Source organism: Bacillus sp. SIMBA_031 (assembly GCF_046535225.1).
GTDB classification, from domain to species: Bacteria; Bacillota; Bacilli; order Bacillales; family Bacillaceae; genus Bacillus; species Bacillus velezensis.
The window spans coordinates 341,797-397,738 of record NZ_JAWRXC010000001.1 but is presented as its reverse complement, the minus strand read 5'-3'; the positions used below and the strand labels follow the sequence as shown (position 1 = coordinate 397,738).

65 protein-coding genes, 1 riboswitch and 1 other annotated feature (2 of these 67 running past the window's edge) are annotated in these 55,942 nt (G+C 48.0%); of the genes, 11 read left to right on the top strand and 54 right to left on the bottom strand.

From position 1 onward, the window contains the following. The 4 genes from SB724_RS02175 to ohrB all read right to left on the bottom strand — a co-directional run. Positions 1–180, bottom strand: partial view of a glycosyltransferase gene (locus tag SB724_RS02175; RefSeq protein ID WP_061581976.1) — the 5' end (the start) only. It extends 948 nt beyond the left edge of the window; 180 of the gene's 1,128 nt are visible here — the first part of the coding sequence; its start codon is at positions 178–180; its stop codon lies off the left edge, out of view. Positions 181–184: 4 nt separating this feature from the next. Next, complete coding sequence (locus tag SB724_RS02170) at positions 185–646, bottom strand: hypothetical protein (RefSeq protein WP_061582015.1); 462 nt, start codon at positions 644–646, stop codon at positions 185–187. 20 nt (positions 647–666) lie between these two features. Then, a complete protein-coding gene (locus SB724_RS02165; protein ID WP_410569926.1) occupies positions 667–1,251 on the bottom strand; it encodes an alpha-helical endospore appendage domain-containing protein in 585 nt (194 codons plus the stop codon). Between the two features lie 140 nt (positions 1,252–1,391). After that, complete coding sequence (gene ohrB, locus SB724_RS02160) at positions 1,392–1,802, bottom strand: organic hydroperoxide resistance protein OhrB (protein ID WP_410569924.1); 411 nt, start codon at positions 1,800–1,802, stop codon at positions 1,392–1,394. A 73-nt stretch (positions 1,803–1,875) separates the two neighbouring features. On the opposite strand from ohrB, the gene SB724_RS02155 reads away from it, so the two are divergent. Continuing rightward, positions 1,876–2,385: a MarR family winged helix-turn-helix transcriptional regulator gene (locus SB724_RS02155; protein ID WP_061581973.1), complete on the top strand. Its 510-nt coding sequence runs from the start codon at positions 1,876–1,878 to the stop codon at positions 2,383–2,385. A 27-nt stretch (positions 2,386–2,412) separates the two neighbouring features. On the opposite strand, the gene SB724_RS02150 is transcribed toward SB724_RS02155, so the two are convergent. From SB724_RS02150 to SB724_RS02115, 8 genes are all read right to left on the bottom strand, one after another. Next, a complete protein-coding gene (locus SB724_RS02150; RefSeq protein WP_007610880.1) occupies positions 2,413–2,838 on the bottom strand; it encodes an organic hydroperoxide resistance protein in 426 nt (141 codons plus the stop codon). Between the two features lie 113 nt (positions 2,839–2,951). After that, positions 2,952–4,199 (bottom strand): glutamate-5-semialdehyde dehydrogenase, encoded by a 1,248-nt coding sequence (gene proA, locus SB724_RS02145; protein ID WP_022553456.1) that lies wholly within the window; start codon positions 4,197–4,199, stop codon positions 2,952–2,954. Then, a complete protein-coding gene (gene proB / locus SB724_RS02140) occupies positions 4,196–5,308 on the bottom strand; it encodes a glutamate 5-kinase (RefSeq protein WP_007610876.1) in 1,113 nt (370 codons plus the stop codon). Before proB ends, proA begins: the two co-directional genes overlap by 4 nt. A gap of 69 nt (positions 5,309–5,377) precedes the next feature. Continuing rightward, positions 5,378–5,591, bottom strand: a binding site (T-box leader). A gap of 86 nt (positions 5,592–5,677) precedes the next feature. Continuing rightward, positions 5,678–6,580: a formyltetrahydrofolate deformylase gene (gene purU / locus SB724_RS02135; RefSeq protein ID WP_007407234.1), complete on the bottom strand. Its 903-nt coding sequence runs from the start codon at positions 6,578–6,580 to the stop codon at positions 5,678–5,680. 74 nt (positions 6,581–6,654) lie between these two features. Next, the gene (locus SB724_RS02130) at positions 6,655–6,969 is read right to left on the bottom strand and encodes a DMT family transporter (protein ID WP_410569920.1); all 315 of its coding nucleotides are present in this window, start codon (positions 6,967–6,969) and stop codon (positions 6,655–6,657) included. Further along, entirely contained in the window at positions 6,969–7,307 is a 339-nt protein-coding gene (locus SB724_RS02125; RefSeq protein ID WP_410569918.1) for a DMT family transporter, read from the bottom strand. The genes SB724_RS02130 and SB724_RS02125 overlap by 1 nt, the downstream gene beginning before the upstream one ends. A 65-nt stretch (positions 7,308–7,372) precedes the next feature. Further along, positions 7,373–7,481: riboswitch (guanidine-I (ykkC/yxkD leader) on the bottom strand. A gap of 11 nt (positions 7,482–7,492) precedes the next feature. After that, positions 7,493–8,038: a GNAT family N-acetyltransferase gene (locus SB724_RS02120; protein ID WP_007610873.1), complete on the bottom strand. Its 546-nt coding sequence runs from the start codon at positions 8,036–8,038 to the stop codon at positions 7,493–7,495. 99 nt (positions 8,039–8,137) lie between these two features. Further along, on the bottom strand, positions 8,138–8,656 hold the full coding sequence (locus tag SB724_RS02115) for an acyl-CoA thioesterase (protein WP_021493808.1): 519 nt from the start codon (positions 8,654–8,656) through the stop codon (positions 8,138–8,140). Positions 8,657–8,845: 189 nt separating this feature from the next. On the opposite strand from SB724_RS02115, the gene SB724_RS02110 reads away from it, so the two are divergent. Together SB724_RS02110 and SB724_RS02105 are read left to right on the top strand one after the other, a co-directional pair. Then, positions 8,846–9,706, top strand: coding sequence for a dimethylarginine dimethylaminohydrolase family protein (locus tag SB724_RS02110; RefSeq protein WP_410569915.1), 861 nt, complete (start codon positions 8,846–8,848; stop codon positions 9,704–9,706). Between the two features lie 70 nt (positions 9,707–9,776). Further along, entirely contained in the window at positions 9,777–10,826 is a 1,050-nt protein-coding gene (locus tag SB724_RS02105; protein WP_101669635.1) for a lactonase family protein, read from the top strand. Between the two features lie 27 nt (positions 10,827–10,853). On the opposite strand, the gene SB724_RS02100 is transcribed toward SB724_RS02105, so the two are convergent. The 10 genes from SB724_RS02100 to SB724_RS02055 form a co-directional block, all read right to left on the bottom strand. Then, positions 10,854–11,825 carry an ABC transporter ATP-binding protein gene (locus SB724_RS02100; protein ID WP_410569913.1) on the bottom strand — a complete coding sequence of 324 codons (972 nt, stop codon included), beginning with the start codon at positions 11,823–11,825 and terminating at the stop codon, positions 10,854–10,856. Between the two features lie 3 nt (positions 11,826–11,828). Continuing rightward, complete coding sequence (locus tag SB724_RS02095; protein ID WP_265972124.1) at positions 11,829–12,728, bottom strand: C40 family peptidase; 900 nt, start codon at positions 12,726–12,728, stop codon at positions 11,829–11,831. Beyond that, entirely contained in the window at positions 12,725–13,792 is a 1,068-nt protein-coding gene (locus SB724_RS02090; protein ID WP_410570529.1) for a dipeptide epimerase, read from the bottom strand. Before SB724_RS02090 ends, SB724_RS02095 begins: the two co-directional genes overlap by 4 nt. 36 nt (positions 13,793–13,828) lie before the next feature. Beyond that, positions 13,829–14,764 carry a S66 peptidase family protein gene (locus SB724_RS02085; RefSeq protein ID WP_410569911.1) on the bottom strand — a complete coding sequence of 312 codons (936 nt, stop codon included), beginning with the start codon at positions 14,762–14,764 and terminating at the stop codon, positions 13,829–13,831. 87 nt (positions 14,765–14,851) lie between these two features. Next, positions 14,852–16,471 (bottom strand): peptide ABC transporter substrate-binding protein, encoded by a 1,620-nt coding sequence (locus SB724_RS02080; RefSeq protein ID WP_410569909.1) that lies wholly within the window; start codon positions 16,469–16,471, stop codon positions 14,852–14,854. Next, entirely contained in the window at positions 16,468–17,496 is a 1,029-nt protein-coding gene (locus tag SB724_RS02075; protein WP_375005258.1) for an ABC transporter ATP-binding protein, read from the bottom strand. Before SB724_RS02075 ends, SB724_RS02080 begins: the two co-directional genes overlap by 4 nt. 5 nt (positions 17,497–17,501) lie before the next feature. Continuing rightward, positions 17,502–18,449 (bottom strand): ABC transporter permease, encoded by a 948-nt coding sequence (locus SB724_RS02070; RefSeq protein ID WP_003154782.1) that lies wholly within the window; start codon positions 18,447–18,449, stop codon positions 17,502–17,504. Between the two features lie 5 nt (positions 18,450–18,454). Next, positions 18,455–19,381, bottom strand: coding sequence for an ABC transporter permease (locus tag SB724_RS02065; protein WP_007610853.1), 927 nt, complete (start codon positions 19,379–19,381; stop codon positions 18,455–18,457). Between the two features lie 14 nt (positions 19,382–19,395). After that, the gene (locus SB724_RS02060; RefSeq protein ID WP_007407248.1) at positions 19,396–20,220 is read right to left on the bottom strand and encodes a M55 family metallopeptidase; all 825 of its coding nucleotides are present in this window, start codon (positions 20,218–20,220) and stop codon (positions 19,396–19,398) included. A 155-nt stretch (positions 20,221–20,375) separates the two neighbouring features. Further along, a complete protein-coding gene (locus SB724_RS02055; protein ID WP_410569907.1) occupies positions 20,376–21,935 on the bottom strand; it encodes an MFS transporter in 1,560 nt (519 codons plus the stop codon). Positions 21,936–22,221: 286 nt separating this feature from the next. On the opposite strand from SB724_RS02055, the gene htrA reads away from it, so the two are divergent. Both htrA and SB724_RS02045 read left to right on the top strand, forming a co-directional pair. Next, positions 22,222–23,571, top strand: coding sequence for a serine protease HtrA (gene htrA, locus SB724_RS02050; RefSeq protein ID WP_265972129.1), 1,350 nt, complete (start codon positions 22,222–22,224; stop codon positions 23,569–23,571). 99 nt (positions 23,572–23,670) lie between these two features. Beyond that, positions 23,671–23,847, top strand: coding sequence for a hypothetical protein (locus SB724_RS02045; RefSeq protein ID WP_023356847.1), 177 nt, complete (start codon positions 23,671–23,673; stop codon positions 23,845–23,847). 87 nt (positions 23,848–23,934) lie between these two features. On the opposite strand, the gene SB724_RS02040 is transcribed toward SB724_RS02045, so the two are convergent. From SB724_RS02040 to SB724_RS02030, 3 genes are all read right to left on the bottom strand, one after another. Further along, positions 23,935–24,906, bottom strand: a complete 972-nt coding sequence (locus SB724_RS02040; protein WP_007610846.1) for a glycosyltransferase family 2 protein — start codon at positions 24,904–24,906, stop codon at positions 23,935–23,937. Between the two features lie 11 nt (positions 24,907–24,917). After that, positions 24,918–27,005 (bottom strand): ArnT family glycosyltransferase, encoded by a 2,088-nt coding sequence (locus tag SB724_RS02035; protein ID WP_410569904.1) that lies wholly within the window; start codon positions 27,003–27,005, stop codon positions 24,918–24,920. A 183-nt stretch (positions 27,006–27,188) separates the two neighbouring features. After that, entirely contained in the window at positions 27,189–28,139 is a 951-nt protein-coding gene (locus SB724_RS02030) for a ring-cleaving dioxygenase (RefSeq protein WP_265972133.1), read from the bottom strand. Positions 28,140–28,461: 322 nt separating this feature from the next. Between SB724_RS02030 and SB724_RS02025 the strand changes: the two genes are divergently transcribed. The 6 genes from SB724_RS02025 (at position 28,462) to SB724_RS02000 (ending at position 32,936) form a co-directional block, all read left to right on the top strand. Next, complete coding sequence (locus SB724_RS02025; RefSeq protein WP_007610842.1) at positions 28,462–29,778, top strand: APC family permease; 1,317 nt, start codon at positions 28,462–28,464, stop codon at positions 29,776–29,778. A 285-nt stretch (positions 29,779–30,063) separates the two neighbouring features. Further along, positions 30,064–30,681, top strand: coding sequence for a DUF47 domain-containing protein (locus SB724_RS02020; protein ID WP_003154804.1), 618 nt, complete (start codon positions 30,064–30,066; stop codon positions 30,679–30,681). Positions 30,682–30,693: 12 nt separating this feature from the next. Further along, positions 30,694–31,692 carry an inorganic phosphate transporter gene (locus tag SB724_RS02015; protein WP_410569901.1) on the top strand — a complete coding sequence of 333 codons (999 nt, stop codon included), beginning with the start codon at positions 30,694–30,696 and terminating at the stop codon, positions 31,690–31,692. Positions 31,693–31,796: 104 nt separating this feature from the next. Further along, complete coding sequence (locus SB724_RS02010) at positions 31,797–32,543, top strand: type II toxin-antitoxin system SpoIISA family toxin (protein WP_007407256.1); 747 nt, start codon at positions 31,797–31,799, stop codon at positions 32,541–32,543. Further along, positions 32,544–32,714: a type II toxin-antitoxin system SpoIISB family antitoxin gene (locus SB724_RS02005; protein WP_003154807.1), complete on the top strand. Its 171-nt coding sequence runs from the start codon at positions 32,544–32,546 to the stop codon at positions 32,712–32,714. It begins immediately after the preceding gene. 96 nt (positions 32,715–32,810) lie between these two features. After that, positions 32,811–32,936, top strand: a complete 126-nt coding sequence (locus SB724_RS02000) for a hypothetical protein (RefSeq protein WP_003154809.1) — start codon at positions 32,811–32,813, stop codon at positions 32,934–32,936. 34 nt (positions 32,937–32,970) lie between these two features. On the opposite strand, the gene SB724_RS01995 is transcribed toward SB724_RS02000, so the two are convergent. The 29 genes from SB724_RS01995 to SB724_RS01855 all read right to left on the bottom strand — a co-directional run. Beyond that, complete coding sequence (locus tag SB724_RS01995; RefSeq protein WP_007407257.1) at positions 32,971–33,849, bottom strand: N-acetylmuramoyl-L-alanine amidase; 879 nt, start codon at positions 33,847–33,849, stop codon at positions 32,971–32,973. Positions 33,850–33,862: 13 nt separating this feature from the next. Beyond that, a complete protein-coding gene (locus SB724_RS01990) occupies positions 33,863–34,126 on the bottom strand; it encodes a phage holin (RefSeq protein WP_003154813.1) in 264 nt (87 codons plus the stop codon). Positions 34,127–34,139: 13 nt separating this feature from the next. Continuing rightward, the gene (locus SB724_RS01985) at positions 34,140–34,403 is read right to left on the bottom strand and encodes a hemolysin XhlA family protein (RefSeq protein ID WP_003154815.1); all 264 of its coding nucleotides are present in this window, start codon (positions 34,401–34,403) and stop codon (positions 34,140–34,142) included. A gap of 51 nt (positions 34,404–34,454) precedes the next feature. Further along, a complete protein-coding gene (locus tag SB724_RS01980) occupies positions 34,455–35,216 on the bottom strand; it encodes a phage portal protein (protein WP_410569898.1) in 762 nt (253 codons plus the stop codon). A 56-nt stretch (positions 35,217–35,272) separates the two neighbouring features. Next, positions 35,273–35,470: an XkdX family protein gene (locus SB724_RS01975; protein ID WP_007610833.1), complete on the bottom strand. Its 198-nt coding sequence runs from the start codon at positions 35,468–35,470 to the stop codon at positions 35,273–35,275. Between the two features lie 4 nt (positions 35,471–35,474). Next, positions 35,475–35,846: an XkdW family protein gene (locus SB724_RS01970; RefSeq protein ID WP_375005249.1), complete on the bottom strand. Its 372-nt coding sequence runs from the start codon at positions 35,844–35,846 to the stop codon at positions 35,475–35,477. A gap of 12 nt (positions 35,847–35,858) precedes the next feature. Next, positions 35,859–37,481 carry a pyocin knob domain-containing protein gene (locus SB724_RS01965; RefSeq protein ID WP_410569896.1) on the bottom strand — a complete coding sequence of 541 codons (1,623 nt, stop codon included), beginning with the start codon at positions 37,479–37,481 and terminating at the stop codon, positions 35,859–35,861. A gap of 2 nt (positions 37,482–37,483) precedes the next feature. Next, a complete protein-coding gene (locus SB724_RS01960; RefSeq protein ID WP_015239690.1) occupies positions 37,484–37,756 on the bottom strand; it encodes a hypothetical protein in 273 nt (90 codons plus the stop codon). Then, positions 37,753–38,331, bottom strand: coding sequence for a YmfQ family protein (locus SB724_RS01955; RefSeq protein ID WP_007407262.1), 579 nt, complete (start codon positions 38,329–38,331; stop codon positions 37,753–37,755). Before SB724_RS01955 ends, SB724_RS01960 begins: the two co-directional genes overlap by 4 nt. Beyond that, positions 38,315–39,361 carry a baseplate J/gp47 family protein gene (locus tag SB724_RS01950; protein ID WP_021493826.1) on the bottom strand — a complete coding sequence of 349 codons (1,047 nt, stop codon included), beginning with the start codon at positions 39,359–39,361 and terminating at the stop codon, positions 38,315–38,317. Before SB724_RS01950 ends, SB724_RS01955 begins: the two co-directional genes overlap by 17 nt. Continuing rightward, complete coding sequence (locus tag SB724_RS01945) at positions 39,354–39,779, bottom strand: DUF2634 domain-containing protein (RefSeq protein WP_020955689.1); 426 nt, start codon at positions 39,777–39,779, stop codon at positions 39,354–39,356. Before SB724_RS01945 ends, SB724_RS01950 begins: the two co-directional genes overlap by 8 nt. A 103-nt stretch (positions 39,780–39,882) precedes the next feature. Further along, complete coding sequence (locus SB724_RS01940; RefSeq protein WP_007610818.1) at positions 39,883–40,149, bottom strand: DUF2577 family protein; 267 nt, start codon at positions 40,147–40,149, stop codon at positions 39,883–39,885. Then, the gene (locus tag SB724_RS01935) at positions 40,149–41,126 is read right to left on the bottom strand and encodes an XkdQ/YqbQ family protein (RefSeq protein ID WP_265972139.1); all 978 of its coding nucleotides are present in this window, start codon (positions 41,124–41,126) and stop codon (positions 40,149–40,151) included. The genes SB724_RS01940 and SB724_RS01935 overlap by 1 nt, the downstream gene beginning before the upstream one ends. A gap of 13 nt (positions 41,127–41,139) precedes the next feature. Further along, positions 41,140–41,799 carry a LysM peptidoglycan-binding domain-containing protein gene (locus tag SB724_RS01930; protein WP_007610816.1) on the bottom strand — a complete coding sequence of 220 codons (660 nt, stop codon included), beginning with the start codon at positions 41,797–41,799 and terminating at the stop codon, positions 41,140–41,142. After that, positions 41,792–46,654, bottom strand: a complete 4,863-nt coding sequence (locus SB724_RS01925; RefSeq protein ID WP_410569893.1) for a transglycosylase SLT domain-containing protein — start codon at positions 46,652–46,654, stop codon at positions 41,792–41,794. Before SB724_RS01925 ends, SB724_RS01930 begins: the two co-directional genes overlap by 8 nt. Then, positions 46,642–46,794, bottom strand: coding sequence for a hypothetical protein (locus SB724_RS01920; RefSeq protein WP_015239684.1), 153 nt, complete (start codon positions 46,792–46,794; stop codon positions 46,642–46,644). Before SB724_RS01920 ends, SB724_RS01925 begins: the two co-directional genes overlap by 13 nt. Positions 46,795–46,835: 41 nt before the next feature. Beyond that, positions 46,836–47,282, bottom strand: a complete 447-nt coding sequence (locus SB724_RS01915; RefSeq protein WP_032874591.1) for a phage tail assembly chaperone — start codon at positions 47,280–47,282, stop codon at positions 46,836–46,838. Between the two features lie 75 nt (positions 47,283–47,357). Further along, on the bottom strand, positions 47,358–47,801 hold the full coding sequence (locus SB724_RS01910) for a phage tail tube protein (protein WP_003154837.1): 444 nt from the start codon (positions 47,799–47,801) through the stop codon (positions 47,358–47,360). A gap of 1 nt (position 47,802) precedes the next feature. Further along, positions 47,803–49,200 (bottom strand): phage tail sheath family protein, encoded by a 1,398-nt coding sequence (locus SB724_RS01905; protein WP_007610810.1) that lies wholly within the window; start codon positions 49,198–49,200, stop codon positions 47,803–47,805. Continuing rightward, the gene (locus SB724_RS01900; RefSeq protein ID WP_007610809.1) at positions 49,200–49,409 is read right to left on the bottom strand and encodes a YqzN/YkzM domain-containing protein; all 210 of its coding nucleotides are present in this window, start codon (positions 49,407–49,409) and stop codon (positions 49,200–49,202) included. The genes SB724_RS01905 and SB724_RS01900 overlap by 1 nt, the downstream gene beginning before the upstream one ends. Beyond that, positions 49,406–49,852: a hypothetical protein gene (locus SB724_RS01895; protein WP_007610808.1), complete on the bottom strand. Its 447-nt coding sequence runs from the start codon at positions 49,850–49,852 to the stop codon at positions 49,406–49,408. The genes SB724_RS01900 and SB724_RS01895 overlap by 4 nt, the downstream gene beginning before the upstream one ends. Then, positions 49,849–50,352, bottom strand: a complete 504-nt coding sequence (locus SB724_RS01890; RefSeq protein ID WP_044802862.1) for an HK97 gp10 family phage protein — start codon at positions 50,350–50,352, stop codon at positions 49,849–49,851. Before SB724_RS01890 ends, SB724_RS01895 begins: the two co-directional genes overlap by 4 nt. Then, entirely contained in the window at positions 50,349–50,705 is a 357-nt protein-coding gene (locus SB724_RS01885; RefSeq protein WP_007610806.1) for a DUF3599 family protein, read from the bottom strand. The genes SB724_RS01890 and SB724_RS01885 overlap by 4 nt, the downstream gene beginning before the upstream one ends. Then, complete coding sequence (gene yqbG, locus SB724_RS01880; RefSeq protein ID WP_032874585.1) at positions 50,702–51,085, bottom strand: protein YqbG; 384 nt, start codon at positions 51,083–51,085, stop codon at positions 50,702–50,704. Before yqbG ends, SB724_RS01885 begins: the two co-directional genes overlap by 4 nt. A gap of 16 nt (positions 51,086–51,101) precedes the next feature. Further along, positions 51,102–52,037, bottom strand: a complete 936-nt coding sequence (locus SB724_RS01875) for a phage major capsid protein (protein ID WP_007407274.1) — start codon at positions 52,035–52,037, stop codon at positions 51,102–51,104. 26 nt (positions 52,038–52,063) lie between these two features. Next, the gene (locus SB724_RS01870; protein ID WP_410569890.1) at positions 52,064–52,909 is read right to left on the bottom strand and encodes an XkdF-like putative serine protease domain-containing protein; all 846 of its coding nucleotides are present in this window, start codon (positions 52,907–52,909) and stop codon (positions 52,064–52,066) included. A 19-nt stretch (positions 52,910–52,928) separates the two neighbouring features. Beyond that, a complete protein-coding gene (locus SB724_RS01865) occupies positions 52,929–54,320 on the bottom strand; it encodes a phage portal protein (protein ID WP_088412335.1) in 1,392 nt (463 codons plus the stop codon). Positions 54,321–54,368: 48 nt separating this feature from the next. Then, positions 54,369–55,667, bottom strand: a complete 1,299-nt coding sequence (locus SB724_RS01860) for a PBSX family phage terminase large subunit (RefSeq protein WP_022553490.1) — start codon at positions 55,665–55,667, stop codon at positions 54,369–54,371. Continuing rightward, a protein-coding gene (locus tag SB724_RS01855; protein ID WP_044802860.1) for a terminase small subunit crosses the window boundary here: on the bottom strand, positions 55,664–55,942 show its 3' end. It continues 519 nt past the right edge of the window; the window shows 279 of its 798 coding nt (coding positions 520–798); its start codon lies beyond the right edge, outside the window — the gene reads right to left on this strand; its stop codon occupies positions 55,664–55,666. The genes SB724_RS01860 and SB724_RS01855 overlap by 4 nt, the downstream gene beginning before the upstream one ends.

Here is a 55,942-nt window from a genome sequence, read left to right as displayed (position 1 = left end):
ATCAAATACTCTTGCCTGAAAGCTTTTGCATATATCTTTTGTATTATCTTGTGATCCGGTGTCTGCGATGACAATCTCATCAACGATGTCTTGTACACTTGATAAACAACGGGAGATGTATCTCTCCTCGTTTTTCACAATCATGCAAAGAGTCAGTTTACATTCAGCATTTCCGCTCATTTTCTCACCTTTCCCGATTTTGGAGTTGTTGATTGAACCAAGGCCGTTCAGGAGTGCCGTTCATCGTTATGATGACAGGCCGCACCCATCTGACGGCAGGTTCGGCAGTTTCCGCATCCCATTCCTGAAGCTGCCTGACAGCCCGCTTCGTAATGGGATGCGCCCGGAATTCGCGCGGGCTTTCAAAAATGAATTTTTTCGTTCGTTCCGTAACTGTCTTCATTTCAAGAAAGTGCCGCTCATACATCTGCTTCTGCTCTTCTTCCAGGCTGATCATTAAAAACAGACGGCCGCCTGTTTCCATCTGCCAGCGGCACAATGCGGAGAACAGCCTGATTTCTTCTTTGTAATCTGAACCCCTTCTTTTATCCACGGTCACAGATAATATATGTAACAGCGCAATCGTGAGACAATGCATGGCTTCAAAAGATGCCTGTTTCGCTTTTGAAATGCTTGGATACGGCATATGCTTCACCCGTCTCTTTTTTATGAACGCTCCCCGCCTTTTTTCTTCCAACCGCAGTCCTCACAATCCCCGCACTCACAGCAGCCAATGCGGCCGTAAAACAGGCCGTCACACGGATCTTCCGGATCACTGGGATCGTCTGGATTCCACGGGTCATCAGGATCGCCCGGATCACTCGGATTACTTGGGTCGTCCGGATTCCACGAGTCATCAGAATCGCCCGGATCAATCGGATTACTTGGGTCGTCCGGATTCCACGGGTCATCAGGATCGCCCGGATTACTCGGATTGCTTGGGTCGTCCGGGTCCATACAGGCTTCAGAATCCTGTAAGAAGATAATGTCCTCAAGCTTCGTCTGCAAAAGGAGTTGTGATTTCATGACGGTGCGCAGGAGCCGTTCGGTGCTTCTATTGATTGATGACAATTCCTCCAAGGAGGGATTGCCGGAAGCGCCGAGAAACATTTGAATCCTTTCCGCTTCCGCCTGCAGAATATGGGATAGTCCGATTTCTTCCATAGCCACGGATGAAAGAAGGAGGTTCAGGGTCTCACATCTGGAGAGTGTAATGTCGGGGGTGATGTTCGGTATGTTTGGAAGAGACATCGATATCTCCCTCTTTTCTCTTGGTGTCATTATGCAAAAGTGCTATATCGTATTCTTATTCCGGGAGAGAAGAGATCATTACTGATGTTTTCGTTAATAAAATATCCCGGATATAAAATCCGGGATATTCGTTCGTTGATTTATTTTAATTCAAGTTTGACGTCTACATTTCCTCTTGTTGCTTTTGAATACGGACAGAACTCGTGAGCAGCCTGCACAAGCTTCTCCGCCGTTTCTTTGTCAAGATCTTTTGTATCAATGACGAGCGTTACGCCGATTTTGTAACCTCCGTCACTCTCATCTTTTAAAAGGCTGACCTGTCCTTCAATTTCAGAGGTCATGTCGATTTTTTGTTTTTGGGCGGCGAGCTCAAGCGCTCCCCCGAAGCAGGCAGCATATCCTGCCGCAAAGAGCTGTTCAGGGTTTGTGCCGGTTTCTCCGTCTTTTTTTGCATTCGGCATGACGATGTCAAAATCCAGCACCCCGTCTTCGGATTTAATATGTCCTGCCCGTCCGTCGACTGCGGTCGCTTTTGAAGTAAATAATGCCATTATTATCAGCCTCCTCATTGTACTTACTGTATATATTGCCCCTGCTCATATTTTTAAACATGAGGAATAGGAAATGGGCCGTTTTTCAGCTACAATAGGGGTAACGTTAACAAACAAAGAGTTGGTGAAAGAAGTAATGGCAGAAAAAGATTTTGAACATATGAAACTGGAGAATCAGCTTTGTTTTTTGCTGTACGCAAGCTCAAGGGAAATGACGAAACGGTACAAACCGCTGCTTGATAAGCTCAACGTAACTTATCCCCAGTATTTGGCGCTTCTTTTATTATGGGAGCACGAAGAACTGAATGTGAAACGGATGGGTGAGCTTTTGTACCTGGATTCCGGAACGCTGACACCGATGCTGAAACGGATGGAGCAGCACGGAATCATCATGAGAAAGCGATCGGCTGAAGACGAGCGATCCGTGACGATCAGGCTCACAGATGAAGGACGGGCCTTGCAGAAAACAGCGGCGGATATTCCCATTGCCATGCTGGAACAGACGGGACAGTCAAAAGAGGAATTAAAGCAGTTAAAGCAGGCGCTTTATGAGGTTTTGAATACGTTGCACGGCAAAAAATAAGGATGCCCCGAATGGGCATCCTTATTTTTATTCTGCTGCCAGAAGCTTCACTTCAATATTTCCCGCTGTCGCTTTTGAATACGGACAGACACCGTGCGCTTTTTGGATAAGGGCTTCAAGCTCCTGTTTATCAATGCCGGATGCTTTGACCTCAAGCGTAACGCCTAGTTTATATCCTTGGTCTGCTTCATCTTTCAGCAGACTGACATGCGCAGTGACCTCTGTTTCAATACTCAGACGCTCTTTTCTTGCTACGAGCTGAAGAGCGCTGTCAAAGCAGGCTGAATATCCTGCGGCAAACAGCTGTTCAGGGTTTGTAGCATGCTCGAGCTTTTTTGCTCTTGGCGTTCCCGGCATGGCAACATCAAGATTCAGCACTCCGTCAGAAGACGTGACTTTCCCTTCACGTCCGCCGGCGGCTGATACGGTTGCAGTAAATAATGGTTTTGTCATGTAAATTCACCTCTATTATATTGTGTACAATTTAATATTACACAATACAATAGAGGGCGTCAATCTTTCCGCATAAAAAAAGCCTACCCTTTTTGAAGGATAAGCTTAAAAGATTATACGCGGATTTGCCCGTTTCCTTTAATGATGATTTTTGTAGATGTTAACGCCGGAAGCCCCATCGGCCCTCTCGCGTGAAGCTTTTGCGTGCTGATGCCGATTTCCGCTCCGTATCCGAATTCAAAGCCGTCCGTAAACCGGGTTGAAGCATTATGATACACGGCGGCGGCGTCAACGGCGGTCTGGAAGTAAGCCGCATGCTCGGCGTTCTCCGTCAGAATAGCTTCTGAATGGTTTGTGCCGTACTGCTGAATGTGGCGGACCGCCTCCTGTACGTCCTGCACCGTTTTCACACTGAGAATCGGCGCCAGGTACTCCGCTCCCCAATCGGCTTCTTCTGCTTGTTTCGCTTGAGGATCCAATCTGCAAATCACCTGGTCTCCTCGGAGCTCCACCCCTTTTTCTGTCAGCTGATTCAGCAGCTTTCGCCCGTGTTCTTCCGCCCATTTTTCATGAATCAAAAGAGATTCAATCGCGTTGCAGACCGAAGGACGCTGTGTTTTCGCATTGATGACGACCTCGCTTGCCATTTGAGGATCTGCTGACTCATCTATGTACACGTGGCAATTGCCCGCTCCGGTTTCTAAAACGGGTACGGTTGATTCCCTGACCACAAGATCAATTAAATTTTTACCGCCGCGCGGGATCAATACATCCAGCCCGTCATTTAATGTAAAGAGCTGTTTGGCGGTTTCTTTGCTTGTATCTTCTATGAGCTGAACGGCATCAATCGGAAGCTTTGACAGCCCAAGTGCGCGTTTCATCACACTGACAAGCGCTATGTTGCTGTGGATGGCGGAAGAACTTCCTCTGAGCACAACCGCGTTTCCGGTTTTCAGGCAGAGTGTGGCCGCGTCTACGGTAACGTTCGGTCTGGCCTCATAGATCATGCCCACTACTCCGAGGGGCACGCGGATTTTTTCAATGGATAATCCATTCTCTTTTTGAATGGTCTCCAGCGACTCACCGACGGGGTCTTCAAGACCGATTAACAGTTCCACGGCGTCCGCGATATCGAGCAGGCGTTTTTCATCAAGAGTCAGCCTGTCAATAATGTCAGGTGTCAGTCCTCTGTTCCGTCCCGCTTCAATATCTTTCTGATTCTCTGTTAAAATCAGCCGGCGTTCATTTCTGAGTCCGTCTGCAATACATTGGAGCGCTTCGTTTTTTTCAGCCGTCGTTTTCATGACCATTTCGGCAGCCGCTTCTTTTGCCAAAGCCGCCTTTTGCAATACTTCACTCATTTGTGTTCCCCCTCGTCAAATAAATTCACCCAATCATCTCTGTGAATCACTTCCACCTGCTTCGTTCCTGAAAGCTGGTCGCTCCGCTTCCCTTTGGCTTCTAAAATTTCATCGGATGAGTACTGCGTCTGCCCTTTGCCGATAATGCCCCCGGGTCCTCTGACTTCCACTACGGCCCCTTTCGGAAAACTGCCGCAGACATCGGCGACGCCGGCCGGGAGGAGACTTGACCCGTTATGGATCATCGCCTGCTCCGCTCCCCCATCAATGATGATTTCCCCTGATATCGGAGAATGAAACATGATCCATTGCCGTGTATTATTCACTGAGGATAGGTCTTTATCGCCGATATATGTGCCGTCGCCTTTTCCGTCTAAAATTCCCATCAGTTTTTCCCGTCCGGAGCCGGTTCCGATAAATACCTTCACCCCGAGCGACAATGCGGTCTGGGCGGCGAGAAGTTTTGACTTCATGCCTCCGGTGCCGACCTTTGAGCCTGCTGATCCGGCATATCCGAGCAATTCAGGTGTGATGTCATTCAGATAGTCGAACCGCTTTGCGTCCGGGTTTTCATTCGGATTGGCATCGTACAGCCCGTTAATGTCTGTGAGAATCATTAATTGGTCTGCATGAATCAAACCGCTTACAAGCGCCGACAGCATGTCGTTATCACCGAACGTCAGCTCTTCAACTGATGTGGAATCATTCTCATTAATAATCGGCACGACGCCGCGCTCCAACAGTTCCATTACAGTAGCATAGGCATTTCTGTACCGCTCTCTTTTTGAGAAATCATTTCTTGTTAATAAAATTTGTGCCGGCGTCAGACCGTATCTTTTTAAATGGTCCATATATTGCTGCATTAAAAGCGTCTGGCCGACTGCGGCAGCTGCCTGCTTTCCTTTTATCGTAACGGGTCGCGACGGATAGCCGAGAGCGGAAAAACCCGCTGCCACCGCGCCTGAGGTAATGAGGATCACTTCATGCCCGTTTTCTTTTAATAAAGAAATGGCTTCCGTATGTTCCTTGATTTTTGCTTCATCAATACTTCCGTTACTGTTGGTGAGCGAGCTGCTCCCGATTTTCACAACAATTCTTTGTTTTTTCATCGTTTCTCCTCCGTGGCAATCAATCCAAACCGGCTCTCGTCAATAAAAAAAGCCCATTCCGTCCTGAAAAATAAGGACGAAATGGGCTTTCCGTGGTACCACCTTGTTTGAACGCGTTTTTCACGCGTCCCGCTTTCCTGTAACGCCAGGTTATCGCGCCTGAGTTTTCCCCTCAGGACTCCAAGGCAGGTTCGGCAGGTTTCATGCGGCAAAATGTTTCAGCGGGCCATTTTGCTCTCTGTCACAGAAAGTTCTGCGTACTGATCCTCTTCAACGCTCAATGATTTTTTTATATTATGCAAAGAAAACAGGTTCTTGTCAAGACATTTTCATCCATAAAAAACAGTCCGCCTCCCCGGCGGACCGTCATTAATTAAATACGATCGTTTTGTTTCCGTGAACGATCACGCGGTCTTCCAGATGCCATTTTACGGCTCTTGCCAACACGCTCCGCTCAATCGTTCTGCCGATATTCTTCAGATCCTCTGCGTGATCTCTGTGATCGACGCGTTCAATATCCTGTTCAATAATCGGCCCTTCGTCAAGATCGTCCGTCACATAGTGAGAGGTCGCGCCGATTAATTTCACTCCGCGCTCATAAGCCCGTTTATACGGATTAGCGCCGATAAAGGCCGGCAGAAATGAATGGTGGATGTTAATAATCCGATTCGGATGGGCAGATACAAAATCAGACGTCAAAATCTGCATGTAGCGGGCAAGAACGATCACATCAATCTTATACCGCTCCAGCAGCTCAAGCTGGCGCCGCTCCACTTCGGCGCGGATGTCTTTGTTAGCTTTCATGTAATGGAACGGAATATTCAGCGGTTCGACCACTTCTTTGGCCTCTTCGTGGTTGCTGATGACGACCGCAATTTCGGCCATCATATTGCCGCTTTGCCATTCCCAAATCAGTTCATGAAGGCAGTGCAGCTCCTTCGATACAAAGATCGCCACTCGCTTCAGCTCACTTGCCAGAGACAGGCTCCATGTCATGCCGAATGTCTGGGCGATTGAGGCGAAAGCCTGCTGTAAGTCCTCTTTTTTCTCACGAATGCCCTTGCAGTCGAATTCGATCCTAAGAAAAAACCGTCCGCCTTCAGGGTCAGTCGTATATTGATTTGATTCAATAATGTTTGCGCCATGTTCAAACAAAAACGCCGACACGGCCGATACAATTCCCGGCTGGTCGGGGCAGCTGACAAGCAGGCGCCCTTTTTCCTCATTCCCGCGGCGGTATTCTTTCAGCCGCTGTGTCATATATGAATTCATCTGTTTTAATCCCTCGTATCTTCATAATTCGTAACTTACTAATAGATTATACTGAAGATTTGATAAAAATCAATTTACGAAAGAATTTTCAGTCCTACGGCAGCACATAAAATAAGCGCAATGAAAAAGATGCGCTTCACATCCTTCTGCTCGCCGTAGAAAAGAATGCCGGCTAGTGCGCCGCCCGCTGTGCCGATACCGGTCCAGATCGCATAGGCCGTGCCCATCGCGATTGTCTCCATCGCATAAGAAAGCAGGGAAAAAGAAGCCGCAAATCCGGCGATAATGAAAAGAATCCATTTGACTTTCTTTTCTTTTTGAAATTGATTCATTAAAATGACCCCGAGCATTTCACAAAGACCCGCGGCTATCAGGCTGATCCAATGCATTACGCCTTCTCCTCCTTCGTCTCAGGCTTATCCTGTGTGACCAGCTTTAACCCGATGACACCGATCAGCAAAACGCCGATCAGCACGATTTTCACCGGATAGGCCTGTTCTTTGAAAAGCAGGATTTCACTGAGCACGGTGCCCGCTGTCCCGAGTCCGGTAAAGACCGCATATACCGTTCCTACGGGCAGGCTGTCTGTCGCCTTGATTAATAGATAAAAACTGATGATGATTCCCGTAATCGTGCCGCTCCACGCCAGTGCCGAATCAGCATGTTTCAGGCCGGTGACCCATACCACTTCAAATACGGCCGCTATGACCACTAAACCCCATTTCATGTTCTTCATCCTTTCTGTTTCCGGACAATACAAAAAGCCCGGATAGTCGTCTCTCATGAGATTGACTCTCCCGGGCTTTTTTCCCTCCGTGCGCATATGCGGGATATGTCCGCATATGTGTTTTCTCTCGGACCAGGCCATGTATGAACATGCGGAACCCTAGAAAACAGTCTGTTCGTATCATACTACATTTCGCCGAAACGTTCAACGTCAGATGTGATGTCAAAAACCGTCAGCTGCCTCTCCCATTTGGTAACGGTCTCACCGGGCACCATACCGATTTTTTCCGCGACGCGGACGGAGGCAGCGTTTTCCGGATCAATCAGCGCCGCTATGCGTCCGTATTGCTGCGTGTGAAAACCGTAGTCCAGACAGGCGTTCGCCGCCTCTGTCGCATAGCCGCAGCCCCAGCGGCGGCGGGCAAACATATAGCCGATTTCCATCAAAGTGTGTCCGTTTACCGTCTGCGGAACGATTCCGCATTGACCGAGAAATGCGCCCGTCTCTTTATCCTCTGCGATCCAAAGACTGACGCCGTATCCTGCGGCCAATCGTTTGTTCCAGGCAATCCATTCCTTCGTTTCCCGTCTGCTTTTAAGAGAAGGATAATATTTCATGACCTCTCTGTCGGTAAACAGCCTGTACAAATTTTCTTCATCGTCATCCCGCATAGTCCGCAGACGGATACGCCCGGTTGTCAGGATGGTGCCGGAAGACTTATGTTTCATCATGCACGCCACGTCTCCTTTCCCTGTAATAGATTACGGATCCGGCAGGAAAAGTCCTTTCTCAGCATAAAAAAACCGCTTTTTAAAAAAGCGGTTTGACGATTACCAAGGTTTATCTGTTCCGAGCGCCTCGGCCAGGGCCTTGCTGTGTTTTAAGCGGTTTTTTCGTTCTCCGGCGCGCTGAACGGCCGTATTGTGAAGCATGACTTCTTCCTCGGTTTCCGGCACGATCCGCGGAACGGGTACCGATTTCCCGTTTGAATCAAGCGCGACAAAGGTCAGAAACGACGTTGCCGCAAGCTCGCGTTCGCCCGTCATCAGATGTTCTTTAATGACTTTGACAAACACCTCCATAGACGATGTGCCGACCCATGTGACGTAAGATTCAAGGCATACGGAATCCTGTTGGCCGATGGGGCGCAAAAAATCTACAGAATCCATTGAGGCCGTGACTGTTTCACACCGGCAGTGGCGGGCCGCGGAAATTGAAGCGATATCATCAATGTAGCTCATCAGCTTTCCGCCAAACAGCGTATTGTGATTATTCGTATCAAGCGGAAAAACCCTGCTTGTTTTAACAACCCTTGTTTCTTTGCAAAATCTTGATTCTGGCAACTTCATATTATTTAAACTCCCCTTTGGTGTCTGGTCGTTTTGACTCATTCATCTGTACCCTATTAAACAATACTTTGATCGTTTTGTCTAAAATTTTAAATATTAAGTTGGTTAGATATTCTCTCAGAAATGTTTCATTATTCACCACATCCGGGAATAATAAACGCACATTGAATACCGATAGGAGGATATCACATGGACGTATCCATTCCCAAATCCACGCGGAAACCGGCTTGCCGCAGTGAATTTGATGCTTTGCAGACAGTCATCTTATGCCGGCCGGAACACATGGCCATCAAGGATATTATTAACGGAACGCAGAAACATTTCAAACAAGAAAATATTAACATACCCGTTGCCCTCAAACAGCATAGTGAGTTTATTGACATTTTAAGATCTCATCAGATTGAAGTCGTCCTGCTGCCTGCCGATCCCGCATTGCCTGAGCAGGTATTCACCCGGGATATCGGATTTGTATTAGGCGAGACGGCGTTTATTTCAAACATGGCGGCTTCAGTCCGGCAGGGAGAAGAAACAGTGTTTCAAAACCTGCTTGACAATAAGAAAATCCCTTATACGCGACTGAAAAAAGCGAACATTGAAGGCGGCGACATCTTGATCGCAGACGGCACCGTTTACGCCGGGCTGAGCAAGCGCACGGATAAAGCGGCTGTCCGGGAGCTGCGGGAGGCGCTGCCGGAGATGACGGTTGTGCCGATCCCTCTCAAGGAGGATTTCTTACATTTGGACTGTGTATTTAATATGATCTCGGAAACGGAAGCGCTATACTGCAAAAATGGCTTGCGGCAGAAAGAAATTGATCTTCTCGCCGAACGTTTTGAGATGATAGAAGTGCCTGAAGAAGAGCAATTCACGCTCGGCCCGAATATCCTGTCAATCGGCAATCAGACAATTATCAGCCTGCCGCAGCACCGTCATACGAACCGCGAGCTCAGAAAAAGAGGTTATACAGTCATTGAAACCGAGTTTTCCGAAATTATTAAATCAGGCGGTTCCTTCCGCTGCTGCACCTTGCCGCTTGTCAGAACATCTTAAACATTTACAAGGCAGTTTCCTTCAAGATACGTTAATATAGAGAAGACAAGACTCTAAAGGGGGAAACCGAATGGCTAAGTACATAGGATACGCGGGAACATATACAAAAGGCGGAAGCGAAGGCATTTATTGTTTCGAACTTGATACAGAAGCGAAAAGGCTCAGCCGGCCGAAGCTGGCAGCAAAGCTCGGCAACCCGACATACGTCACTCCGAATTCTGATAACAGCATGCTGTATTCCATTGAAAAGGCAGACGGAAAAGGCGGTGTCGCAGCCTATCAGATTCATCAGAACAGCGGGGAATTAACTTTTGTGAACCACCAGCTGATTGAAGGCCCGTCTCCATGCCACGTCAGCATTGATGATAAACATGAATATGTGTTAACCGCTAATTACCACAGCGGAAAAGTGCACGCCTTTCCCGTCAATGAGGACGGGAGTCTGCAGGAGCCGGCTGCCGAAGCCGCTCATACGGGAACAGGTCCTCATGAAAGACAAGAGAAACCGCATACCCATTTCGCAGGCTATACACCTGAGCATAACTACATTGCAGCCGTCGATTTAGGGACGGATACGCTGTATACTTACCAAATGAAAAACGGTTCGCTCACAGAGGTGAAAACTCACTCTTTCGCACCGGGTTCAGGGCCGCGCCACATCGTTTTCCATCCGGCGGAAAAATACGCCTATGTCATGACGGAAATCAGTAATGAAGTCATCGCGCTTGAATACAACCCGACCTTAGGTGAATTCAGAGAGCTGCAGGTCATTTCCGCTTTGCCTGAAGGCTTTACGGACAAATCGCAAGGCAGCGCGATCCGCATATCTAAAGACGGCAGATTTCTTTATGCCGCCAACCGCGGACATGACAGCATCGCCATCTATAAGATCAACCAATATTCCGGTGAATTGTCTCTTATTGAATGGGTGCCGACAGAAGGCAACTGGCCGCGTGATTTCGCGTTTGACCCTTCCGAGACATTCCTTGTCGCGTCAAACGAAGAAACGGGAAATCTGGTTTTGTTTGAACGTGATCCGGAAACAGGCAAATTGACTCTGCTTCAATCTGACATTCCGGTTCCGTATCCGGTCTGCGTGTCATTTCTGCATCAGGTTTAATCAAAAAAGAAAGCTGACTTTATATTGTCAGCTTTCTTTTTTGTATAAATGGCAGGCGACAAAACGCCCCGCCTTCACTTCTTCAAGCTCAGGCGTTATCTTACCGCAGAGCTCCATCGCTTCAGGACACCGCGTCCTGAATACACAGCCGCTCGGCGGGTTAAGGGGGCTCGGCAGCTCCCCTTTCAGAATAATCCGTTCACGCTTGTCCTCAAGAAGCGGATCAGGAATCGGGATTGAGGATAACAGCGCCTTCGTATAAGGGTGAAGCGGTTCCCGGTAAAGCGCAGCGCTTTCCGTAATTTCCATCATGCGGCCCAAATACATCACGCCGATCCGGTCGCTGATATGCTTGACCATTGATAAATCGTGGGCGATAAATAAAAATGTCAGCCCTTTCTCTTTCTGAAGCCTTTTTAAAAGGTTGACGACCTGAGCCTGTACCGACACATCCAGCGCGGAAATCGGCTCATCCGCCACGATAAATTCGAGATGCAGAGAGAGCGCTCTGGCAATCCCGATTCTCTGCCTCTGTCCGCCGCTGAATTCGTGGGGATACCGGCTGCCGAAATCCGGATGGAGCCCGACAGCTTCAAGCAGTTCATCCGCCATCATCAGACGGGCTTTTTTTGTATTGTAAAGATTGTGAATTTCCATCGGCTCCATAATAATTTCCCTTACGGTCAGGCGCGGATTTAACGAGGCGTAAGGGTCTTGGAAAATCATCTGCAGCTTGCGGAAGAAGACCGACTGCTGTTCTGCCGCGGCACGGTGTATATCCGTCCCTTCATATGATACCGAACCGGCCGTCGGGTCATACAGACGGAGAATAACCCTTCCGAGCGTCGATTTACCGCATCCCGATTCTCCGACAAGTCCGAATGTTTCCCCTCTTTTAATGTGAAAGCTGACACCGTCGACTGCTTTTACGGCTTTCTTTCTTCCTGCGTCAAAATGCATTTTCAGCCCGCTGACTTCAAGGAGCGGAGATGCCGTCATTTTCTATTCCCCCTTTTCGCTTATACAGCGGCGTACGGTGCATAATTCTGTTTCATAGACGGTTCCTTCCAAAGACAGCACTTCGATTGTTTTTCCCGTTTTCGGGGAGTGCAGCATTCGGCCGTCTCCCAGCGCCAAACCGACATGGTGGATCGCGCCTTTTCCTTCTTCATAGGCGAAAAACAAAAGATCGGCCTGCCGGATATCGTTTACCGCCGCACCGCACCCGGCTTTTGCTTGGTCCTTTGCATCACGGGGAAGGGTATAACCGTTTGCTTTAAATATCGAATACATAAACCCGGAACAGTCAAACCCGAAACCGCTCAGTCCTCCCCATAAATACGGAAGCCCGAGAAACATCATGCCCGTTTCGATGACATCGGCCGCCCGTCCTTCCGTATGCCGGCACTCGTCTGCGTCAGCTTCATTTACGAACCGTTCTCCGAGCGGCGTCACCACCCGGAAAAAGCCTTTCTCACGTCCTGATGCCGGAAGACGCGTTAAGAAACTTACTTCCAAGTCCGGTTTGCCGTTTGTGTGATATAAAAAAGCGGTCGGTTTGGTAATCCATACGGCGGGGGAAGATGTATGAAAGCCGTCTTTTGAAAACTGGCTTTTTTTCATCCACCCCGGATATCCGCGCACATCCTTGTTTGAAGGCTGGCCGGGAACGGCGACAAAAGCCCATTCCCCTTCCTCTTTGAGAATGATCACTTCTTCCCCGAAAAGCACTTGCGTTTGGACAAGGTTGTCTGTGCATAATTGCAGCCGCTCTTCATATCCCATAGACGCTAACCATTTTCTGATCTGCGGCGGGTTTTCGAGCATCGGCGCATCATCCGAACGGGGAGATGACGGCAGCGTCCATACGTTGGCTGCCGCCGCTGTAACGGCTGCTCTCATCTTTTCGCCTCCTCTTGTATCGACACGCCGGTAATGCCGAGACCCGGTTCATCGGGAATCGTAATCTGACTGCCGCTGTATGTAATGCCGCCTTGAATCAAATCATCTTTCAGCATAAGCGGCGCATCAAAATCAAACCTTGTCACATTCCGTTTGCCCGCGGCAAAATGGGCTGCGGCGGTGATGCCGAGTTTGGTCTCAATCATGCTGCCGACCATACACTCCACGCCGCACGTTTCCGCCATCGCATTGATTGTTTCCGCCTGCTTTATGCCGCCCGCTTTCATCAGCTTAATATTGATTAAATCGGCGCTTCTCGTCTGCAGCACGTGAAAGGCCTGGCGGGGGGTAAAGACGCTCTCATCCGCCATAATCGGCGTGTCTACGGCATCTGTGACCTGCTTCAGCCCGGCGATATCGTCTTTATGAACAGGCTGCTCGACCAGCTCAATGCCGAGGCCGGCGTCTTCCATCTTTCGGATCGCAGTCACGGCTTCTTTCGGCGTCCAGCCTTGGTTGGCGTCCAATCTCAGTTTGACGTTTCCGCCGACACGTGATCTGATCGCCTGAATCCGCGCAACATCGTCCGATATGTCACCTATGCCGACTTTTACCTTTAAAATATGAAATCCTTTGTTCACATAACGGTCTGCATCCCCCGCCATCTCCTCAGGAGAATTGACGCTGACGGTAAAATCTGTTTCCAGTGTATTCCGATAACCGCCGAGAAGCCGGTAAAGCGGCTGTCCGTGCATTTGCGCCCATCCGTCATATACAGCCATATCCACCGCGGCTTTTGCGCTTTGATTTCTTTCCAAAAGCCGGCTGGTATCATACAAAACAGCTTCCATGCCGGAAAGGCTCCGCCCCAAGAGAGCGGGCTTCAGCACATCGTGGACGGCGCTTGCAATACCGGCCGCGCTGTCGCCTGTAATGACAACCGTCGGCGGCGCCTCCCCCCAGCCGGTCAGACCGTTGTCAAAAGTGAGCTTCACAATGACCGATTCAGCATTGTAAACCGTGCGTAAAGCGGTCTTAAACGGCTTTTTCAGCGGCACGGACATCCGTCCCGTTTGAATATCTGTAATCCTCACGCCTGATCACTCCCTTCCGGAAACCCCCGATTCAATCGTTACCGCTTTGGCCGCCGTATCCATAACCGCACGGGCGCCGATCGGAACGGCGAAGCTCGGTGAACAATGGCCGATTTTAAAGCCTTTGAGCGCGGGCTTCCCTGATTTGACAATGTAATCGTTCAGCACTTGCTCTAAAGTAAGCGACTTTTCTTTATGCTTCGGTTCGCATTGGTGAAAATCACAGACCAGGATTCCGGCTGCGTCTGACAGTTTTCCGGCCATCTTTAATTGATTCAGCATTTTGTCGATTTGATACGGCTCCTCATCAATATCCTCGATAAACAGCAATTTGTCTTTCGTATCAATTTCAAACGGCGTGCCGAGTGTGGACGTAATGAGCGACAAATTGCCGCCCGCAAGCTCTCCCTCGGCCCTTCCGCCTGTCAGCACCTCTAAGGGAGAAATGTCCTCCGTATAGGTGAATTCCGTTTCTGTAAAAAGCTGTTGATACGACGCTTTTGTCAGGGGATCAGCATCTTCAAGCCCGACATCCGTGCTCAGCATCGGGCCGTGAAATGTGACGAGCCCCGTATTTTGATGAATGGCGGTATGTAAAAACGTGATATCGCTGTATCCCCAGAAAATTTTCGGATTGCGGCGGATTAAGCCAAAATCGATGTCGGCGGCAATGCGGCCCGTGCCGAATCCTCCGCACGCGCATATCACCGCTTTGACATTCTGATCACTAAACATGTCATGGAGATCATCGAGGCGCGCCCGGTCTTCTCCCGCCAAATAGCCGTGACGGGTCTTCAACGCCCGGCCGAGTTTCACATGAAGGCCAAGCTCATTCTCTAAAAACAGCAGCGCGGTTTGCAGCGTCCCGCTCTCAGGCGGGCTTGCGGGCGCAATCACACCGACCGTGTCGCCTTTTTGCAGTGCTTTCGGTTTATGGTTCATGACTTTTTCAATCTCCTTTCCGGATTGAAAAGTGAAACACGCCGCTCCTTTAACGGCAAAAGAGCGGCATATGTTTCCGCTGTAAGATCAGGACTTTTCCGCCCATTTCAGATCAATGTAACCGACGGGGTGCCGTACAATGCCCTTCACGCCGCTGTTCTGCAGATGCACCTGATTATAAAAGTAAATCGGAATGATCGGAGCCTCGTTCATGAGCAGCTTTTCCGCTTTATGCATGAGTGCAAAACGTTTTTTGGCATCGGCTTCCTGTTTTGCCTGCTTGATGTAGCCGTCGTATGCCGCGCTTCCCCAGCCGGTGCGGTTCATGGAATTATTCGTCTGGAAAGCCTCAAGAAAACTGATCGGATCTGCGTAATCCGGTAAAAATGAGCTTTGAGAGAACTGGAACTTCAGTCCTTTCTGCTCTTCTAAAAAGACGTTCCATTCCATATTGGCGAGCTTAACGTCTATACCGAGCACACTTTTGAGCTTCTGCTGAACCGCTTCCGCTATTTTCTTATGCTCCGGTTTTGTGCTGTATGTCAATGTAACGGCGGGCAGCTTGTCATAATGCTCTTCCGCCATGCCTTTTTCCAGCAGTTTTTTGGCTTTTGATTCATCCGGATTTAATAAACTGCCGCCCGCTTCGCGGAAATCTTTCCCGTCAGGCTGAGTAAATCCAGGGGATACAAAGGCATGTGCCGGCTTTTCACTGTTTTTGGTCACATAATCCGTGATTTCTTTCTGATCAATCGCTGCCGCGAACGCTTTTCTGATCTTTTCATTTTGAAACGGCTCCATTTTCACGTTAAAACGATAGAAATAGAGTCCGGCCTGATCCCACGTGCGGACATTTTTTCCTCCCATCAGCTGCTCGCTCAGTTCTGCCGGCACAAAGGCGGTATCCAAATCCCCCGACTGGAACATCTGATAGTCGGTATTCCGGTCACTGACCATCGCCCATGTGACTTTATCCAGTTTCACCGTCTTTTTATCCCAATACGTCTCGTTTTTGACCATCGTCATGCTGTCGTCATGCTTCCATTCCGTCAGTTTGAACGGCCCGTTGCCGACAAAGGTTTTTGCTTCAGTGAACCATTTCGGATCAGCCTTGGCGACCTTCTCATTAATCGGGAAATACGCCGGATTGGACACGACGCTCAGAAAATAATCCTGCGGTGCCGCCAATGTGACGACAAGCGTTTTTTTATCTTTTGCCGTGACTTTCACGTCTTCTTGTTTGCCTTTTCCGTTGTTAAATTCTTCTCCGCCTTTGATCATGTAGCCGAGAAAAGCGGAAGATGCGCCTGTTTTCGGATCGAGCATCCGTTTCCAGGCGTACACGAAGTCTTCCGCCGTAACGGGATCGCCATTTGTCCATTCGGCGTTATCACGGATATTGAAGGTATATGTCAGCTTATCAGCGGACACCTTCCAGCTTTCCGCCATGGCCGGTTCGGGCTTATTATCTTTTCCGAGCCTCGTCAATCCTTCCATGATGTTATTCAGCGGCTGCCAGGAAACATTATTAAATCCGATCGGCGGATCAAGTGAGGTCGGCTCATTTTCGTTATTGAGCCGCAGCACCGTTTCACCCCCCTGTTCTTTTGCTTTGCCGGGTTCTGTCCCCGCCTGTTCATTGGCTGTACAGCCCATCAGAGCAAACGAAACAACAGCAATCACACCGATCGCCCATCTCTTTTTCATTTCAATCCCCCTTTTTCCTCTGCTGCCGTCAGCTGCTGCTTCAGCCGCTCTGCACGGTGATCCTGAAGCCAGCAGTTGACGATATGGCTTTTGGATTTCATGGTTGTTGCCGGGTATACCTTTTCACAGACGATCATCCTGTCCGGGCAGCGGGCGGCAAACGGGCAGCCCGGCGGCGGATCGAATAAATCAGGCGGCGTCCCGTCAATCGGCGACAGCTCACTATCCTCCATATCCAGCCGCGGCACTGAACGAAGCAGCCCCTTTGTGTATGGATGAGCCGGACGGTAAAAAATATCATGCCTCGTGCCGATTTCGGCGATTTTCCCCGCATACATGACGGCGACTCTGTCGGCGGTCTGAGCGACGACGCCGAGATCGTGTGTGATCAGAATAATAGACACGCCTGTTTTTCTTTGAATCTTCTTAAATAATTCAAGGATTTGTGCTTGAATCGTCACATCAAGGGCCGTTGTCGGTTCATCGGCGATCATAATTTCCGGCTCGCAGATCAGAGCCATCGCGATCACGATCCGCTGCCGCATGCCCCCGCTTAATTGGTGAGGGTACTGCTTCAGGCGGGATTTCGAGTCCGGGATACCGACCAGATCCAGCATGGCGAGAACTTCGGATTCAGCTTGTTTTCTTGTCATGACGCGGTGTTCCAACAGCGCTTCTGAAAGCTGATTCCCTATGGTCAACGTCGGATTGAGCGCCGTCATCGGGTCCTGAAAGATCATAGAAATATCGCGCCCCCGGATTCCCCGCATTTCCCGATCCGACATTTGGCAAAGATCTTTCTGTTTAAATTGTATGCTTCCGGATTCAATCTTTGCCGAATGTTTCGGAAGAAGGCCCATCACGGCTTGTGACGTCACGCTTTTTCCGCAGCCCGATTCACCGACGATCGCAAACGTTTCACCTTTATATAAATCGAAGCTGACGCCTCTGACGGCTTTTACAGTGCCTCCGTATGTTGAAAAAGTAACATGCAGATTTTGAACGGAAAGAACTTGCTGCGCCATTTTTCCTACCTCCTCAGTTTCGGGTCTAACGCGTCCTGCAAGCCGTCTCCAAGTACGTTAAACGCGTACATCGTCAAGGAAATGAAAAAAGCGGGGAAAAACAGCCGCCACCAATGGCCTGATAAAATCGCCGGCAGCCCGTCGTTTGCCATGACTCCCCAGCTTGCAAACGGCGCCTGAATGCCGAGTCCGAGAAAACTTAAAAATGATTCCGCAAAAATCGCCGCCGGCACCGTAAGCGTCATTTGGACAATAATGGCTCCCATCGTATTCGGCAGCAGATTTTTCTTAATGATCCGAAATGTTTTCGCTCCAAACGTTTTCGAAGCCAATACGTGTTCATCATGCTTCATCCTCAGCACCTGCCCTCTGACAATCCGCGCCATGCCGACCCATCCCGTCACGGTCAGAGCGACGATAATGGAACTGAGCCCCGGCCCCATCAGCACCATTAACAGAATGACAACGAGCAGATACGGCAATCCGTAGAGAACCTCGATGATTCTCATCATGGCGCTGTCTGTCCGGCCCCCTTTGTAGCCGGCGACGCCTCCGTAGATAACGCCGATCAAAAAGTCGATCAGCGCCGCCATCACACCGACAAATAAAGAGATCCTCGCTCCGTACCATGTTCTTGTAAACACGTCCCGGCCAAGTTCATCGGTTCCGAACCAGTGTGAAAAAGACGGCGGAAGATTCTGCTCGGCGAGCGTCTGCCTTGTCACGCTGTGCGGTGATATCAGCGGACCGAACACAGCCGATAGAAACAGGCAGCATAATATCACAAGGCCGGCCATCGCCAATTTGTTCTTTTTAAGCCGCCGCCACGCATCCTGACTGTAAGACAGGCTCGGACGCTTGACCGACTCGGTTTCACCCTTTCTTTCCGCGCCCGGCTGAAACCAGTCATCAGGCACTTCTGTGTGTTTTACCGTTTCTTGCGGGAGATTCATCAGGATCACCCTTTCTTATGAAGTTTTATGCGCGGGTCTAACAGGCCGTATGCCAAATCAACCAGAAACAGCAGGACGATCAGAATCACACTGTAAAATACGGTCGTTCCCATGATGACCGGGTAATCACGCTGATTGATGCTTTCTACGAAATATTTGCCCATTCCCGGTATGGCAAAAATTTTCTCGATGACGAAACTGCCCGTTAAAATACTTGCGGCAAGCGTCCCGAGTACTGTCACAACAGGCATAAGAGCGTTTTTTAATGCGTGTTTGATCACAATTTTGACGGGAGAAAGCCCCTTTGCTTTTGCCGTGCGGATGTAATCCTGTGTCAGTACTTCGGCCATGCTTGATCTTGTCAGCCTCGCGATAATGGCCATGGGACCGACGGCAAGCGCAACAGTCGGCAGGACCATGTGAACGGGACTCGTCCAGGTAGCTGCCGGAAACCATTTCAGATGAACCGCAAATTGCTGAATCAGCAGCGTAGCCATAATAAAATTCGGAATAGAAATCCCGAGCACCGCAAGGCTCATGGCCGCATAATCGAGAAAGCCGCCGCGCCTGAGAGCGGCCATTATGCCGAGCGCGAGCCCGGAAATAACAGCGATGATGATCGCCGTTATCCCAAGCTCAAATGAGACCGGAAACCCGCGTTCAAGCATGGCGTTTACACTGTCTGACGGTTTTTTAATTGAAGGACCGAAATCAAAGGTAAGAATGGATTTTAGATAGATGGCGTATTGAGTGATAAGAGGTTCGTTCAGATGGTAGTAGGATTCGAGATTTCGCTGGACCGCTTCGTTTGTGCCCCGCTCTTCGTTAAAAGGCGAGCCGGGTATCACTTTCATCATGACAAATGTCAGAGTGGTGATGACGAGAACGGTCATAATCATGGCGATAAAACGTTTGATAAAATACCGCAGCAATGCCGTTCACCCCTTTAACAGAATGTTGTTCTCATGGCGAGTTCTGTCATGACGAGCATGGCCTGATAGGCTTCCGGCATGTCTTTTGCCTGAAATTGAACGATTGTCGTTCCCGGGATGATTTCTGTGCCCGGCATTAAATGGGCCCATTCAGCCTGTCCGTAGTTGGCAAATTCAATGCCTAATACAGGTCTTTCAGGCGGAGTCAGCGGTTTGACCTTATCTTTATTTTTGAGCGCATAGGCTGTTTTTTCCGTCAGGAGCCGTCCGGCTTTTTGAGGGGACAGGCATTTGACCGCAGTTCTTGAAATGGTTTGTTTGACGGCGGCAGTCGTCACATTCGGGATCAGCTCCTCCGCTTCTTTTGCGGCACAATCATCTCCGGCAGCCATGATGACAGGGACATCGTAAAATCCGGCGAGATAGGCATTTAACCCCAGTTCACCGACCGGCTTATCATTTATGTAAAAGTGGCGGACGCCGAATATCATGCTGTGCGACATGACGCCCGGCATCGACGCTCTCGCATGATAGCCGATAAACATCACACCTGAATACGATTCATCAAGCCCCTGCATCATGGAAAACGGCTTGACATCCCCCGTAATCAGCTCTGCCTCAGGGTGAAGTTTTTCCGCGAGCAGATTATTCATCTTTGAGTGGCTGTCATTCACGGTCACTTCCGTGCATCCGTTATTAAACGCTTCTGCGATGCACCAGTTCGCTTCTTCGGTCATCAGAACCCTGCCGCGCTCATAATTGTGCATGCGGGAATTGACAAATGTTTCATCAGGCAGTCCGGAAATCCCTTCCATATCCACAGATAGATACAGTTTCATATAATGCCTCCTTTTTTACTTAAAATTTCGATATTAAATTATGAATATTCTAACAAATTATATTAAAAAAGGATGAAACATGCAATATACCATTCTGCCATTATGGGAAAAAACAAACCCTTTTCACCGGGAAAAGGGTTTGCTGATAGAAAAAGTTACATACTGTTTTTGCTTATATGATGACGCTGAAACTGTCTGACCGCACTTCTGTATTCATGATCGGGAATGACCTGATGCCTGATCGGTTCAGGAGCCTGCGGCGAAGGCTCCTCAGCCGCCTGCTTACAGACGGCATGCGGTTTATGCGCCAGCTTATGCCCCATGCCGGTCGCATTCATGACAAATGATAAACACACTAAAAGCAAACTTAAGATGAAAGCAATAAGAAACAAATCGCTGTATGTCCCCATCAGCAGGTCATGCGGTGATTGTGTGCCGCGCGCGCCCCGAAGCGTGCCGGAAGCATCTCTTTTCGTAAAATACCCTATTAAAACAGGAGCGCCCATATACATGAACAGCCTTAAAAACTGAACTGCCGTCATGCGTTTCACCAGTTCCGGAAGCGGTCCGCCCAACGCGGCTCCCATCAGTCCGGCTGCCACAATAAGCCCTGTCCCGGCCGCCAGCATCACGAAAAGCCCCGCAAATAGAATAAGCGGTATATGATGATCTGCCGTCATCCATTGGAAATTCACGAACACCAGTATAACAGAGCCTGTTATGCCGAGCATGCCCGGACCGACTTTATCATATGCTAATGCACTGATGACAGCGGCGATGGCCACGCCTCCTAAAAGGCTCGCATAAAGGAATATCTGTTGAGTTTGTGACATATGATATGCGGTCTGAAGCTCCCCGTGAAATGCCGAAAGACTGACCGCTATGGAAATACTGCCCGCAGCGATCATGAAAACACCCAGAATCGGCTTTGGAATCAGCATAAGTTTAATCGAAATCAACGCATGTTCGTTTCTGTACTGCATGATCAGCAAGATGAGAAGAATGACGATGCTTCCTCCAAATCCCGCCAATGTCTGCCATGATGAAAAGCCCCATTTCGGCAGATGAATAAATGTATAGGCGGTCAGCACGGCTGATACACCCGCTAACAGAAAACCGATGCCGTCAAATGGAGATTTTTCAGCATTTTTATGAGCGTCATCCCGCAGCCACATATAACTGAAAATGAGGCCGAAAAAAGACAGCAGGCTAAAAATACCGAACAGCCAATGCCAATGGCCGGCGCTTGCCGCCGCCGTGCCTAAAACGGTCCCCATAATGACGGACCCGTAAAATCCGCCGATTAACACAAATAATGCGTAATTCCGGCGCTCAATCGGAAACGAAAGCACCAGCATCGGAATCATAATCATCAGCATAGTGCCCGCCGCAGCTCCCTGTAAAAAACGGCCCGCGGCGAGCGGATAAATATCATTTGTCACAGCAGCAAGGAGCGCTCCGATGACACCCGCGGCCATCGAAATCATATAGACAGGCCGGGAGCCGAATCTTTTTCTTAAATACGGCCCCGCCGGCACGAATAAGGCAAATGCCATATTACCGATAATAATCGGATGAAAAGAGTCAAAGTTTTCCCCGCCGACCGTCTGCCGGACAAGGCTTTGGACAGCCGAAAGAGCGGTATTCGACATCAGTCCCGGCCCGACCGCCAATACAGCAAGCAGAGAAATGATCCAGTGATGTTTTTCTTTCATGTGACAGCTCCTTTCTGATTATTTGACAAAGTGAAAAAGCTAACAGATTTCCCCCATTAGCTTGACAGAATTTTCATATCTTTTCATGTGAAGGATTGAACATAATATCTCATTTATTATTTCAAATCCGATGGAAATTGTCAATATAAAGCGCCGCCGTCCGATTTCATCTTTTTCACAATTTCCCACAATCTTTTCATTATTATCCCACACTTTTTGTTTAAGATGGAGTCAGTAATAATAGGCAAATCATGCTATGATGAAATAGAGAAACGGAGTGAACATGATGGATAACTATCGTGATGAAAATCGGACAGACCAAAAAGAACAGGAAGTCCTTTTAGTAAAAGAAAACCCGCAGCCGGCCGGATATTCCGCGCCGGACGAGGACAAGAAAAAACGAAGCTTCGGCTGGTTCAGACCGCTTCTCGGCGGAGTGATTGGCGGAGGGCTCGCCCTCGGCATCTATACATTTACGCCGCTTGGAGACCATCAGACTCAAGATACTTCCAATCCGGCTCCCGCTCAGGAAACGTCATCGGTAACCGCCAAGCAGACATCTTCTGATTCCGGCAGCGGCAAATCGGCAAACAGCTCATCGGCAAATTCAAGCAGCATTTCGAATATGGTGGAAGACATTTCACCGGCGATCGTCGGGATCACCAATCTGCAGAAGCAGCAAAGCAGTTCCGATTTATTCGGATTCGGATCAAGCTCAGATTCAAACTCAAATTCATCGGGTGATGATGCGGAAACGGGATCGGGTTCAGGCGTTATTTTTAAGAAAGCAAACGGCAAAGCGTATATTATTACGAATAACCACGTGGTCGAAGGCGCCTCTTCCCTTAAAGTGTCATTATATGACGGCACCGATGTAACAGCTAAACTCGTCGGCAGCGACTCTCTGACAGACTTGGCCGTTTTAGAAATCAGTGATAAACACGTGACAAAAACGGCAAGTTTCGGCAGCTCATCCGCTCTCAGAACGGGTGAATCCGTCATCGCCATCGGTGATCCGCTCGGAAAAGACCTTTCCCGCACCGTCACACAGGGCATCGTGAGCGGTTTAAACAGAACGGTCTCGATTTCCACGTCAGCTGGTGAGTCAAGCATCAACGTCATCCAAACCGATGCCGCCATCAACCCCGGAAACAGCGGCGGACCGCTCTTGAATACAGACGGCAAAATCATCGGCATCAACAGCATGAAAATCAGCGAAAGTGATGTAGAAGGCATCGGCTTTGCCATCCCGAGCAACGATGTAAAACCGATCGCCGAAGAGCTTCTCACGAAAGGACAGGTGGAGCGCCCTTATATCGGCGTGAGCATGATCGACTTGGAACAAGTGCCGCAAAACTATCAGGAAGGCACACTCGGGCTTTTCGGCAAACAGCTGAATAAAGGCGTTTATATTCGGGAAGTGGCGCAGGGCTCACCTGCTGCCAAAGCCGGATTAAAAGCAGAAGACATCATTATCAGCTTAAAAGGGAAAGAAACCGGCACGGGCAGCGAACTCCGCAATATTCTCTACAAGAATACGAAAGTCGGCAGCACCGTTGACGTGAAGATTATCAGAAACGGCAAGGAAATGACGAAAAAAATGAAACTGACTCAAAAAGAAGAAACATCTTCTTAACAAAAATCCAAGGCAGCCGCCTTGGATTTTTTATATACGGATGAAACTTTAGGCCTAGATCAGCCGTATGACTTAGTGTACAAAGGAGGATACATACACATGAAACAAACCGGACTTTTGCTGGTCGTTACCGGCCTGATCCTGCTGCAGCTGAGCATTCAGCTTCCTCAGCAAAACGCTGCTTGGGGAATGACGCTGGGTGCAAGCATTTTACTGAACCTTTCGGGAACCGGACTGATCATGCGCTCTCTGCACACGCAGATCGGCCGCAGATGAATGAAAAAAGCCTCGGGACATTCTGTCATCCCGCGGCTTTTATTTCTGACATAAAAGCACCCTGTCTGGCCGGACAGGGTGTTTCGGTTAAGACATATGCTGGTCCCGATAAATCTTTTCGTTTTTCATGCCGTACGCTTTTTGCACGATATAGAGCGGACGGTCTTTTGCTTCGTCATAAATCCTTCCGATATATTCGCCGATCATTCCGAGCATTAATAGAACGATGCCGCTGAATAACAGCTGTATCACAATCAGAGAGGACCAGCCCGTAATGGTGCTGTTCGTAAACAGCTTCATGTATAAAACGATAAACATATAGAGAAAACCCGCTCCGGACATGATCATTCCCGCATAGCTTGCCGCCTTGAGCGGTTTATGAGAGAACGTTGTGATTCCGTCCATGGAAAGCTTCAGCATTTTTTTAAGCGGGTATTTCGTTTCCCCCGCAAGCCGCTCATCACGTTCATATTCTACAGCAGTCTGCTTAAAGCCGACCCAGCTGACGAGTCCTCTGACAAAAGGATTTTTTTCTTTTAATCTTTTCATCTCATCACAGACTTTTCTGTCCAGCAGGCGGAAATCTCCGGTGTCGAGCGGAATATCAATATCAGTCACGCTCCGCAGCAGCCGGTAAAACATAGAGGCCGTCTGTTTCTTGAAAAAGGTTTCTCCCTTTCGTTTCGTTCTGACGGCGTACACCACATCGTAGCCTTCTTTCCACTGCTCAATCATATCAAGGATTAATTCAGGAGGGTCCTGCAAATCGGCGTCAATGACGGCGATTGCATTCCCCTCTGCATAATCCATACCCGCTGTGATCGCGATCTGATGTCCGAAGTTTCTGGAAAAATCAATAATTTTCACTCTCGGATCAATCAGACTTTGCTCTCTTAAAATCTCAATACTGCGGTCTTTGCTTCCATCATTGACAAAGATCAATTCATAATGCTCTTTTGTTTGATCCATGACTTCTTTCAGGCGCTGATAGGTTGTCTGAATGACGAGTTCCTCGTTATAAACCGGGACGACTATTGAATATTGAATATGTCTGCTCATGTTTTTTCCTCCTATTCATCAGATTGAAGTTCGTATAGTGAAGCTGATTGATTCATTCCGCCCGGCCCGCCGCTCATTCGGCTGTTTTTACCCGCGGCCTTGCTGCTTTTTGTATCAGCTGCATCATGATTTTTCGTTTTCTGATCTGTGCTTGATTGCCATTTATCTGAAGATACTTTCTTTCCGTTTTTCTCAACCCACTGCACTATATCGTTATTTCCGCCTTTGCCCATTCCGGATGTTAAGAAGTATTTTACTTTCCCTTCTTTTACGAGCTTTTTAAATTGAGTCAGCGTAATGGCCGGGTCAGACCCGCTGAATCCGCCGATCGCCATGACCGCTTTTTTCGTTTTAATAATGTAAGGCGCCGCCGTGTTGGAATCGGTTGTAGCAAATAAATAGTCCGCTCCGGCGTTGTGTTTCTCTAAATAGTTGATCAGTTTTGTATTGACAGATGCGTTATCCATTCCCATGCCTTTTCCGCTTGTTGAAGCGAGCTGAGGGCCTGTTTCAGGCAATGAGCTGTTGCCTCCGTACAGAAGCGGTGTGCTCGCCCAATAAATCGGCATCACCATCAAGACGAGAAGGGCTGCAAGTGAAACATAATAACTTAGCGGTTTTTGGCGCTGTTTGAATACGAACAGGGCGATTGCTGCCACTGCGCCGATAACGCCTGCTCCGATGCTCCAGCCTGCTCCGATTTGATCATTGTAGTTTCTGAGGATAAACAGCTCAAATCCGGTTGTCACAAGAATAGCGGCCGGCAATAGCCACGTTTTCCATCCCGCCTGCTTGCGGTACAGATGAACGAGGGCGACCCATCCCGCACCGACAAGTGCCGCGATCGGAGGCGCCAGCATAATGAGATAATAATGGTGGAAAAATTCCGCCACACTGAAGAATCCGGCAATCGGCACAAGCCACGCTGCCCAAAAGATCGTTTCCTTCTGTTCTGCTGATAATCGTCTTCTTTCTCTCGCCCCGGCGATCAATAAACCGGCCATTCCAAAAATCGCAAACGGCAGGAGCCAGCTGATCTGATCAGATAATTCCGTTTGGAAAAGGCGCAGCGGACCAGGGGTTCCCGTACCGAACATTCCTGAACCTGATTGCATTTTCGAGCCGGTGCCTGCACCGCTTTTTCCTCCGCCGCCATCTCCGCCGCTTGAAGGGCCTCCTTGACCGCCGCTTGGCATTTTCCCGTTAGATGGAGGTGCCGTCATACTGCCGTTTTGTGATTTGTCTCCGCTTGCTGAACTGCTGCTTGAAGACTGGCCAGGCGGTTTTTGCATTTGTGAAGAACCGCCGGAACTTTGCCCTGTCAGCCGCTGAATCCCGTTATATCCGAAAGCCAATTCCAATACGGAGTTTGTCTGGCTGCTTCCGACATATGGCCTTTTGCTGGCAGGAATATTATCAACAATGAGCGGCCATGACAATGAAACGGCTGCTAAAACGGCTAACGCGCTTACCAATGAAATGATTTTTTTCTTAATCGTGGTGTTTGCTGCAATCATATAGAACAGCAAGAAGGCCGGCAAAATCATATAAGCCTGAAGCATTTTTGTGTTAAAGCCTGCTCCGACGACAAAAAATGCCGCCAAAAGCCAGATCAGTCTGCCTTTTCTGATCGCTTTAAAGAGAAGCCATGTGGCGAACAAGAGGAAAAAGACCAGTAAAGCATCGACATTATTCGTCCGCGCGACCGCTACTGCGATCGGTGTACACGCCATGACAAATGAGGCGATGCGCGCCGCCGTTTTTCCGAACGTCGGCTTTATTAATAAGTACATGAATAGAACTGAACCTACACCCGCCAATGCCTGAGGCAGGATGACGCTCCACCCGTGCATACCGAATATCAGCGCGCTGATCGTTTGTATCTGGTATGTAACAGGCGGTTTATCTACCGTGATAAACCCGGCTGCGTCAAATGAAGCGTAAAAGAAATTATGAAAGCTTTGAAGCATACTCGTTACCGCTGCGGTGTAATAAGGATTCACCGTATCGTCATTCCAGATGTTGTACATATTCAAGAATGCGGAAGCGAGTAAAATGAGAATTAAGACTGCGTCTATCTCGCGTTTTTTCATTTTCACCTGTGTTTTCACTCCTTTTGTTTAACTTTGAACAAGTGTAACAACCAAATGTGAAAAATTTATTAATAAACAAAGACAATTATTTTGCCGTTTACAAATAGGTAAAAAGAATGACAAAACGGGTAAAAAGACAAAAAAAAGATGCCCCCGTCAAGCCGGGAGGCATCTGTCATGATTTCTGATTTACTGAATCGGTTTCAGCCGCGCTTCTATTTCAGAACGGCGGTGTTCGAGATAAGGCGGGAGCGCAACCGTTTTGCCTAGCTCTTCAGGTTTTTCATCAACCATAAACCCCGGACCGTCCGTTGACAATTCAAACAGAATTCCGTTCGGTTCCCGGAAGTACAGCGCTTTGAAATAATAACGCTCTACAATGCCTGAGTTGCTGAAACCTTCTTTCGTAATGATGCGGTGCCATAAAGCAAGCTCCTCTTCATTCTGAACGCGGAAGGCCACATGGTGCACGCTGCCTTTTCCAGGACGCTCGCGCGGAAGATCGTTTCTTTCAATGAGATGGACTTCTGTACGCGCACCTCCGTTTCCGGATTCGAGCACCGTAACCGTGCCCCGGTCTTCATGCGTTTCTTTCCCGATTTCAGTGAAGCCCAGCACATCGGTTAAGACACGCAGCGTCGGTTCTGCATACGGGACGGTCAATTCAACGGGACCAAGACCGCGGAAAGAATATTCTTCCGGTATGCCGCTTTGCTTCACCGCTTCACCGATGTCTTTTCCTTTTTCGTCAGCTGTCAGCACAAGCCGCTGTCCTTCATGATCCTGAAAAGCGAGTGTCTCTCTGCCCGCTATTGTCATGATGTCGGCATGAGCGACCTGATGTTCTTCAAATCGTTTTTTCCAATATTGCAGTGCTTGTGCATCCGGGACACGCAGGCCGATTGAAGAAATACTGTTTGTCCCCGCATGAAACGGCGCAATCCGCGGAATCTCGAAAAACGTCAATTCAGATCCCGGATTGGCTGTTTCATCACCGTAAAACAAATGATACATCGTCGGTTCATCTTGGTTTACGGACTTTTTCACAAGCTTCAGTCCCAGGATGTTCCGATAGAAATCTAAATTTTTCTGCGCATCAGCCGTCAATGCTGATACATGGTGTATTCCATTAACTTTCATTATGTTATCCTCCAGTCAATTATCTCGATTTCGAGATATTTTATATATACAATTTATGTTATCCGGATCGTAAAGTCAACCCATCTGCTTCACAGACGGTCTGCAGACTGCCGCTTCCTAAATAACGAACCTTTGATATTAAAAAACCATTAATGTTCGCTTTTAAAACGGTATTTTTTCCTTCTCAAAAGCAGAAACCTTTATCTTTTAGGGAAAACGACAAAATCAGAAAATTTATTTTATTCGTGTTTCAGCAATTAGGGTTTACAATATGGAAAATAGTTTTTTCAGCATGACGATTTTACATCTGGAGGGAAAGGATATGCAGATTGAAGAGAACGGACTTAAAAAAGAGATCGGCCTTACCATCGCCCTCTCACTTGTTATCGGCACCATCATCGGTTCCGGCGTATTTATGAAACCAGGCGCCGTGCTTGCCTACTCCGGTGATGCGAAAACCGCGCTTATCGCGTGGCTGTTAGGAGGCATTTTGACGCTTGCCGGCGGCTTGACCGTTGCGGAAATCGGCACTCAGATTCCGAAAACGGGCGGACTTTATACATATCTCGAAGAAGTGTACGGCGAATTCTGGGGCTTTTTGTGCGGATGGGTTCAAATTATCATTTACGGCCCCGCGATTATCGGAGCAATCGGCTTGTATTTCGGCTCTTTGATGGCGCACTTGTTTAATTGGGATTCCGGCTGGTCTAAATTGATCGGGATTTCAGCCGTTTTGTTTTTAAGCATCATTAACATTATCGGAACGAAATATGGCGGCATCGTCCAAGGAATTACGACTGTCGGCAAATTGATTCCGATTATCTGCATGATCGTGTTCGGCCTTTGGAAAGGCGATCAGCATATTTTCACAGCCGTCACAAGCAGCATGTCGGACATGAATTTCGGCGCTGCCATACTGGCCACCTTGTTTGCTTATGACGGATGGATTCTGCTTGCGGCACTCGGCGGCGAAATGAAAAATCCGGAAAAGCTGCTCCCGAGAGCGATGACGGGCGGACTGCTGGTCGTCACCGCCATTTATCTTTTCATTAACTTTGCGCTGCTGCACATTCTTCCTGCGACCGACATCGTCAAACTCGGTGAAAATGCGACCGGCACCGCTGCCGGAATGCTGTTTGGCGACATCGGAGGAAAATTGATCAGCGTCGGAATCATCGTCAGCATCTTCGGCTGTTTAAACGGAAAGATTCTCGCTTTTCCGCGTGTCTCGTTTGCGATGGCGGAACGGAAACAGCTGCCGTTTGCCGGACAGATTTCGCGGGTGCATCCGACGTTCCGCACCCCGTGGATTGCCGTGTCATTTCAGATCGCGCTGGCCATTATTTTTATGATCGCCAGCAATCCCGATAAGCTGTCTGAAATCTCTATTTTCATGATTTATATTTTTTACGTCATGGCCTTTTTCGCCGTGTTTATCCTCAGAAAAAAAAGCGGCGGAAAACCGCGCGCCTACAGCGTGCCTTTGTATCCGATCATTCCTGTTTTGGCCATCGCGGGTTCACTGTTTGTGCTGATCAGCACGATCATTACAGATACACTGAGCTGCGCGCTGTCCCTCTTGATCGGCCTTGCCGGGCTGCCGCTTTATTTTTGGCTGAAAAACGGCAGAAAAAACTGATAAAAACGGTTCCTTTTACGGGAGCCGTTTTTTTTCTGACAAAATCACGTGCAAAAGTTGACAGCAAATTCACATCTTTTGTTATACTTTTTAAGCAAGATGTCTGAATTCGAAGTATGTTACGTTTTTTTGGCGAAGTGGGTAACATAAGAAAAACAGGATGAGACACGTTTTTACGAAAAAATCAAGAGGCGTTTTTTTCGACTTTATCTGTTTTTTTTCGACAAAAGGCTATATAATAATTTGATGTGTGCATTGTCTCATTCAAACAATGGAGGGTTTTTAATGATAAAAAGAAAAAAAGATAAGTTCTCACTCCTTTTAACAGAAATCGCAAAAAATATAGACGAAACCGCAGAATACTTTGTCAACTTTAAAGTGACGAACCAGACGACTTTAAAGGAATTTGCCGATACGTTAAAAGAGTTTGAAACAAAAGGAGATAATCATGTTCATGTCATGATTAAAGAGCTGAACAAAGCTTTTATCACTCCCATTGAACGTGAAGACATCCTGGAGCTGACAAACAGCCTCGATGACGTGCTTGACGGAATCGAACATTTTTCAGCAATGATGGAGATTTTCTCGATCACTTCTTCCGATGAGCATATCGATAAGTTCAGCGGATACATCAGAGAGTGTGCGAAGGAAATTTTAATCACGATTGAGCTGCTTGCAGAAAACAGATTGAAGGACATTCACCCTCACGCCATTAAAATTAAGGAATACGAGCACAGCTGTGATAACCTGCACCGTAAATCATTAAAAAATCTGTTCGGCACAGAAACCGATCCGATTAAAGTGATTCAGTACCGCGAGATTTACGAAACGCTTGAGGAAATTGCCGACTCTTGCCAAAGCGTTGCCAATAACCTTGAAACCATTATTATGAAAAACGCGTAACGAGGGGTTATAATGGATACTCTATTACTTTTAACGATATTAATTGTCATATGCGCTTTGGTATTTGACTTCATTAACGGATTTCACGATACCGCAAACGCAATCGCCACCTCAGTTTCGACAAAAGCTCTGAAGCCGCGGCACGCAATCGTCATGGCCGCCATCATGAACTTTCTCGGAGCGATGACATTTACCGGTGTGGCGAAAACCATTACGAAGGACATTGTGAATCCTTATACATTAGACAACGGGTCAGTTGTCATTCTTGCGGCTCTACTCGCCGCAATCGCCTGGAACTTGATCACATGGTATTTCGGCATTCCGAGCAGCTCTTCACATGCGATTATCGGAGCGATCGCCGGAGCGGCCATTGCAGCGTCAGGTTTTGCGACGCTTAATTATAAAGGGTTCATTAAAATTATCGAAGCACTTATCTTATCGCCGATCATCGCCTTTGTTCTCGGCTTTATCGTATATTCGATCGTGAAGCTGATTTTTAAAGACAGCAATCTGGCGAAAACAAATAAACGCTTCCGCAGAGTGCAGATTTTGACGGCTGCCATTCAGTCCTATACACACGGAACGAACGACGCGCAAAAAGCGATGGGTATCATTACGATGGCGCTTATGACGGCCAATTTACATAAAAGTGATGCGATTCCTTTTTGGGTGCAGCTCTCTTGTGCCCTGGCAATGGGTCTCGGCACATCCATCGGCGGCTGGAAAATCATTAAAACCGTCGGCGGAAAAATTATGAAAATCCGTCCGGTAAACGGCGTATCTGCCGACTTAACCGGCGCAGCCATTATTTTCGGGGCCACGTTTATTCATCTCCCTGTCAGCACGACGCACGTCATTTCGTCTTCCATTCTCGGTGTGGGCTCTTCCCACCGCGTAAAAGGCGTAAACTGGGGAACGGCTAAACGGATGCTCATTACATGGGTCATCACCCTGCCGATTGCAGGTACACTCGGCGCCATCGCCTTTTTCATCTTAGATCTGTTTTTCTGATGACATCCGCTTCTTTACAGAAGCGGTTTTTTTTGTGACAGGAAAATGATGTCATGACATAGAATGAACATAGCAGACCATTTTTCAAATTGTGAGGGATGCTCATGCTTTTGTTTTTTCAGATCATGGTGTGGACGATGGCGGCCGCACTCATTTTATATGTGTACGCATCCTGGCGGTATGAGGCAAAGGTAAAAGAAAAAATGTTTGCCATCCGTAAAACGTGGTATTTACTATTTGTACTGGGCTCCATGGTCTATTGGACATATGATCCTGAATCGCTCTTTGCCGCATGGAGACAATATTTGATTGTTGCCGTCTGCTTTGCCCTTATTGATGCGTTTATCTTTTTGAGCGCGTATATCAAAAAGCTCGCCGGCAATGAATTAGAGACGGATACGCGGGAAATTTTAGAAGAAAATAACGAAATGCTTCACTCCTATCTTGAAAAACTGAAAACCTATCAATATCTGTTGAAAAATGAACCGATCCATGTATATTATGGAAGTACAGAAGCTTATGCGGAAGGCATCAGCAGACTGCTGGCCGCTTATGCCGAAAAAATGAATGTCACGGCTTCCTTGTGCGACTATTCCGCACAATCGGATAAGGACCGCTTGACGGAGCATATGCCTGATGCGGCAGACGTTCAGTCCCGTCTTAACCGTAAAGACGTCTACTATGATCAAAAAGGCAGGCTTGTGCTTATTCCGTTTACAGTCCAGAACCGCCATTACGTGATCAAACTCACGTCGGAAAACCTGTTGACGGAATTCGATTATTTGCTTTTCACATCGCTAACGAGCATTTATGATTTAATGCTGCCAATAGAAGAGGAAGGTGACGGTTAAATGGAGCAGGCATTTCAAAACGGGCAGCCGGAACAAAGAGCGAAACCGTTCAAAATGTTTAAAAAACGTTCTATGACAAGTATCGCAAGTTACCAGGTCAGCCCTCATACCGCCAGAATTTTCAAAGAAAACGAGCGGCTGATTGACAAGTATAAACAAAAAAAAGCTTGATTATACTAAGGACAGGAGACACGGCTCTTGTCCTTATTCCTTTTTTCCTTATCTTTCATATAATAAAACCAACAAAGAGATGCGACAGGTGATGATGTGAAGAAAATTGTCAGACGCGTAAAGTTTGTGGATTACGGACGCTTCGGGCTTTCCGCTTATTCGCTGAGGATGCGGGCGAGGAATCTCGGGCTATTGAACCGGTTAAAAAAGAAAAAAGGCTGAATCCCGCAATGTGAACGGGACTCAGCCTTTTTTGTTAAAGCTGCATCAAAATTTTCGCTTTTACAGCGGGGCCGTAGACGCCGTCAGACGTCAGCCCGTTTACAGATTGGAAGCGGGCCACGGCATCTGCGGTTTTCGGACCGTAGATACCGTCAATTCCGTTATTGACAGCTCCTTTTTCAGGGTAGAAATAAAGCGCGGCGAGCGCGTTTTGCACCTGGTATACCTTTTCACCGGACGTGTACGGCTCTGTCAGCTGAATCACCTCGTCCGGAAGAGAATACAGTGCTTCAACCGGCGGGCTGACGATCAGTACTTGTCCGACTTTAATCAGGTTCGGGTCAGCGATGTTATTCCATTTCTGCAGATCGGCCACGCTGACGCCGAATTTCCGCGCGATCGCTGACAGCGTATCTCCTTTTTGGACGGTATACGTCTGTCTTTCCCCAGAACCGATTCCCGCTTTAAACTCATCCCATGTATCCAACAGTCTTCTCGGACAAAGCTTTCCTGACCAATGCTTGTGCGCAACGACATTTGCAAGCGGGATGCCGTGCGACGTCATTAATGTGCGGATGAGCCATTGTGCGTTTGCCACGGCCTGTGAAAAGTTGCCGTCTGCGTTTTCACAAATTTCAATACCGATGGATTTACGGTTGCCGTCCCCGTTGCCGTCACCGGCATGCCAGCCGTTTTCGTTCAGCGGAAGATGCTGATAAATTTCCGTATCATCGACTGTGAAATGCCAGCTTGTCGGTGTATCGGGATTTTTCACATAGCTTGCGTGACTTTTGGCGTTAGCTCCGACTGCGGTATTGGCTGTATTGTGCACCGTAATGTAAATCGGTGTCATTGCATAGCCTGGGCGGTTATTGTTTCCTGCCGGGATAAAATCCTGTGTGATTTTTACCATATTCTCATCTCTCCTATTTCGATAAATTGTTTATTTTTAATAAAGCCTGCTGTTTTTTCCCTTTTGCTGTAACGTAATTGTTTTTAAACCAGGCGGCGGCAGTCGTTATGATTGTAAAAACGGCCGATCCGGCGGCATACAGCGTATCTGCAAGCTGGCTGACCTGGTCCTCCTGAATATTCAGCGGCGATTTGCCGAACATCAGCAAAGTTTGATTCAATAAAGCAAGCAAAAGAAGCACCGTCCTGACGACCGTGCCTTTGTCCGCGAATTTCATATCGGTTTCCCCCTTACTTTTGCAGCAGATTGTACATGATGGCGATGGCTCCGCCAATGACGCCCGTGCAGATTGCTGTCACGATCGCTCCTGTAATGGTCCGCTTAATCCATGTTGTGTTTTCGTCAATTTTGTTCAGTTTTTCATTCAGCGTCATGATTTGCTGATCCTGCCGGTCGGATACCCGCTCTAATGCGGCCACCCGCTGTTCAAGCACCTTTTGTTCACCTTTGATGCCTGCGAATTCTTTTTGCACCGCTTGTTCATCCAGAAGCACTTCCGCTCCCCCCTCTTACATTGTTCTCACCTCCCTTCGGAAGTTTCATTCTTAAGAAAATGCCGTGCCTTTGACAGAAAGGCTCCCGCCGGAAATGCTCTGGATTTCCATAACGATTTCCTTAAAGCCGGCAATATCAAATGACCACACTTCTTCTGTGCCTGACGTACCGGCGGCTGATGTCCCGTCATCAGACCTGATTCCTCTGATCGGCACATTTTTTCCCGAGATGGATCTCCCCCAAAACGCGACATGGCCCGACTCAGCCGTTCCGGTGATTTCGACGAGAAGTTTTTTCCAAGCGCCCGCCGAGAAGATGCTTCCCTCGCCAGCCTCTGCTGCATTTTCATGAAAAATCACGTCTGTATATGAAAACGCCATATCACCGCCCGTACCGACAGATTGGTATAAAACAAATTCGGACTGCTTTTGATTTCCATTTTCAAAACGGAACCGGTAATATCGTTTTGTCAGGCAGACCCACCCCGAAGCGGTCAGCACTCCGCCTTTGACTGCGATAGAATGTGAAGCCGTCCACGAATTGTTATCCTCGCTCTCTTCGATAAAAAGAGTTCCGCTGCGGTCCGAATAAGCCCACTCCTGTGCTCTGTCTATTAAGACGGCTCCTAAACGGTCTTGTCCGAATTGGCTGTAAACTTCAATCGCTTCTAGCGGCGTATTGGTAAGAAGCTCTGCCATTCCGGACAAATCAGCAACCGGTGTGACATAATCGTTTTTGTTACCGCGGTAAGCTTTTACTGCGCCGGGTCTGCCAAGTTGATCGGCGGGAAATTCAAATGAATGCTTTTTCATCGGCCGTCCTCCTTTTCTCATTTACTAAAAATGACAAATAAAAAAAGCCGTTTGGCTTATGACACAGCATTTTTATAATTTTCGTATGTTTCACCCGTTATTTCTTGAAATTCCTCAGGCGTGATATACTTCGCGGCCACGCCTTCCGCCAGATCTTCGGCAGAGCAGTCATCATAGCCCATAGCTTGTTTTACCATTTCTATTGAGGCCCACTTATAAAACAAAGCGTAAACCCAAAAGTTAAGTCTCTTCATTTTTTCATTCTCCTTTTACGTTTAATAATTCTAATTTTAAAGACGCTAATTGCCTGCCGAGTGACTGCTGCGCCTGTTCGGCTGCTTTTCTGGCCAATTTCTCATTCGCCAGCTGTCCCCCGAGGCCTGCAAGCTGGTTTGAATCGGGCGCCGTATCTTTTTTTAAGCTGTCTTTATATGCTTTGTCAGCCGTTTCCACCCATTCTTGTTTCTCTTCATCAAAAAATGGGCGCCACATGCCTTCGCCGTTTATTTCCGGCGGAAAGTCCGCAGCGTTAGCCGGCATCATATAATCTCCTGTCTCAGAATCCGGATAAAGCTCAATCGGAGTGCCTGTATAAATGTTGTCATTGTCATACGGAAATATTAATTTCATATTCTCGCTCCTTTACGTGAGTGCCAAAACAAGGTCAATATAATAGCCGTTCACGTTATTTTCTATATTGGCCATAATTCCCGTCAGCTTCATATCTCCATTAGAATAAATAATAAATTTGCTGTAACCGGTGGTGCCGCTGGCTGCAACCATCGTTACAACGCCTTTGGCCGGCGCACAAGAGGATGGCACACTCCCGAATACCACTTCTCTGTCTGTAAGAACGTGTCCGTTCAGGTGAAGGGTGTTTCCCACTTTGCGGTATTGAAGCGGCCTGTCTCCTGATTTAGCGCCATTTTTATAAGGAACATTGATCCAAGGTACATTCTCAGTATCAAGTTCAGTAACGAGACGCCGCCAGCCCTGCCAGCCCAAGTTCAAATCCAAATAGTTCGTGAACATATTATTTTTATAATCAACGGCAATGACATACCCAAACGTTCCCTTTCCCTCACTGTCAAGAGAGGTAAAATGAAACATGCCGCGGGTCGAAGCGTTGCTCGGACTGTTTGCCGCTTTGCCGGTTGAATAAAAGGTGCCGAACGCCCTGCCGTTTTTAACGATTTTTTCAAGAAAGTTATCATCATCACTAATTGTAAGAAGATAGCCGCCGTTATCGTTTGTTATTTTCGAAAGCTGTGCGCCGTTCCACATATTTTTATCCGCCTGTGTGACATGGATGTCTTTTTTATTGGCGTGAGCGTCTACTTTTGCTTGAGAGCCTGCATCTGTTTCTCTTTGGCTCCACTCCGACCATACGCCTTTAGTGCTGAAACTTCGGACGTATATGGGATTTCCGGCGGTCGCTGTGTCTATAAACATTTGGACAAAAGTCGGTGATGCTCCGCGGGTTCTTTGCATTACAATTAATTGTCCGTATTCCGCAGGCTTATTTTCCGTATGCTGAACCGATATATAGTAGATACCGGACGTTTTTATATTGTCTAAGTTTGTTTCCGTTACCGTTTTAGCATTCCCGTCATTGTCAGTCAGATTGAATAACTGCCCTGCATTCCATTTGTCTTTGTCAGACTTGGTTACATGAAGATCTGTTTTGTCGGCATGCTCATTTACTTTTGCTTGTGCTCCGGCAGCTGTTTCAAATGGCATCCATTCCGTCCAGATGCCGTTTTTCAGCGTTTTTCTCCAAAATCCCCCGTCATCTGAGAAAGCGGCCGCCTCTCCGTTATTCTTTGAAGAATAAAGGTATATACCCTCTGACGGTTTAGGCGGGGTATTTACTCCAGTTGCAGCTGCTGAGAAAGTAAAGGTCTTATTCTGGCTGGCAGCGGTCTGATGAAAATCCTGTCCGTCAGAGATATCAATAAAAGCGGAGCCATTATCTTTTGTCATTTTAGACAATTGCCCGTTATTCCACTTCTGGCGCTCTTCCTTCGTCACATGCCGGTCCAGATCTTGATTGTGCCGGTCAAAATCTTTTTTTGCTGCCTGCTGGACATTGTCCACGTTTCCGAGACCGATTTGCGCCTTTGTCGTTTTGTGCGGGTTGTTCATGTCGTTTTTATGGGCCGCCAGATCCGTGTGGGCGTCTTTTATGCCTTTTTCCCAGCGATTGACGTCATCTTCATTAATCGGATCGTCCGGAAGCCAGTCTGTTTTTTCTTCGTAAGCCATCGTTACACCACCTCAAAGGTAAATCTTAAATCAAGCGTTCTGTTATTGCTGAGATCTAAATTTGTTTTTCGTTCTGTGATGACGCTTCCTGTTTCGTCAAGCATCTGCACGGTTTCAATGTGTTTGATGTCTTCTTCCCTGCGTGTGAGAACGGTGACTGCGGCATCTTTTACGGAAATGTCCGCAATCGGAGTTTCTTTGCCGTTTAACAGCACTTTTGTGATCCTGTTTTTCAGATCGGCTGCGGCACGCTGTCTGTAAGCGGCTGATATCATGGTAAGACCACCTCGTTATTGTTGAGTGTGACGGAATAACCGACCTTCAGTTCACTGACTTTTCGGTATCTCCGATTGTTGAGAATGACCCGGTCTTTGATTTCCAGTGTTTCGTTTAATGCGGCTCTCAGTGTATACGCCAAATGAGCAGGTTTGATTTTTTCAAGCGTTTCAATCAGCTCGTTCATGTGCTGCAGGTCATCAAGCCCGATATCGGCATAAAAACGATACTGCCCCGGAAACATCCGAACGTAAGCTGACGGATGTTTTAAAAAACGGTTTAGCGCCTGCTCGATCGCTTGATGTGTGATGGGCGGAATATTCGACATCTTGGAAATCAGCCTGAGCCGTCTCATATCCTCCGTGTCACCTGATTCCCGCGGTATTTTTAATATTTTTTCCCAGCGGTCAAGCCCCCACGTCGCCGTCGTGATAAAGAGCTGATCTGTCAAATCGAAAATATCGTTATTCTGCCGCTCAAACTCAGGAGCTTCCGCCTCAAGCAGTTGTGCCATCTCCTTTAATCGGGTTAAAAACGGCGGGAGGTACGCCGTCATCTCATCGAGTCTGCTCAAGGATTGTCACCTCTTTGAGTTTAGGAATTTCCACATCACTGAGCACGAGGTTTTCCGCCGCACCGTTCATTTTGATATCGGCATAGTCACTGACGGATGCCGAGTTATAAACAATGTTGTTAATTTGTGATAAACGGACGGTGTTTTCTTCGAAGGCCATTTTCTTAAATAAATTCAGGACGCCTTTTTCAATCTCCGCTTTTACGTCATCAATCGAGCTGTTCAGCTCAGGCAGCACGGAAGCGGAGATTTCGATTTCCTTCCATACGGCGCTTTCCACCGTTACTGCCGCTCCGATCGGCGCCTGTCCTTCTCCCTGCCCTTCGTCCGGATCAATATAATCCTTTACTTTTTTGATCAGAATATCTGATGCCGGTTCCAAGTTCGCATTTGTGATGACAACCTTCACCGTTCCGGCTCCGTTCCAAAGCGGAAAGATTTTCGCCCTGCCGACGCCGTCAACCTCTTCGGCCCATTGTTTATAATGCTGTTTATTTGCGCTGACTGCCTCCCGGCGGACACGGGTAAAATAGCGCGCCCTTAAGCTGTTGTCATCTTCTTCCTCACGGCCGGGAATTAATATATCGCGCATGACTGCTTTCTCAAGCCCAGGTATCGTATCAAGCGGCAGCAGGTTCTGCCCTGAAATGCCGGCATTGCCCGCTTCACCGGCTGTTTCACATTCAAGCGTTCCATCCCCCGTATATTGAAAATACAGGTTATCAACGAAGAAACGGGAGCCTGGCGGAATGGTGATGCCCGCTGTGAATTCTCCTGCTCTGACCGCTTTTGTGGCAGGTGTTCGTTCAATTCCCGCTTCAGCAGCACGCCTGTCCAGAAATTCTCCCTGAGCCGTATCGGAAAACACGAGCTCCAGCACGGTATCCAGCCAAATATAAGACTTTGCGAGCTCAGCGGCCGCAGGCGCGAGCGCATTGTAAATGACGCTGCCTTCTCTCGTATCAATATCTGCCGTAACGCGCGCAAGCATTCTGTCCATAATGTCGTCAAACGTCTGAGCTTCAAACATCCTCACCCAGCACCTCCTCTATCTCAAGCATGCCCTCATCAGTTTCAACGGTAAAAGAGACGGTGAAGGCATCATCTTTTTTCTCAATCTCAAAATTGGTAACGGCCAAAATACGGTCATCATACAGCAAGGCTTCTTCTATCAGTCTTGGAATCTCCATTTTTTTATAAGCATCCGTCGTGTTCTGATCTGAAAGCACTTCCTGAAGTTCGTTTCCGATATCATGGCTGAAAACCGAATATGAATACCGTTCTGTGTGAAGAGCGATATAGACGAATTGTCTGATTGCGTCCAGTCCGTTTATCAGTTCATTGGTAATCCGGTTGTTTTCAAAATCAATTCGGTAGGTTTGTGAAGTCTCAACGGCCTCACTCGCATCCTCCAAATCTTCAAATTCGATTTCCGGTGTCAGGGCCATTGCACCCGCTCCTTTTAAATTTGTTCATGTAAAAAAGCCCTCTTCGGCAGATGAAGCGGCTTTAATAGGCTGATATTCTCGTACATCTCCGTCCGGATGCCGGTTAAATTTTGTCCAGTACAAAGAAAGACTGTCCTCCTGTTAAGGCAGCGGTCATCACCCGATCTCCCGCCTGGAGCTGATCATCTTCTCCGGACCTCAGCCGCTTCGGCACAATGAGTGCATCAGACGGAATCAAAAGTTTGTCGTGATCTTTCAGTTTCAGCTCGAGCGGCGAAACGGAGGTCACTTCGGCCGGCATCAGCTCCACCGGCGCTTCGGCGTCAACCGCTCCGACGGCTAAATGTTTAATGGCATCACTTAATCTCATCAGGATGTCCCCTCCGGAAGTGAATTTTTCTCCGTGACGTCAATCGTCATGGTATGTTTTGTTCCTTGGAATTCATGGCGGTCCGTATCTACATAATAGGTTTTCTTCAGCCCGATTTCCGGAATTGAAATATAGACCGGCAATCCGCTTTCCAACCCAGGAATACCGATCGCCTGTATATTTTTCAGCTCTTTCTTAACGCCTTTTTTCTCAGCCTGCTTCACTTTTGCGCGCTGTTTCAGCTGGGCTTCATTAATGTCGTCAGAAACCGTTTCGGTATACTGCAAAACGCCGAATGTTTTCATGCCCGCGCTGTCTGAGGCGGAAGCCTTTATCGTTTTATTGTCTTTTTGCAGCCGCATGACGACACGGGTTGCGGTGTCATCAATTGAGGTGCTGTATTGATACCCTGTAATATTAACTCCTGTTTCCAGCACCCATATGTCAGACGGCTCCGGCCATTCACGCAAGCCGAGCCTGCCTTTTTCTGAATAGAGCTGATAATTGCGCCCCGTCTGGCTTTTTGTCTGCTTTAACGCTTTTAGCATCATATCGTAAAGGCTTGTATCATTTTTAAAAACGAGTGATTTAATGGTATGGCCTGTGTTGGCAATGGATGTGACGGGAATTTGAAAATCGCTGGCGATCCTTTTTAATATTTGATCGGCGCGCTTGTTGGAAAACACGTAAACGTCCTGGTTTTTCACAAGGTATTGAAGCATATCGTATGCGGTGAAGGCGACGGTATGCTCATCGGGCGTTCTTGCAAAGACAATGCCGCGGAACAGTTCTTTTCCGTTCCATTTGAACAAAACCGTATCCCCTTCTGATACGCCGTAATACGTCTGGCCGCCCTGCTTTACGACAATCGTCGCTTCGATGGAACGGGGCGCCTGATATCTGTGTCCTTCCAGCGTTACGCTTTCTGTGACAAGCTCGAGCCACTCCGTTTCTTTTATGACAAATAGTTCAATCATCTTTTCACCCGTTTCATTGCGGTATCTTCAGCTTCTGCCCCGGGAAGATCCAATGCCCCGGCTGCCGGATATTCCGTTTGCTGCGCTTAATCATGGCGGTTTTATTCGCGTTCCAGATTTTCCGCCACTCCGTGTGTTTTCCGTAAAACTTGCCGGCGATGTCCCAAAGCGTATCCCCTTTTTTGACGGTATATGTTTTGGGTGAAGCTTTGGACGGGCGCTTCGCTTTCGTTTTTTTCTTTTGTTTGATTTTTCTTGGCGAAGCGGTTTTATATTCTTTCAGTACGATATCAAAATTCCGGTCGCCGATTTCATTGTCACCTTCGCTGTAATTAAAGCTTTCAATGCTGCATGTGACATTGATTTTTGTCCCTGTAATCAAAAACTGAACGGGTTTTTTCGCTTTCATCCATGCTTCAATGGCTGAAATGGCTTTTTCCGGCGAAGGGATGCTTTGATATTCGGCAATCGGGCTGTACCGTTTCGGAAAAAAAGAAGAGAACGAAATTTCTTTCGCTCCCGGTTCTTCGATAAACGTCACCTCTCCGAGTCCGGTGACTTTCACGGAATCATTCTGCACGCTGTTTGCGATATCAATCGCTTCAGGAAGAACGGGAAGCCGGAGCTTGTCCTTCCCCTGAGACAGCCAAAATTCGTAAACAGATTTAGTCAAAAGCAACGGCCCCCTTTGCTCCGGTATAAATGTCTTTTTGCAGTTCATCAATCAGCGCCTGTTTGATTTTGGCGGCGAGGCTGTCGGCGTCCTGTCCGTTATGGAAATGCTGATCGCCGCTGAATTCGATTTTAATTTCTTTTGTTCCCGTTTTTTGAACGGTTTGGCCGCCGCCTTTAACGGCTGCGGAAACCGTGCCGGCTGAAAGCGCCGCCGGTTCCGTCTGGGACGGATCGGACACTTCCATGCCGAGCGCTTGAGCCGCTTTTTGCAGCAGATAACGGCCCCGGATGCCCCGCTCTTCAGGGATAATCCACTCCCGTTTGTTCCCTTCGCCGACACGGGCGACCTGCTCCTTGGTAATCAGACCCCCATTGGCATAACCGACGTAAGGGCCTCCATGAGCCATACTTTTAATCCCGGGGACATTGCTGATCGAGCCGTATCGGCTTTTAATATAGCCGATAGCGGCAGCGGCGTTGTGAATTGGATTTCTGATATCATTCATGCCCGGCGCTTTGTGATCTTCAAAGGTGCTCGGAATCGTCTGCATAAGCCCCTGTGACGGATGGCCGGCTTTGGCGTTGCTGTCCCATAGATTAATGGAATTAGGGTTGCCGCCTGACTCATGCTGTGCGATCGTCATTAATCCCGGAAGCCAGCTGATCGGCGTATTGGTTGCTTTCATTGCGGCCAAAAGCCACTCTTTGACGCTTCCTCCCGCTGCACCCATGCCGGAAAAGGCTGCTGCAAGCGAGCCTGCCTGTTTTTCGGCGTATTTTTTCACGTCAACTGAGCTGAGCCCTTTGACGACGCCGACTGAAGCAAAGCGTCCGAGACTCATCATGACACGGGAAGGAGAGTGAATATCAAGCTCTTCCCTGAATGCGTCCTCGACTTTTTTGGCCATATCTTTGGCCGCCTGTTTGACTTCGCTTCCTTTTGCAGTCATCCCTGATACGAAGTGTCCGATCAGGCCTGACCCCCAGCCGTTCGCGGAATCTCTTGATTGCACAAACGGTTTATTGATATGTGTGCTTACGTATTGCGACGTTCCCGTATCTTTTGCATTCTGTCCGGCCGAATATCCTTTCACCGTTGCGGCGCCCCATGATGACGATTGGTTAACCGCCGATTGATAAGGTGTTTTCACCTTTGTTTTTAAAAATGAATCGGTGCCCGTCGGCGAAGTATTTTGACCTTTGGCATAGCCCGCAACGACTTGCTTTCCGTAACCGGATGAAGACGAAATGAGGGCATTGAACGGCGTTCCGATGTTTTTTTCCTTCCAGCCGTCCATATCCACCGATTTTTTGCTGATTCCGCTGTCAAAGCCTTCAGTAAACTGTTTGCCGAGTGATGAAGCCGTCCCGGCAAATCCGGAAGAATCCACAGACGCCGCGGCCGATACAGATGCAGAAGAAGAAACACCGCTCGCTCCCGCCGGTGCAGCGGAAGACTGAGCCGAAGCCGCGCCCATATCATCGACAACACGCATGCCGAGCTTAGACGCAGCTTGTGAAAGCAGCATCTTTCCGCGTCCGCGATTGTTGTCGACGGGGATGACAAATTCTTTTCCGGCTTCACCGATCCAGGAAATGGTCGGCTTTGTAATGTAGCCGCCTGTGGCGTTTTTGTCCGGTTTTTTCTTTTTATCTCCGCTGCCTCCTGTGACAAAGTTCATTATGCCTGAAATCATTTTGCCGCCGGTTTTATCCCAAATCTTTTTCACCCAGTCGAATGCTGCAGAAAAAGCATCTGATATGGCTGTTCCCACTTTTACAAGAGGTTCTTTTATATGTTTCTCAAACCAGCCGCTTAACCCTTTCCATATATCCTTTACCGTATCTAAAGCAGTCTGGAAAGCATCTGATATTCCTTTACCGACATTTTTCACCATGTCTTTCACCGGATTCCAGACAGTATCCATGAACCAGCCGGAAACCGTACTGAAAACGGACTTAATTTTATCCCAGGCTCCTGTAATTTTACTCCAAATGGACGTTGCCACTCCGACGACAGCTGATTTTACGGGCCCCCATACCGTGCTCATAAACCAGCCGGATACTGTGCTGAAGACACCTTGAATCGTCGTCCACGCATTCACGATATTTGACCAGATGCTGGTTGCCACTCCGACGACAGCCGATGAAACCGGCGTCCATACATTCTCCATGAACCAGGATGACACCGTGCTGAAAATCCCTTGAATCGTTGTCCACGCATTCACGATATTTGACCAGATGCTTGTCGCCACTCCGACGACAGCTGATGACACCGGCGTCCATACATTTTCCATGAACCAGGATGAAACGCTTCCCCAAGTATCTTGTATTGTTGTCCAAGCACTTTGCGCCGCTTTGGAAATATCATTCCACGTGTCTTTCAAAGCCCCTGAATCAAAGGCCTCTCCCAAGCTGGAACCGCCTAAACTGCCGGCGATGCCGCCTACCGCGCCGCCGATTAATGTGCCCACTCCGGGAACAACGCTGCCGATTGCCGCTCCGGCCGCGGCTCCGGCAAGACCGCCGCCTGCTGAGCCGACCTTCTCTCCTGCATTATCTTTATTGATGCCGGCTAAATCAGTAAGTGATAACAATTCACCTATGCCGGGAATTCCTTTAGCGGCACCTTTTAACCCTTTCATACCGCCTTTTAGCGCCTTTGAATCTCCTAAGCCTTTCAAAAGCGCGCCGATGCCTTTACCTGCCCCTTTTGTTTTTGGCGTATTTACGGATGCCTGTTTGCTTCCCTTTGCGGATGAACCTCGTTTTGAAGATTTATTCCGCCCTTCGACTTTACTGCTTTTGCCCCTCGTCACTCCGGTACAGCAGCAGCAGCCCCCCAAAGCCCCGCCGGTTTTTTTGGCTGACTTTCCTGAAGATTTTGGCGCTGTTACCGTGCGCTGCGGACCCTTTGTCAGATCAGGACGCTTCGGGCTGTTGCCCTTACTCTTTTCTTTTTTCGTGCCGCCTCCTAATAATCCGCCGATATTGAGTTTGCCTAATTTTTCAGCGATTCCTGAAAATATTTTTTCTATTAATTCCCCGGCTTTTTCGATGATTTTGTCCGGGCTGAATTTCTCAAATTTCTTTGCAATCTTGCTGACAATTTTATCAACAAATGCCTCGGCTTTTTCGATGATCGCATCAGGACTGAATTTGCCGAACTTTTTATCAATGCCTCCGAACAGTGAGGATGTAAACTGCTCCACTTTTTCCAAGATCTTATCCGGATTGAGAAAATCGAATTTCTCAGAAATTCGGTCAACCGTGTCATTTACAAATTGTTCGGCGCGGTCGATTAGCTTATCAGGACTGAATTTACCGACAACGTCGTCGACTTTCTTCATAAACGAATCAGTAAAATGATCCAGCTCTTTCAATATGGCCTCCGGACTGAATTTGCTGACAACGTCATCTATCTTTTTCATAAATGAATCAGTGAATTTATCCAGTTCTTTCAATATGGCCTCCGGACTGAATTTACTCACGACCCCGTCTACTTTTTTCATAAACGAATCAGCGAATTTATCCAGTTCTGATAATATCGCCTCAGGGCTGAACTTGCTCGCGATTTCGTCTACTTTTCCCATGAATGAGGTCGTGAACTTGTCCAGCTCTGCTAAAATCGTCTCAGGGCTGAACTTACTCGCGATTTCGTCCACTTTTCCCATGAATGAGCTCGTGAACTTGTCCAGTTCGGCTAATATCGTCGCAGGGCTGAATTTGCTCGCGATTTCATCCACTTTTCCCATGAATGAGGTCGTGAACTTGTCCAGTTCGGCTAATATCGTTGCAGGGCTGAATTTGCTTGCGATCTCGTCCACTTTTCCCATGAATGAGCTCGTGAACTTGTCCAGCTCTGCTAAAATCGTCTCAGGACTGAATTTGCTTGCGATTTCGTCCACTTTCCCCATGAATGAGGTCGTGAACTTATCCAGTTCGGCTAATATCGTCTCAGGGCTGAACTTACTCGCGATTTCGTCCACTTTCCCCATGAATGAAGTCGTGAACTTGTCCAGTTCGGCTAATATCGTCTCAGGGCTGAATTTGCTTGCGATCTCGTCCGCTTTCTTCATAAAGCTTGCAGCGAATTTATCCAGTTCCGCTATGATTGTTTCCGGATAAAATTTGGATGCGATGTCATTGACTTTTTTCATGAAGGTGTCTGCAATGGAGTCAAGCATTGAAAAATCGTTTTTCGGCGAAGCAGGAGCAGCAGATGCAGAAGCTTTTCCGACGTCCGGCATATTCTTTTGCATTGCAGCCAGCTGTGCTGTCACCTTTTCGTTTAACGATAATTGAATGACATTGTTTTTTCCCGTCAGCGAATCAATGCCCGCTGAAATTCGGCCGACTGTTGTCATGACGTGATCTATGACGCGTATAGTGACAGAGTACCCGTTCTTTAACGCAGATTGCATGTAGCGTTTGATGCGTCCCATGGCAGGGGTCACTTCGTCTGACGCATAAAGTGAAACGGTAAATCCTTTAAAACCGGCAGCCAGATCCCGCAATCTCTCAAATGCCGCTGTCGCGCTGTCTTTTGCTCCTATTTTAACGGTTAAAGACGCAGGCAGACCCGCTAATTGGGTTTGCACCTTTTGAATGACGGCACTGGCTCCGTCTTCAGCTGAAATAGAGATCATTTGTGCGCCCAGCTTTCTTTTCATAGAGCGCTGGATGCGGTCAATTGTTCTTAAAACAGATTTACTCTCTTTGCGTATATCAATTTCACTTTGGCGTTTTGTCATTTTCCTGTATTTCTCAAGCGCTCTGAAGCCATTTTGGATTTTCCTTATTTTCTTTGAAACCCGATCTTCCAATTCAAAACGGGCGGTCAGCTTTGCCATGATGTCGCTCCCCCTTTCTTCGCTTGTTTTTCAAGAATGTCCAGCTTGTAACCGATTAAACCGTACAACAGCGCCTTAAAATGTCTCGGTGCTTCATATAACTCTTTCAGTTCTGATGGAGAATAATGAAGCTCATGCATCGCGTAATAGAGATACACGGCTTCCTTATTCCCATCTTTTATCAGTTTTTTGCTTCTTGCTCCAGATCTTCTAATTCATCTTCAAAACCATTGATCTCAATCGCTTTATTCAGCCAATTTGCATACTCACCGCCGACTGAAAGCACACGTTTTGCCACCTCGACCGGATCTGCCGTTTTGTAAGCGTCGCGGAGCTCCTTAGACCGGAAATCAGGGTAAATCGTAGATTCAACCGCGATCCGCGCATAGAAGCGCTGGCTGTCTAAGTCTTTTACGCGGCCTCTGCCCTTCACGTTTTTATATGTCGTGCTTTCCTTCTCCAGTTCATCAATGCGCTCAGTCGTAATGGCTTTAAAAATAAAAGGCACGATGTTTCCTTTTTTATCGACAAAACGCTTTGAAAGCGGAACCCGAATCTCCTCAGCCTCTACTGTTTTACCCGGCATAAAGAATGATAGATCAAATACTTGTTCGTTTTTTTCGCTCATGATGAAAACTCCCTTACTCTTTTTTTTATAAAAAACAGGCCTGTAAAAGGCCTGTTTCACTCATACCGATCTTAATTAAAACGTTTCAGAAAGCTTTTCCGGCACATCGAAATCTTCAAAGGTAAACGGCACTTCTTCTTCGAGTGCTTCTGAGTCTACGTCCAGGCCGGCGATTTTTGCAGAATCAAAGTTGACGTCATACAAAGTGACGCGTTCTGTTCCGCGGCCCGATGATTTGTCATCAAGAACGGCTTGCAGCGTAAAATACGGGTCGCTGCCTTTTTTGACGTAATCCATCATAAGGACGGCGAATTTGGATGTGACCTTATAGAATGTTGCCGTGCCCGTTCCGTTGGCGCCTGTTGTTTTATGTCCCGTCATGCGGCGGCCCATGATGTTTACTTCTGATTTGTTTTTTTCCACGTTTGCTTCAAACGTTTTAATATGCGCCATCTCTTCTCCGTCGAGAAATAAACGGCCTTCTTTTCCTGAAATCGTGTTTTGCGCTTTTAATGCCATCTTAGTTTACCTCCACGTTAAAGTAGAATTTTTCTGCCGCATCCACAGGCTGTACGGCGAGATCGATTAAAAAGCCGTCGCGGTCTTCATTCAGCCCGATTGTAATGTCTTTGTCTGAATCAAAGTTGGCGATGCCGCCCGCATCCTGAAGCGTTGTCAAATATTGAATGATCATCGTTTTGACGAATTGAAGGCCGTCATTTGTCGCAGGAAGATCGCTTCCCGTGCCTTTTTTCGATTTAATTAAGGCTTTCAGTTCACGTGTCAAATCGTTATTCACCGCATCAAGCACACGGACGATTTTGTTTTTCGCGAACTTTTTGTTTTTCTCTGCCGTAAATGTCACCAATGAGTTGATATCTTTTTCAACGCTGACTGACTTATCACGGGCATCATAAGAGAAAAGGAATTCACCTTTAGAAAGACGTTCGATCACTTCATCATGAGTCAGGCGGTGCAGCACATCGACGGCGCCTTCGTATTCAACGAATGTTAAGGATTGATTAAATGCGGCGCTGGCACTTGCGCCTGCCACCCAGGCGGTCGCATCTTCAGCTTTAATCTCCGTTCCGTCTTCCAGCAGCACACCTTCAGTAACATTGATAATGCCTTCATAATCCCCGCTGTAATGGGCGGTCACCCCTTGCACTTTCTGTCCCTGCGCATCGCGAAGGCGTTTAATGAATGCGGCAAATGTCGCTTTCAGCTGATCGTTTTCCGCGACAGGAAGAGCGATGACATCGAAATTCTCCGTTTCAGCCGCAGCTAAAAAATCCGTATAGTCTGAGTTGACCGGTGCTTTATCAGTTCCGCCTGCAAGACGGATGCCTGCCTGCGGGTTTAACGTTTCCCCGGATTCTTCCTCAGTGCCTGTCAGCGGGATGGAAGCCGACAGTTCGCCCGTTCCCGTGAATGTGACATAGCCGTTTGCTTTTAATTCTTCGGCTTTTTTCACCGTTTGTTTGTCAACTTCCGCTTCATCCATGTAAGTGGTCACATCGAAAGCGGTCTGATCAAGGACGTTTTCACTGATGCGGATGATGATGTCATTTCCTTTTGAACCGCCGTACAAAGCGGTTGCTTTAACACCTTGCGAAAGATCGGCGCTTGCTCTGATTCCCTCTGTCAGACGGTACATCAAAACGGTTTTTGCTTTCTTTTTCGCCTCACGAAGCAGAATCAGTGACGGATCTTCAATACTGAGCCCCACTTTTTTATTCAAATCTTCAATGCTTGAAATGGAAACGAATGTTTTCGCTTCCCCCCAGCCGGATGCAACGGGAAGGGCGACAATCCCGCGTTCACCGATCGATACCCGCTCCTGGGCGGTTGTTTTAAAGTTAAAATAGATCCCGGCACGTTCTTTTTCTTTTCCTTGTGTAAATGTTCCGCCGTTCATTATTGCATGACCTCCTTGGTTAAAAATGCTTCAATGTAAGACTTTGCTTGCGCTTTTGTCATTTGTTTTTGCTTCACGCCGAATAAAGCCCCCTGGAGAATCTCAGGTTTTACGCCGAAAAGCTCCTTCGCGTGCTTTGTTAAATCCGCCGTGTCATAAAGAACCGCTCGTTCCGCCGCTGCGGCGTTTTTCTTTTTATGTTGTTTCACTTTTCTATCACCCCGCTGTTAATGTCCACATCCCGCAGTGCGGGAGATGTTTGTTTCTGATAGTAGTAGCGGCTCGTCCAGCGGATTGTGATCACTGCCTCGCCTTTGTCTCCGACTCTTGTTTCGATACGGCTGATGCGGACGAAATCACCGGTATCCTCCCCTGATTCCGTAAGCAGCGGAATCAGCTGTCTTGATTCTCTCACCGCATCGGCGATCCGGTCGGCTGCATAGAGCGCCTGCACCGAGTCGGCATGGAACAGCTTCACATTCAGACTGTATGTCTTCTTAAAGGTGGAGACTGTGTCATTCTCGTCAAAAACATACGGGGGCGGAATGTATAGTGACGGCACCTGAAATTGTTCAGGCAGTTCATTTTCATATACGGGCACGCCGCACTGCTGATACAAAAAAGCGGCGATTGAACCAGTTTCGCGATTCATCCGATATCTCCCCCCAACGTGTTAAGCCACTGATCGAAACGCTTGTCCAGCGATTCTGCGAAGAGTGTTTCATACAAAAGAAGGGCTTTGTCCCAAAACCCATTCCCGCTGATCCATTGTTTTTTGAGCGCCATTCCCGTTGAAGCTGACGGATCATAGATGAACCGGGAGCCTTGAAAATACCCGGGCACCCATCTGACATTTTCATCTGAGACGGTCCAATGTCCGTCATTTATGAATGAGGCATACTCTACATTGGTGCCGATTTCAAGGGTCAGTCCCCCGTTTTCAATGATCCATACATGATCCTGCGCTCCTTTTCGGAAAGAAGACAGCAGGCCTTCTGTATCAATCCCTCCCGAATGAATAAGCTCCTCCCGTACCAAGTCGAGAAAATCCTCTCCTGACTGTTCCAGCCATTCACCTGCCTGACGGGCAAATTCTCCGGATGATGCCTTTTGCAGCGACCGATTCCATTGTTCAAGGTTTTTTATGCTCATAGTCTGTCATCTCTCACAGCGATAACCTCCCAATGGTGCTGTCTTGCTTTCTTCGGCATTTCCAGAATATACGCCTGGCCTTCCCAAATGATTTTGTCATTGACACGCACAACGGCCTCTTTCGGAAAATGAACGAGAAACCGCTGATATACCTTATGATCAGGCTCAAGCTGAATAAGCTGCTGCTGTTTTTCAACAAACAGACACGGCACGTCTTCAGCATCCGGAACTTCCGGATAAGAAAAGACAGGCTGGAGCTTTTCGGCGGGAATCCCGAAGCGTCCGGCCTTCGGAACTGACACCGTCTCATGATAAATATCGCATCTGTCAGTGAGCAGCCGTTCGTAGCTCATAAAGGTCTCACCTTTGCGTGTGCAGAAACCGGGGAATAACCCGGCGCGATATATTCACAGAGCAGATGGTGCACCGCCGGTTTTCTGATTCCGCCTTCATCTGCCACCGTATACGAGTAGTCGCCTATCTTTTCAGATTGATAGGCGGAAGCGGCCGCTTCATTCTGGTTGATCAGCGCAAAATATTGAGAAAGCTTTAATAACGCAAGCTTAATCTTTTCGGGAAGCGGTGAGTAAATAGGATCAGTGAACGAGTGCCCCGCCATTCTGGCCGCTTCCGCCTCCGCCTCCAGAATGTCCTGTATTAGAAGCGGCTCCGGCCTGTTTTTGACTTGATCATAAACTGAATATGAAACAACGTCAGACGGCTGAATTAACATAACTGCCACCCCCGTCTTATTCTTTAACGTTTACGATTTTGGCGCTTGCATCTTCTTCTTCAAATTTGCTGTCAAGTTTAGCCGTCAGTACGATAATAAATTTGCGGCTGCGAATATCTTTATCTACTTCGATTCGGATATTTCGTGAAAAACCGAGAATGATATTTTTCGGGTGAGTCAGAATGATGTCAGACGCATCGTACTGGGAATCACCTTCTCCGACCGAGTAAGGCTGCAGATTGGACACTCCTTTGACCGGAACGCCGAATGCTGAAGACAAACCGCCCTGCACCGCAAGATCCCCCAGGTTGGTCTGACGGTCAGCCACACGGTCTTTCCATTCAATCTCCATGCCTTGAGATGTGTAAAATCTGAATTCCTGAGGCAGGCGCAAATATTTTGCAGGAATGGCTTTTAAGCCTTTTTTAAATGTGGCTCTGGACAGCTCTTCCCCGTTTCCGTCAATGACGTGAGATACAGTCTGCTTACGGATTCCGTCAAGCTGTGCCAAGTACGGATCAGAAGAAGATGTATCGCCGTTTACGACAAGCTCCTCAATATCGACTGCCGCCCGCTCCGCCAAAATCTGCATGATCGTCTGCTGCAGGCCGTCTTTTTCAATATTATTTTCAAGCGTGTCATAGGTGATATTAATTTCCGCAATGACTTCTTTCGTATTCAGCTGCACCGTACTTGTTGCCGGGACGGTCAGCTGATCGTCAGTTAAGGCTTTTCCTTCCTCAGCGGCACGCAGAATACGCTGGCCGAAACCGATTTTTTCAAATTTCTGCGAGTCATTTTCCATTTGAATCACACGCGATTCGCTGAAAATGGTCGGCGTGTTCTGCACCATGCGGATAAATGCTGAAGCTTGTGCGGGGTTCATTAAACCGCCGCTTTTTAAAGCGGAAAGTGACATTTCCGCCTTTCTGATGATATCTTGATTTCTCACTCTACAGTTCCTCCTTCTGACTGGGCTTAAAGCAGTCCGCTCCAAATGGATTTTTTAACAGGCTCTTGGCCGCCCGTCTCTTCTTCCGGCTGCTTTGATGCGCCTCTTACTTTTTCAAGCGCTTCAATGCGTTTAATAATCGGCGCGAGCATGTCCTCAACAAGCGTTTTCAGCTTTTCTTCATCAGACGGCGCAGCCGCCCCGTCTTTGTCTTCCGTGTTTTGGTCCAAGCTGTCAAGCCGCTTTAAAAGCGGGTGCAGCGCGTGTTCAATCGATTCTCTTACGTCTTCTTTTCTCATCTTGTTCAAGTCCTCTCCCTTGCGGTTTCTGAATTTGCGGTCACGGTCGAGAAATTGCTTGACCGCGCCGAATAAGCCGGCTTGCTTTTCTGCCGGCTCTTCGTAAACGTCAGCGGTTCCCGCCATGCTGTAGCCCGTAATGATACCGGCTTTAATCTGATCCCATACTTCATCGGAAGCTTTGGTGACAAGCACCCAAGATCCTTTCCGGATCACAGCATTCCCGATTTCAAAGTCATCCGGGGCGACGTACGACTCCACCACCTCGCCGGTCCCGCCTTCAAAATTATGATTTGTATCGATGTTGCGGGCGTCCGCCAAAAAACCGTGAGCGGCCTTTTCAATTTCTTCAGCCGTCATATAATCGCCATGGGCATCCGGGACATCCGGCTCGTAAACGATGCCGTAAACAAGCTTCTGCTCATCCGATTCGCTTTTTGTAAACACCTGCACCTTTTTTTCAAATGACGGAAGGCCTCCGGCTGATTTTGTAAAAAAGAATTCCGTTTGGTTCGCCGCCTTATCGACATAGCTCACAAAACTGATGACGGCATTTCTCAATTCTCTCGGCACGAGATGTTTTCACCCCCTTTCAGGATTGCTCCTTTTTCCCTTTCAGCACCGGCCGGCTGTAGTACTCTTCAGGCCACTCCTCAAGCGTCTTCCCGAGCACTCTTCCGGCCAGATCACGGAGGTCATTAGGAGAGACCGCGCCGGCGGAAATAAATGGCGTAAGCACCTTCGCAATTTCAAGCGGATCGCGAAAATCAGGCCCTTTTAATGTGAGCTGTACATCGTGGAGACCCAATTCTGGCAAAAATAACGTGTTGAGCTTATTAATCAGCGTTTTCCGCTCCGGCTGAAACACCTGCTCCTCCGTTATTTTCCGTGCCGTATCGGCGGTGGCTTTGTTGTATTCCTGCGCCTCGCCCGTATAAAGCGGCGGAAGACGAAACGCGGAGCGGAGTTTATTTCTGCTTTTGTCGTCATATTCAAGAAACAGCGCATCATCCTGCAGAATTTCCGCAAGTGATTTAATTTCCACAGACACGGGCGTAATGTCTTCGCCTCCGTGAAGGTCTTTTTCCTTCGCAATGCCTTCCGCCTCAATCAGCAGAAATTTGTGGGCGTTTTCCACCCCTTCCAGGTCATTCATATAATCCTGGAGCTCTTTGTACGAGGTTTCTGACAGCATGCCGTTTTCAACCGTAATGGCGGCCGGCACGTGACGGCCCTGCTTGAAATACATAAAATTCAGTTCTTCCGCTTTCCGGGCGCCGTACAGATTGACGATATTGCCGACCCAGCGCGGAATTCCGTAAGTGCCGCTGCCGATTTTTAAGTGAATGGCTTCATTTGCCCGGTATTCTTCAGACAGGGTCTTTACGTATTCGCCGGTTCTCATGTCCATCATGCGGGGATCGCCGTATTCCTTAAAAAACACTTTCCGACCGTTCAGCATCTGAACATATTTACGAAACCGTTTTTGCCTTTTAATCGTTTTGGATGCGCCGTTTTCTTCATATGAAAATGTGACTTCAACGGGATCAGTCACACCGCAGACGCGCATATGTTTCACATCCAGATATTCAATCCCCGCCGGTTTTCCCGCCCCGTCCCGAAGCACTTCGAGAAAACCGTTGCCCGTTTTTTCACGGTCTTCTATCGCATATCCGAGGATCGTCTCGGCCGATTCATCAAAATGAAGACATTTGTAAAAGCTCTCCAGCTTCATCCAGTTTTTTTCGGCCCGGGCCTTTTTTGACGGGGAGCAATCTGGGCTATTTACATCAAAGGTATATTCCACATCGAACCCAAAACCCGTAATATTGACTCGATACGCGTCAATGCACTGCTGAAGAATCGTCGAATATTCGGCGATTGTTTTCAGTTCAATGAGATTATAGGGCGGTGAAATGATGTCTTCGCCGTACAGATCGGCAAATTGATCTTCGTTCATCTGCCTTGCCTGCGGCGCGGCCATATTTGATTTAAAGACGGTGGCTCTAACGTTTTGATAGTTTGGCAACGCCTACCTCCTCCTTTCCCGATTCGGACGTCTCCGTTTTTGTGATGCATCTTTCAAATCCGCCGCGTCATAGTCATCCAGCGCATACCAAATGGCTGAAAGGGTGTGGGGATCAATTGAAAACTCATCTTCCGACAGAACGCCGTTTTTGTTTTTTGCGTACGTTAAGTTCTGCAATTCGCGGATCGTATGTTGACAGCTGTCTGAGCAATAGATATGTTTGAACCGTTTCAGCTTTTTTGTATACTGAAGTCTTGAGCCCGGAAACTTTTTGGCCGCAACCATGCAAAAGCCCTGCCTGCGGAAATATTGGATGCTTTTCGGCTCGGCCGAATCCGCTTTGATCAGCTCTTTTTGATCCGCCAATTCCTGAAGCTCCTCAGCTGTCTGATCATCGGTCATTTTGTTTTTGTAATACTCCCAGAAAATATAAAGCTCTTTTTGATCCGGATCGACGGCAAGCCGGATGACCGCATTGTATGACTCTTCAAAACCGAAATCCATGCCCGTCCGAAACAGGGGGCGCCTGATGGAAGCAATCCGCTCCGTTACTTCGTTGTGCTCCATGACCTGAAACTGCGGAAACACGCGGATGCCATTGACGCCGAACTGTCCTTTGCGGGCGATCCGGTACAAATCAGGATCGTAATGCCGTAAGCTGTCCAGCTGCTTAATATAGCTTTTCGGCAAAAACAGATTATCGCACGCTGTGGAATGGTGGTAATACGTATCTCCCTTAACGACAGTGCCTTTTTCATACAGCGTCTGATCATCCAATACGAACCGTTTTTTTTGGTCATCACGGAAAAAATGCCGGTACGTCCAATTGGAGGTGCCGACGGGATTTGTGGTGCATATCATATGAAGCGAAAGCTCGGGATGGCGCAGACGCCCGATCAGCTCCTTAAAGCCTTCATACTTCACTTCAGAGCATTCTTCAATCCAAATCAGTGAAATATGATGAATGGATTTCAATTTGGCCGGGTTGTCCATCCCTTTAAACATAATCCGGCTTCCGTTTGAAAATCTCAGCTGCATCGGCGAAGACACGGCCTTTACGGCATGTCCCAGCTCAAGCTCCCCGATAATATCTTCAAACAAGGCAAAAGTAGAATCTCTGTGCGTATCGAAAACTTCCCGCACGACAAGCGCCGTCCGCTTTTCACGAAGCAGCTTCAGGATGATTTTCAGCGCGGTATGATAGCTTTTTGACGAGCCGTAGCCTCCGACGAGAAATTGGTACGTTTCATTCCAATTGAACAAATAATCTTCAAAGCGCGGGTTAACCGCTTTTTCAATCATGACCGTTCCTCTTTCCGCGTAATGACAATGTCAATCGGCTTTTGGCTGTCTTCTGTTTTTTCCATCTTCTGCTGTGCCAGCTTTAATTTTTCATTTTCGATTTTTTGTTTAAATTGATCGGGGAAAAGGTCAAAGTACAAGGACAGCTTTTCAAGAGCCTTCATCTTGTCGGCAAGCTTGATTGCAATGCCCTCTTTTCCGAGTTTTGCTTCTGTGACGATGGTTCCGTCCAGAAGGTGCGAATCTTTAACGTCAACGTAGCTGATTTCCTGCAT

Excerpts from the sequence above, each read along its gene's own strand:
- SB724_RS02170 (WP_061582015.1), bottom strand. The coding sequence starts at position 646 with ATGCCGTATCCAAGCATTTCAAAAGCGAAACAGGCATCTTTTGAAGCC.
- SB724_RS02165 (WP_410569926.1), bottom strand. The coding sequence starts at position 1,251 with ATGTCTCTTCCAAACATACCGAACATCACCCCCGACATTACACTCTCC.
- ohrB (WP_410569924.1), bottom strand. The coding sequence starts at position 1,802 with ATGGCATTATTTACTTCAAAAGCGACCGCAGTCGACGGACGGGCAGGA.
- SB724_RS02155 (WP_061581973.1), top strand. The coding sequence starts at position 1,876 with ATGGGCCGTTTTTCAGCTACAATAGGGGTAACGTTAACAAACAAAGAG.
- SB724_RS02150 (WP_007610880.1), bottom strand. The coding sequence starts at position 2,838 with ATGACAAAACCATTATTTACTGCAACCGTATCAGCCGCCGGCGGACGT.
- proA (WP_022553456.1), bottom strand. The coding sequence starts at position 4,199 with ATGAGTGAAGTATTGCAAAAGGCGGCTTTGGCAAAAGAAGCGGCTGCC.
- proB (WP_007610876.1), bottom strand. The coding sequence starts at position 5,308 with ATGAAAAAACAAAGAATTGTTGTGAAAATCGGGAGCAGCTCGCTCACC.
- purU (WP_007407234.1), bottom strand. The coding sequence starts at position 6,580 with ATGAATTCATATATGACACAGCGGCTGAAAGAATACCGCCGCGGGAAT.
- SB724_RS02130 (WP_410569920.1), bottom strand. The coding sequence starts at position 6,969 with ATGCATTGGATCAGCCTGATAGCCGCGGGTCTTTGTGAAATGCTCGGG.
- SB724_RS02125 (WP_410569918.1), bottom strand. The coding sequence starts at position 7,307 with ATGAAATGGGGTTTAGTGGTCATAGCGGCCGTATTTGAAGTGGTATGG.
- SB724_RS02120 (WP_007610873.1), bottom strand. The coding sequence starts at position 8,038 with ATGATGAAACATAAGTCTTCCGGCACCATCCTGACAACCGGGCGTATC.
- SB724_RS02115 (WP_021493808.1), bottom strand. The coding sequence starts at position 8,656 with ATGAAGTTGCCAGAATCAAGATTTTGCAAAGAAACAAGGGTTGTTAAA.
- SB724_RS02110 (WP_410569915.1), top strand. The coding sequence starts at position 8,846 with ATGGACGTATCCATTCCCAAATCCACGCGGAAACCGGCTTGCCGCAGT.
- SB724_RS02105 (WP_101669635.1), top strand. The coding sequence starts at position 9,777 with ATGGCTAAGTACATAGGATACGCGGGAACATATACAAAAGGCGGAAGC.
- SB724_RS02100 (WP_410569913.1), bottom strand. The coding sequence starts at position 11,825 with ATGACGGCATCTCCGCTCCTTGAAGTCAGCGGGCTGAAAATGCATTTT.
- SB724_RS02095 (WP_265972124.1), bottom strand. The coding sequence starts at position 12,728 with ATGAGAGCAGCCGTTACAGCGGCGGCAGCCAACGTATGGACGCTGCCG.
- SB724_RS02090 (WP_410570529.1), bottom strand. The coding sequence starts at position 13,792 with ATGTCCGTGCCGCTGAAAAAGCCGTTTAAGACCGCTTTACGCACGGTT.
- SB724_RS02085 (WP_410569911.1), bottom strand. The coding sequence starts at position 14,764 with ATGAACCATAAACCGAAAGCACTGCAAAAAGGCGACACGGTCGGTGTG.
- SB724_RS02080 (WP_410569909.1), bottom strand. The coding sequence starts at position 16,471 with ATGAAAAAGAGATGGGCGATCGGTGTGATTGCTGTTGTTTCGTTTGCT.
- SB724_RS02075 (WP_375005258.1), bottom strand. The coding sequence starts at position 17,496 with ATGGCGCAGCAAGTTCTTTCCGTTCAAAATCTGCATGTTACTTTTTCA.
- SB724_RS02070 (WP_003154782.1), bottom strand. The coding sequence starts at position 18,449 with ATGAATCTCCCGCAAGAAACGGTAAAACACACAGAAGTGCCTGATGAC.
- SB724_RS02060 (WP_007407248.1), bottom strand. The coding sequence starts at position 20,220 with ATGAAACTGTATCTATCTGTGGATATGGAAGGGATTTCCGGACTGCCT.
- SB724_RS02055 (WP_410569907.1), bottom strand. The coding sequence starts at position 21,935 with ATGAAAGAAAAACATCACTGGATCATTTCTCTGCTTGCTGTATTGGCG.
- htrA (WP_265972129.1), top strand. The coding sequence starts at position 22,222 with ATGGATAACTATCGTGATGAAAATCGGACAGACCAAAAAGAACAGGAA.
- SB724_RS02045 (WP_023356847.1), top strand. The coding sequence starts at position 23,671 with ATGAAACAAACCGGACTTTTGCTGGTCGTTACCGGCCTGATCCTGCTG.
- SB724_RS02040 (WP_007610846.1), bottom strand. The coding sequence starts at position 24,906 with ATGAGCAGACATATTCAATATTCAATAGTCGTCCCGGTTTATAACGAG.
- SB724_RS02030 (WP_265972133.1), bottom strand. The coding sequence starts at position 28,139 with ATGAAAGTTAATGGAATACACCATGTATCAGCATTGACGGCTGATGCG.
- SB724_RS02025 (WP_007610842.1), top strand. The coding sequence starts at position 28,462 with ATGCAGATTGAAGAGAACGGACTTAAAAAAGAGATCGGCCTTACCATC.
- SB724_RS02020 (WP_003154804.1), top strand. The coding sequence starts at position 30,064 with ATGATAAAAAGAAAAAAAGATAAGTTCTCACTCCTTTTAACAGAAATC.
- SB724_RS02015 (WP_410569901.1), top strand. The coding sequence starts at position 30,694 with ATGGATACTCTATTACTTTTAACGATATTAATTGTCATATGCGCTTTG.
- SB724_RS02010 (WP_007407256.1), top strand. The coding sequence starts at position 31,797 with ATGCTTTTGTTTTTTCAGATCATGGTGTGGACGATGGCGGCCGCACTC.
- SB724_RS02005 (WP_003154807.1), top strand. The coding sequence starts at position 32,544 with ATGGAGCAGGCATTTCAAAACGGGCAGCCGGAACAAAGAGCGAAACCG.
- SB724_RS01995 (WP_007407257.1), bottom strand. The coding sequence starts at position 33,849 with ATGGTAAAAATCACACAGGATTTTATCCCGGCAGGAAACAATAACCGC.
- SB724_RS01990 (WP_003154813.1), bottom strand. The coding sequence starts at position 34,126 with ATGAAATTCGCGGACAAAGGCACGGTCGTCAGGACGGTGCTTCTTTTG.
- SB724_RS01980 (WP_410569898.1), bottom strand. The coding sequence starts at position 35,216 with ATGAAAAAGCATTCATTTGAATTTCCCGCCGATCAACTTGGCAGACCC.
- SB724_RS01975 (WP_007610833.1), bottom strand. The coding sequence starts at position 35,470 with ATGAAGAGACTTAACTTTTGGGTTTACGCTTTGTTTTATAAGTGGGCC.
- SB724_RS01970 (WP_375005249.1), bottom strand. The coding sequence starts at position 35,846 with ATGAAATTAATATTTCCGTATGACAATGACAACATTTATACAGGCACT.
- SB724_RS01965 (WP_410569896.1), bottom strand. The coding sequence starts at position 37,481 with ATGGCTTACGAAGAAAAAACAGACTGGCTTCCGGACGATCCGATTAAT.
- SB724_RS01960 (WP_015239690.1), bottom strand. The coding sequence starts at position 37,756 with ATGATATCAGCCGCTTACAGACAGCGTGCCGCAGCCGATCTGAAAAAC.
- SB724_RS01950 (WP_021493826.1), bottom strand. The coding sequence starts at position 39,361 with ATGTTTGAAGCTCAGACGTTTGACGACATTATGGACAGAATGCTTGCG.
- SB724_RS01945 (WP_020955689.1), bottom strand. The coding sequence starts at position 39,779 with ATGGCCCTGACACCGGAAATCGAATTTGAAGATTTGGAGGATGCGAGT.
- SB724_RS01940 (WP_007610818.1), bottom strand. The coding sequence starts at position 40,149 with ATGAGATTAAGTGATGCCATTAAACATTTAGCCGTCGGAGCGGTTGAC.
- SB724_RS01935 (WP_265972139.1), bottom strand. The coding sequence starts at position 41,126 with ATGATTGAACTATTTGTCATAAAAGAAACGGAGTGGCTCGAGCTTGTC.
- SB724_RS01925 (WP_410569893.1), bottom strand. The coding sequence starts at position 46,654 with ATGGCAAAGCTGACCGCCCGTTTTGAATTGGAAGATCGGGTTTCAAAG.
- SB724_RS01920 (WP_015239684.1), bottom strand. The coding sequence starts at position 46,794 with ATGCATGAGCTTCATTATTCTCCATCAGAACTGAAAGAGTTATATGAA.
- SB724_RS01915 (WP_032874591.1), bottom strand. The coding sequence starts at position 47,282 with ATGAGCGAAAAAAACGAACAAGTATTTGATCTATCATTCTTTATGCCG.
- SB724_RS01910 (WP_003154837.1), bottom strand. The coding sequence starts at position 47,801 with ATGGCATTAAAAGCGCAAAACACGATTTCAGGAAAAGAAGGCCGTTTA.
- SB724_RS01905 (WP_007610810.1), bottom strand. The coding sequence starts at position 49,200 with ATGAACGGCGGAACATTTACACAAGGAAAAGAAAAAGAACGTGCCGGG.
- SB724_RS01895 (WP_007610808.1), bottom strand. The coding sequence starts at position 49,852 with ATGAATCGCGAAACTGGTTCAATCGCCGCTTTTTTGTATCAGCAGTGC.
- SB724_RS01890 (WP_044802862.1), bottom strand. The coding sequence starts at position 50,352 with ATGAGCATAAAAAACCTTGAACAATGGAATCGGTCGCTGCAAAAGGCA.
- SB724_RS01885 (WP_007610806.1), bottom strand. The coding sequence starts at position 50,705 with ATGAGCTACGAACGGCTGCTCACTGACAGATGCGATATTTATCATGAG.
- yqbG (WP_032874585.1), bottom strand. The coding sequence starts at position 51,085 with ATGTTAATTCAGCCGTCTGACGTTGTTTCATATTCAGTTTATGATCAA.
- SB724_RS01865 (WP_088412335.1), bottom strand. The coding sequence starts at position 54,320 with ATGGCCGCGCCGCAGGCAAGGCAGATGAACGAAGATCAATTTGCCGAT.
- SB724_RS01860 (WP_022553490.1), bottom strand. The coding sequence starts at position 55,667 with ATGATTGAAAAAGCGGTTAACCCGCGCTTTGAAGATTATTTGTTCAAT.